Consider the following 57671-nt stretch of genomic DNA (forward strand, 5'->3'; position numbering starts at 1 on the left):
CTGGTCCTGCACAAACAGGTCGCCACCGGGCTGGCGACGCCAGAAGGCCGAGGGCTTGATGCGTGGGGTGATCATGCGCTCCATCATGCCGTCTCAGGCGCCTTCCGGATGAGAGAGGTTTCTAGAAGTGCCCCAAAGGTTTGAGTCTAGATCATCGGGATATGTGATCTGGCCGGAACGGTGATGCGGGTCATCAGCTCGCCGCGCCTAGTCTAGATCATCGGGATATGTGATCTGGCCGGAACGCCCCGCGCCGGGCGTGTCGGAGGTGAGGGATTCTAGATCATCGGAATACGTGATCTGTCCGGAACCATGGCTGCGCGCTGGCATCGTGGTACTTCAGTCTAGATCACCGCTTTCAAGAATACCGATGATTGCTTGCATCTCGTCGAAGCGGAGCAGAGCTTCGCGCGACGCGCTTTCAGAGCTCGGAATAGCGAGGCAAAAAGTCCTGATCGACGAGCCGGGTCTCGATGGCGTTGGCAATCTTGACATGCTCTGGGTTTTCGTCGGAAAAAGGTTCGTCGGTGACGCTGACGATGATCGTGCCAAGCTGCCTGTCTTTGCCGTTCGCGTCCTTACCCATGACAGGCACGAGCGCGCGAGCCTCGGGAACTTGTTGGACGGTCAGCACTCGGGGCAAGTAGAGCATCCACCCAACGCCGGGACGATCCTTGAATGTTCTGTGCTCGTAGTACCCGTTGCTTTCCAGCGCGATGAAGTCTGGACTCCAGATTAGAGCCCCTGTTTCAATCACCTTGACAATCGCTTGCCAACTTGATGAGAAAGACTTCGGTCGCCCAACAAGGGTTACGAGACTTGCGTGTTCTTGTGGTCGAGCCAAGAACCTGAGAGACGCACCCTCATAGCGTTCCATTCCGTTCCAGATAGTAATGATTTTCGGGTCGGCTTGCCCTTTTAGATTTGTTTCCAGAACGGCTTGTGCAGCGGTCGTCGGCTGACCGTTTTTGAAGGCCTCATATAGCAGTGCTTCCTCCTTGGTATCGCCAGCGAGCAACCAGTCTCGGAGGTTGGGGGAGAGCCCTTCTAGCGACACAACGAATCGTTGCAGTTCACCGAGCATGCCGCCAACTGTTAGCTCACCTTCGTGGCGAAAAGAAAGTACGAGTTCGTAGGCGTGTTTCATGGTTGATATACCGTTTCAATGCGCAACTTCGCGGATGAAAAAATCTTCGAGAAATAGCGGCAACTCAACGGCTCCATGAAGTACCACCGCAACTGCACTGGGGGCTGGGGTAAGGCAACCGTAGACTGCGTGACTGCCTGGGCCAACAGTGCTTCATCTCCCTTCCAAAAGTCTCTCCGATAGCCGAATTCGTCAAAGAATTGGTCGTACTTTGCCTTCGCTTCCTTCAAGAGGCATTCGCTTGAATCGAAGCCATCGAACGTGACACCGTTGAAGAGCCATTCTGTGATGAAGCCAGCCCCAACCGGAAGCCCACCAATTCGCGCCTGATACGCGATCGAGGTTTCAGACCAACCGGCCGTAGACCTGTTGAAAGGCGCCCCCTTGTCTGGCGGGCATTCCTTGCATTTTTCCTTCGTCCTGGTCGTGGCTTCGGTTTTGGCAATAGGGGCGCTCTTGGCCTGGTCAGCGGCCTCGCTGCGCTTCTTTGCTGCATCACGCGCAGCCTCTCCGGCCGCGCCGGCAACAACGCCGACACCAAGCGCGGCCAATACTCTCACAGCAGCAGCTTCAACCGCTGGAACAACAATAGCCACCATCAGGAACCCCTCTCAAGCTTTTTGTTCATGACCGCTAGCAGATCATCCAGCCGCTGCTCTGGCGTTGCGCCAGGCTTGCTCAAGTGATGATGGACAACAGGGTCGTCGTGTATCCATGGCGCGTCAGCAGCCAGGTACATCAAGCGCACGACGTGCGGCGTGGATGTGAATCCGATGCGAGCACCGTAGTCATAGGCAGCCTGCATGCGCTCGATCACCCCATTTCGACCAGGTTGTTCGAGCATGTCCGGCCTGTTGGCCAAGAACTGTTCGGCCACGGTCACGACAAACTGGCGAGCATCATGGGCTTGAAGTTCGCGCCATTGCGCCTCTGTCAGCGTCAGCATGACTGCCTCCCAATCCATGCACGCTTACCGTTGTGCAACAAATGCCATTCTTCGATGTGCGCGAAGAACTCCCCGCGTTGGGCCTCGTCCAGCAACTGCGCCAGGCTGACCAAAACGCGGGGGTCCCAAAACCGCAGCAAAGCCGTTCTTCCATCTGGTAGCTTGGTGTCGAGACGCAACTGCAGCAACTGGGCAAGGCCCTCAAGGTCTTGGGGCGCAATCAGCCAGGTCACAGCCGGGGCTTCGCGCTCGAGCTGCGCCAGGTCGTCGGTTCGTTCCTCACCAACTTCTGCGGTATCTACCAGCCAAGGGCCAGCGTGGGCCAAGGGCTCGTCAGGCGTGCCGGCGAACAAGGCCCTGAACCCAGGCTGAAAGGTCAGACGTTCGCTTCGGTGTTCTTGGTACTGCACCCCATCTACCAGGGCGTACAAGCGAAGCCCAGCAAAATTTTGGCGCAGCTCGGCCAGTCTCAAAGTGACATCGATGGCCATGCTCACTCCCGCAGAACGGTAGAGCTGCCGGACTCCGCTGCTTTCATCAAGCATTCAAGGCAGACGCCTGAAGTCGTTGGCGCCGCGATGCTTGCTGCTTGCGTCAAGGCGGCTGCTTTGTCGTCGGCAGCAGGATCACCCGTCAAGCTTTTATCTGACCAGGTGGCCACCGCCTGGCCAGCAATCAGCACTGCACCACATGCGGTTTTATCCCCGTGTCTGACTGGTGACTGCCCCATAGAGGTCATGTCAGAAGCCCCCGAAATGATCTGGAAGGTGCCCCGGCATCGGGGGCACGTCACCATGTCACCTGCGCGCGCGACATACCTGCCATGGATGGCGAAGGTGTAATCGGCGCTGATGACCGTTCCCCCATGACTGGTTCGGTCGCCCAGCACAACAAATGGCAACGTGGCCATGGCTGTCCTCTTCTGATTTAGTCGTTGGTTCGAAATCTAGCAGACAGCCAAGGTCGTGGGGGCGAACTTGGCGCACCCATTTCATGTTGTCAAGCGCCAGTTTGGCCAGGTGAAGCGCGACATCACGGCCAGACCATCTGCCACAGGCAGGTGCGTTCAGCCGTCAATCTGGTTATGTCAGTGCACCCTGCCATGGCCGGCGGATTTGTGCAGTCTCTCCTTAAGCGTGTTCCCCCTCCCTCTGCCTCACCAACCCCTCCCGATCCACCTGCCCCGCCAGCATCTCGACATCCGCATCGCGCACGCCACATGCCTTGAAGTGCGCTCGCCACCCGTCCACCACCTCAGCCACTCGCCGCACAGCATCGCGCGCCTGCTGAGCACTGAGCCCGAACAAGGCCGCGTCCGACAAGGCGTTGTCGATGGATGAGACCGCGCCGTCGCGGCCCACGCGCATCTGCTGATACCCCAGCGCCTGCCCGGTCGGCAACACGTCGAACGCGGGCGAGAGTTCGTACTCGCAGCGCTCGTTCATCAGCAGCACGTGGTTCTTCTCGTGGTCGTCGGTGTTGTCGATCAGGATGTTGAACACCATGCGCCGAAACAGCTCGTGCATTTGCGCCTGGTTGATGCCATCGCGCAAAGGGCCTCGGCGCCGCAGCAGCTGCGCCAGCTCGGGGTAGCCCATCTCTTCACCCGCAGCGCGCAAAGCCACGTGGGCAGACAAGGCGTGCAGGCGCAACAGGCCATCCGGGCTGGGCAGGCGGTCAAAGCGGCGCACAGCCACCGCGTGGCCTTTGGTCAAGGCAATCGCCCGGGTGGGCGCCACGTTGATGCCCGCACGTGCGGCCAGGGTCATGGTCGCGTGCTCGATGAGCGGCTCGTCCAGCAGCTCACCCGCTTCGGCAAATTTGATCACCCACGGGTGCCCATCCATCTGGATCAGCGCTTTCGGCCGGGCGCCGCCCATGGTCACGCCAGGCGCGATCAAGCGCTTGAGTTCGTCGCGAATCGGGGTGCCCGCTTCGACCTGGCGAACCACGTCGTGCAGCGCCTGTGCGTCGGCGAAAGCTGGCAGCGGGCCCTGTGCACGCGGCAGGTACACCTGGCCCGACAGCGACACCCCGAGCGCACCCAGGCGCTCATCTCCGGCCAGGAACAGGTGCTCCATGATGGACAGGCGTGCCGGGCGATCCAGCAGCCGGATGACGCGCTCGCCCCAGCGATCAGGGCGGGCGTCATCGACCGCGCCTGCGGCCGTGTCCTTGCTTGAGGGCAAGAAGACCTGGTCGAGCAAGGGCAGGTCTTCGCTCAAAGCGAAGCCGCGTTTCAACCAGTCCTCGTGATAGCGCAGGGAGGCCCCGCGCATGGACGACACGAAGCTCAGAACCCCGATCGGAACGGGGGAGTGCGGACGCCCCAACCACCACAGGTGCAGCTCGTCCCAGGGGCCGGTCAGGGCCTCTGTGTGGGCGTCGGTGATGTCGCTCATGGCTTGCTGCCTGCGCTCAGTTGCGCCGACTGCTGCAAACCGCCATAGACAGCAGACCCTTTGCGCACGGAACGCATCGACGCCGTGCGGACATCGTTCTCCAGTGCGCCCAAGTCAAGATCAGGAGGCGCCAGCTCGGCCAGGGCCTGTGCACGCCCGATCAGCCACAAGGCCGTGGCATAGCTGCCAAATGCCACCGATGGGTCGCCCTTTTCCATGCGCGCCAGCGTGGGCTCGGTGACACCGATGCGCTCTGCCCAGGCCTTTCGCGAGGCCTTGCGCCGTTTGCGTGCGATGGTCAGGTGCTCACCCAACTGCCGCATCTGCGCCAGCACGGCGGGCGGCATGCAAGCGAGGGCGCGAGATGGTTTTGGCATTCATTCATGTTATCAAAAATGCCAAAAAACAAACATCTATTTATGAAAAGAACCTGAACACCCCCCGCCCCGCCGCCTTGGCCGCGTACAAGGCAGCGTCCGCATGTCGCAGCAGCGTTTCGCCATCGGTGCCGTCCTGCGGGAACATCGCGATGCCCACGCTGCACCCGATGTGGGCCTCCCGGTCACCGGACAAAGCAAAGGGGCGCTGCATGCGCTCGATGATGGCGCGCGCCACCACCTCGGCGCCCTCCGGGCTGCTCAGGTCTTCGAGCACCACCACGAACTCGTCGCCCCCGATGCGGGCCACGGTGTCGTTGTCGCGCAGGTGCAGGCGCAATCGCTTGGCCACCGCCTTCAGCAGTTCGTCCCCGGCTTCGTGACCCATCTGGTCGTTGACGGGCTTGAACTTGTCCAGGTCGAGGAACATGACCGCACACCGGCCGCCCCCACGCTGCGTGCGCTCCAGCGTGTGAGCCAGGCGCGAGTTCAGCAGCAGCCGGTTGGGCAGCTCGGTCAGCGCATCGTGGTGGGCCAGGCGCTCCATCTGTGTCTCGGCATGGGGGATGCGCGTGATGTCGGTGTACACGCCCACGTGGTTGATCACGCGCTGCTGGTCATCGCGCACGGTGCTGATGGCCAACCAGCTCGGGAAGATTTCGCCGCCCTTGCGGCGGTTCCAGATCTCGCCTTGCCAGGTGCCCGTCTCCAGCAGCTCGCGCCACAAGTTCTGAAAGAACGCCCGCTCGTGCCGACCTGATGAGAGCAACCTCAGGTTCATGCCCAGCACGTCCGACTCCCGGTACTCGGTGATGCGCTCGAAGGCCGGGTTCACCGCCATCACGCGGCCTTGCGGGTCGCTGATCACCACGCCTTCCTGGGTCGAGCGGAACACGGTGGCCGCCAGCTTGAGGCGCTCGGCCTGTTCGTGGGCCTCGGTGATGTCGCGCGTGATCTTGGCAAAGCCCTTGACCTGCCCCTGGGCATCGCACAAGGCCAGGATGAGCACGCTGGCCCGAAAGAGCGTGCCGTCCTTGCGTTGGCGCCATCCCTCTTCGCTGTACTGGCCGTTGACCAGGGCCGTGGCCAGCGCCTGCTGAGGCTTGCCTGCCGCCACATCGGCTTCGGAGAAAAAGCAGCTGTAGTGCCGGCCGATGGCCTCGTCGGCGTGCCAGCCTTTGATGCGTTCCGCGCCCTGGTTCCAGCTGATGATGACGCCGCGGGCGTCGAGCATGAAGATGGCGTGGTCCTTCAAGGCCTCGGCCATGAGCCGAAAGCGCTGCTCGCCATCGGCCAGCTCGCTGGCCAGCGAGGCCGCCATGACGCGGGCGCGCGCGCGCGTGTTCGCCAGGCTCCAGGTCAGGGCGCAAAGCAAGGCCCCCGCCAGCGCCACGCCAGCCAGCGTCAGGGCATGCGTGTTTCGTCCATTGAGCGGCCAAAAGCCAGGCAGCGCGCTGTAGCGCACCTCCCATTGGCGCCCGTGCAACCACATGGTCAGGCTGACCTCGGGCAGGCTCTCGTCCTGCATGACGCCATCGGGCTGAACCTGCGGGGCGCTTTCAAACAGCACCTGTGGCTTGCCTTGGCTGTTGATGCCCTGGTCGACCAGGCGCACCTTGACGCGTTGCAGTTCGTCCTGGAACACGGCACCCAGTAGGTCGCCAATGCGGATGGGGCTGTAGACCCAGCCTTTCAGGCGAACGCGGCGTTGCTCGGTCGACACGGGCACCATGCCACCTTCGTAGACCGGCAGGTAGGCCAGCACCCCGGTCTGGACGTTGGCATCGGTTTCCTGAACCAATCGCACGCCACCGCTGTATGCGATGCCGCCCTGGTCACGAGCGTGCGACATGGCCTCGCTGCGCACTGGCTCGGACATCATGTCGTAGCCAAAGGCGCGCAGGTTGCGCCCGGTGAAGGGCTCGAGGTAGACGATGGCGCTGTAGTGATCCCGCTGCCCGTTGGGCGTGACGTCGTAGGCCGGAAAACCGCTGGCACGGACCTCTCGCAGGTGCTCGGGCAGGTCAGCGGGCAGGATGTGCTGCGAGTAACCCAAGCCCTGGATGCCCAGTTGGACCTCTTCCAGCCTCAAGGCCACGACGTACTCACGCAACTCTTCGCGGGTGACGTTCTGGGACGACGCGAACAACCCCGCCGCACCGCGCAAGATGGCATCGCATATCTGAAGCCGCTGAGCCAGGCGTTCATGCAGCCTCACGGCCTGCTTGGCAAAGGCTGCGTCTCGCTCGCTTTCTTCGAGTTGCCTGAGCGCGAGGTGGGTCAACAGCAAGGCCAGGACGCTGAGCGCCAGGGGCACCAGCACCGGCAGGTGTTGGTATGCGGAAGCAGGTGTGCGGGCCATGGCCAAGGGGGCATTGGGTCAAGGGGCTTGCGGCGCACATCGACACCTCGCAGGCCCGCAAGACACCCGCGCGATTCCATTGTGCGCCAAGCCATTGCCCGCTGTGTCAGGCGTTGCCTGGTGTCAAACACTGCTCGGCAACGGCCTGGGCGCCACAAGGCACCTCAGGCGGTGGACGATTTCACGACATCCAGCGAAGCCTGCACGCCGGGGGCATAGCGGACCCGGTTGCGCCCCGCTTCCTTGGCCGCGTACAGGCCGGCGTCGGCCTGCTCGATCAGCTTGTCCAGGGATGCCACCTGGCTTTCAGGCAGGGTGCACACACCGAAGCTGGAGGTGATGCGCAAGCCCGCCACGCTGGTCACCCCCGGGCCGGCTTCGGCCTCCATGCGAGCGCGCATGCGCTGGGCCACACGCAGCGCCTCGGGCAACGGGGTGTTGGGCAGCACGATGCAGAACTCCTCGCCTCCGTAGCGGCACAGAAGGTCTTCGGGTCGCAGGGAGGTTTTGAGCAAGGCCGCGACCTGCTGGATGACCTGGTCGCCCACGGCGTGGCCATGGGTGTCGTTGAAGTTCTTGAACTTGTCGATGTCGCTCATGATGCAGGCCAGGGGCGTGCCCTGCTCGCGGGCGCGAGAAAAGAGCGGCTCGGCCCGGGCGTAGAAAGCCCGGCGGTTCAGGCAGCCTGTCATCGGGTCGTGGTTGGCGAGCTTTTCAAGCTCGACGTTCTGCGTCTGGATGCGGTCGTGCGATCGCTCGAGCTCGCCCAGCGCTTCACGCAGGCGGACGTTGGCGCGGTCGAGTTCGGTGACGTCGTCGAGCGTGACCACGCACCCCCGGGGAGCGCCCTTGGCATCGCAGATGGCGGCGCAGTTCATCAGGGCCTGGCGTGCCTGGCCGTCTTCGCCGGTGATGCGCACCTGCACGCCCAGCACGGGCTCGCGGGTCTTCATCGCCACCAGCCAGGGTGGGTTCTTGGCCGCGTCACCCAGCGCATCGTTGAGCCAGGCCAGCTCCGACACCGGTCTGCCCAGCTGCGCGCCCTCGCTGGGGTAGAGCCGCGAGAAGGCCTCGTTGGTGAGCATGATGCGCTGCTGATGATCGAGCACGAGCAGGCCTTCGGCCAGGGCATCGAAAGCCGCCCTCACGCGCTCGGGGATGGCCTGGGATGGGTCCAGGTGCTGCAGCATGCGCCGCAGGTAGAAGTAATAGACCAGCAAGCCTGCCGTGCTCAGGCTGAGCATCAGGGCCAGCATGTTGCCCTGCACGGTGGCGGTCACGCTGCCACCGATGTAGATGCCACCGCCATCGTTGCCCGACACCAGGTTGCCCGCGCCCGCCGCCGTGCCACCGACGGTGACGGTGCCGCCGTCGTCCACGTACAGGCCGTAGCCGGTGTTGCCCAGGTCAACCGTGCCCGTGACATCGGTGCCGATCTTGTTGCCCTGCACGGTCACCGTGCCCGTGGTGGTGACCCACACGCCCCGGTTGCTGAAGCCGGAAATGACGTTGCCCGCCCCGGCTGCCGTGCCACCGATGGTGACGTTGCTGGCGGAGGTCTCCAGCATGATCCCGTAGGCGCTGTTGGTGCTGGTGAAGGCGCTGGTGCCAGCGGCATCGGTGCCGATGTAGTTGCCGCTTACGGTGGTGCCATTGGCACCGCTGGCCAGGTAGATGTTGTAGGCCGACGCGTTGCCGGAGATCACGTTGCGATCTGCCGCCGTCATGCCCCCGATCAGCACGTTGGCACCATAGCTCTCGATGCCTTCGGATGCGTTGCGCTCTCCGGTTCCTGCGTTGCTGCCATCGGCGTTGAAGCTGCCGATGTAGTTGCCAACGATGGTGTGGTTGTCAGAACCCGAGTCGATGTGGATGCCATCGGCCGAGAAGTCGCGGATCACGAAGCCGCGGATGGTGCTGCCGTCGGCCGTCGAGTTGAGCGTGAAGCCGTGTCCGCTGCCGCCTTCGCCATCGAGCACGATGAGCGGGTGCGTGCTGTAGCCGGCCTGGGTCGCCGCGTTCAGGTAGATCGCTTCGGAGATGGTCGGCAGCGTCGAGCTCAGCGTGATCGTGTACTCGCCGTAGGCACCCGTCGAGCCCGTGATGTTGAAGGTGACGGTGTTTAGGCCCGCTGTGTTGTTGGCCGCGATGATGGCCTCGCGCAGCGAAACCTTGCCGTCCGTGCCCTTGCTGGCGTTGAGCTGCTCGACGTTGAAGCCCGTGCCCAGGCCGGTGTCGTTGGTGTCGGCCGTGGTGTCCACCACCAGCGTGGTCGGCATGTCGAGCACCGTGATGGCGATGTCCTGCTGGTCCAGCAGCAGGCTGTCGCTGGCGTACACGGTCACGTTGTAGACGTTGTTGCCGCCACTGTCCTGAGGGTTCTCGAAGTCGGGGGCGTTCTTGAAGGTCAGAACGCCGGTGCTGCTGTTGAGGTTGAACAGCGAGGCGTCGATGCCGCCCAGGCTGTAGGTGATGGCGCTGCCCTCGGCATCGGTGGCCACCACCGTGGTCACCGACGTGAGGGTCTCGTTGACGTTGACGTTGGCGGTGGCGCCACCACCGTTGCTGGTGATGACCGGTGCGTCGTTGACCCGCGTGACGGTGACCGAAGCGGTCGCGGTGGCGCTGTTGCCGCCATACGGGTCCATCGCCACGAAGTTGATCGTGCGGGTGGTGGTGCTCGGGTGGTCGGAAGCGTTGTCGTACTGGATGGTGCGCAGCACCTGCTGGTAGTTGGCCGCCGTGTCGCTGCCGCTGAGCGTGAGCACCCCGGTGGTGGCGTTGTACGACTTGCTGATGTTGGTGCCTGTCACATCGGCCAGCAGCGACTCCAGACCGGCGTTCTGGATGTTGCTGATGGTCACCGTCATGCCGCTGAGGTTGGGGCTGACGCCGTTGGTGCCAGCCGTCACCGTGGCCAGGGTGCTGCTGGTGATGTTGACGGGCGTGTTCTCGAAGTACGAGGCCGAGTAACCGGTGCCAGCCACGCCGCCATTGAGGTCCACCGCCGGCGGCGTGGGGGCGGTGTAGTTGATGGTCAGCAGCGGACGGTAGGCGGAGGTGCCGTTCTCGGAACTGGCGAACGCGACCTCGTTGCCATCGGTGTAGAGCATCCAGCCCAGGTTGCTCGCACCATTGGCCCAGGCCTGCACGGTGCTGGTGACGGTGAAGGTGGTGTAGACGTTCTTGCTGCTGAGGTCGTTGGCGCCAGCCGAGGTCGAAGAGGCCTCCACGTTGTCGATCGAGATGCCATTCGTCAGCGAATTCCAGGTCGACGATTCATCCCAGTTCGCCGCCAGGATGCGGTGCAGGTAGGCATCACCTGTGCCGTCTTCGGTGATGTACAGGCGCACCGTGGCCGAGGTGATGACGGAGCCATCCGGGATGCTGCCCCCTCCGCTGCTGAACAGGTTGTCAAAGCGCAGCAAGACCTGTTTGGCATCGTTGTTTGCATTCAGCATGTTCAACAAGGTGTTGCTGCCGTCTGCCGTGTTCGGGGCCGCAGAGTTGATGACCGTGTCCTGCGTGCCTGTGTAGCTGGACACCCCCTGCTGGAAGGTGGCTGTGGCCAGGACGCCCTGCCATTGGGTCTGCAGGCCCTCGCCCAGCGCCACCGCAGTCTCGACCTGCCCGACACGTTGCTCCAGCACCCAGTCACCGCCAAGCGCACTGGCGCCGGTTCGGTCCTCGCTGGCGGCCACGTCGGCACCGGTCAGCAAGGACAGGTCGGACAGCAGCTGCCTGCCTTCGGCGCTGGCGGCCAGGTCGCATCCGTAGAGCAGCAGGTCGCCGTCTTCCCCAAAGGCTTGCGACCACTGCACGAGCTCACCGGCCCGCTCGGCCAAGGTGGTGCTGTCGAGCACCGCCGAGCCCAGTTGCAGCGAGCCCGCCTGCCCGTGGCTGAACACGTGGACCGCGTCCAGGTCCTGATGCTGGGCCAACCAGTCGCCGATCTGCTGCAGGCCATCTGCGTTGGCGTCCAGCCGGACCACGTCGAGCACACGGCCATCGGCCTGGGCTTGCTGCTGCAGCAAGGCAATGAGCTGGTCGGTGTTGTCGATGCCCCCATCGACGAATGCGACCTCGTGGCGCGGCGCCTCGGCTTGCGAACCCGTGGTTGCCGCGTCTTGGGTGCTGCGCACCTGGTGAGCACTCACCAGGGTGGTCTCGACCTGCGGCCCTGCAGGCGGATCAGCTTGCCAGCTCAGGCCGGGCAGCACCGCCTCGGCGTCTGCCGAAAACAGCACGCGTGGATCCAGCTCCTCCACAAGGAGGCGCGGCTGGGGCGTGGCGCGGGCGGGGGCGGGACGGCGGCGGAACATTCGGAGACAGTCCGGGGGTCAGGCCTGGTCCCAGGGGTGCCGACCGCGCCAGCTGAGCTGGCTGGCCAGTTGTTCCTCTTGCTGCAGCAGGGCCCAGCGGGCCTGCGCGGCAGCACCTTCGTGACGCCCTTGCACCCAGCGCACCGCCAGGCGCGCAACCGGCGCCGCCAAGCCGGGCCAGCGCAGCAGCAGCGTCGCCAGGCCGCGCTTGAACCACGCAGGCGCCCACGGCGACCAACCCTCGTCGCCCAGGTGCACCATACGCTCGTGCGTGCCGGGCTGGCCGCGCCGGGCACATCGCCCAGCCAGCTGCCTGTCGATGCGCCGCGCCGGGTGCAGGCCCGCGACGATGACGTGCAAACCGCCCAAAGCCTGCGCCGCATCACCGATGTGCACATCGGTGCCTCGGCCCGCCATCTGCGTGGCCACGGTCACCGCACCCGGCTCGCCGGCCTGGGCCACCACCTCGGCCTCGGCCTGGTCCTGGCTGGCGTTGAGCACACGGTGTGCGCAGCCCAGCGCCTGCAGCACGCCTGACAAGGCCACCGAATCGGCCACCGAGCGGGTGCCCACCAGAACGGGCTGCCCGCGTTCCCGACAAGCCATCACCCGCTCGGCCACAGCCTGCCAATGTGCTTGGGCATGCGCGTGCACCTTCAGCCCCAGGTCCTGACGCTGGCTGACCCGGTGAGGCGCCACGGGCCGAACCGGCAGGCCGTAAGTGGCCAGCAACTCGCAGCGCGCCTCGCTCAGGGTGCCGCTCTGCCCGCACAAGCGCAGGTAGCGCGGAAAGAACTGCTGGCTGGTCATCTGCAGCAAGGTCTGCGTGGCTGGCGCAGGCTGCAAGCCTTCCTTCAGGCCGATGAGCTGGTGCAGGCCACGCGACCAGCTGCGCCCCTGCGCCCGCCGGCCGCTGTGCACATCCACGATCTGGATCTCGCCGTCGTGCACCACGTAATCCACATCACGCTGGAACGCATGCAAGGCGGTGAGCGCCTGCGTCAACCACTCTTCTCGCAAACGCCGCAGCTGCCACTCCGTGCCCAGGTTGCGGGCGCGTTGGCCCAGCCACTCGCGGCCTGCATCGGTCAACTGCCAGCGGCCCGGGGCGGTTTCGATCACCTGCTCACCCGGCTTCATCTGCCTGGCCAGGAACAGCGCCAGGCGCCACCTGGGCAACTCGTCGTCGCGCACCTGCTGCGACAGGATCAAAGGCGTGGAAGCTTCGTCGATCAGCAGGCTGTCGGCCTCGTCAAGCACGGCCATGCACAGGCCGCGCAACACAGGCTGCTCGTGCGCAGCGGGGTTGCCCCGCCCTTCTTCCGAGGCGCCGAGCCGGTCCCGCAAATGATCGAAGACGACCTCGCGAGCGCTGGCGTACGCCAGGTCGCAAGCGTAGGTGAGACGGCGTGCATCGGGCTTGTCGTCGTGCTGGATGCAGCCCACGCTCAGGCCCAGGCGGTCGCACACACCGCGCGCCTCGTCGGCGTCTCGCTGCGCCAGGTAGTCGTTGGAGGTGAGCACGTGCACCGGCACACCGGCCAAAGCGGCCGTGGCCCCCACCAGCTGGGCCACCAGGGTCTTGCCTTCGCCGGTGCCCAGCTCAACGAGGTGGTTGTGCAGCATCCAGGCCGCGGCCTCGATCTGTGTGTCACGCGGCCACCAACCGCGCTCGCGTCGCACCGCCTCCGACACCACGGCCCGCGCCAGCGACAAGGGGTGACCCGTCAAACCCGATTGCAACAAGCCGGCTCGGGCCTGCCAGGCCATGAGCTTCAAGGCCTCGTCCGACATGGCCTGCAAGGGGGGTTGGTGAACGCGCACGCTGTTGCACAACTCGCGCACCGATTTCGCCTGGCCTCGGCCCCATTGGGCAAGCCAGGCCTTGCCGGCCGACAGCAGCGCCTGCTTGGGCCAACGCGGCACCGGCCGCATCGGGTAGCTCCCCCAGACGGGTCCCGGCCTGGGCGTGAGCCCCGCCGACCGCTCGCCCGCAGCAGACGCGGGCAGGCGACGCGCCGACGCGTCACTCACCCCAGCGCCCCCATGTGGCTGAGCAGCAGCTGACGCATGCGGAAGAACACGCGATCGACCAAGGTCTGCGGCGCCAGCGTCAGGCGCACCTGCGCGCGCGCGCCCACCCGCTCGGCCACGGCCTGCGGCACCAGCAGCTCAAACGTGAAAACCGGGGGCAAGGGGCGCGTGCCATCCGCATCCGCCGGGTCCACCTCCACCGGCCCGCCTGCGGCGCTGCCCAGTGCAGGAGCGGGCAAACGATCGAGCGCAGCAGGCACCTGACGCACCAAGTTGGCGGGCCACACCGTGCCCCTGGCGTCGGCCAACAGCACGTGCAGGTCATCATCACCCGCGCGGCGACGGCGCAAAGCCTCTCGCCACAGCCCCACATCGGCTTCGCTGACCACCACGAGCACCCGAGCGCCGCCAGGTGGCAACACCTGCGCCAGCACCTCGCCTTCGGCCACATCGCGCCCCGTCATGTCGGCAGCATGCGGCCACACCAGGCGCCCCGCCACGCCCGCGCGCACGGTCAAACCGGCGATGCGTCGCTCGACTTCGGCCAGGGCCTGGCGGTCACGGTCCACGGCTTCTTCGGCCTGCGACACCCCCACAGGGTCCGTGGCCCAGGCCGCGCTGCGCTGTGCTTCGGACGCCGCGATGCGGGCCTGGAGCACCGCTTTTTCGGCGAGCAGCTCATCGGCCACCAGCTTCATCAAAGGCTGGCCGGCCTGAACCAGGTCACCATCGCGGGCCAGCGCCTGCGCCAGGCGCGCCGGGCTGCCCGATCGCACCTGGGCTTCCTGCGGCAGCCACACCAGGCCATCGGCGTGCAAGCTCGCGGGCCAGGGCAACACGAGGGTGCACAACAAGGACGCGCTGACCACGGCCAGCATGAGCGCACGGGCGCGCCCTCGCACCGGCGCCAGCTCGGGCGCGGAGGTCACATCGGTCACCCAGGCCGCGATCGGTGCGGCCAGCAGCCCCCAAGCCACCCAGACCGCACCCGCCACCGCCAACCAGGTCGAGAGGTCTGCCAGCCAGGCCACGATCACGGTGCCAACCGTCAAGCGCCACAACCAGGCGGCTGGCGCATGCGACCACAAGGCCAGGCGTTCGGTGAGGTCAAGCCGCAGGTTCGCGTCGTCTGCGTCGGCCACGGGCGAGCCCAGCAAGCGCGCGGTCCAGGCCGTCAGGCGCTGGCGCCAGTGCGCCTGGCTGCGCCCGGCCAGGTTGGGCAAACCCGCCGCGTCGCACAGGAAGTGATAGCCGTCATAACGCATCAAGGGGTTGCCATTGAAGACCAGGGTGGAGATGCCACCCAAGGTCAGCGTGACCAGGGCCGCATCGCGCAACCAGCCAGGCTGCACCGCCGCCCAGACCATCACGGCCACCGCCGCCGCGCCGAGCTCGACCATGATGCCGGCGGCCGCGATGGTGGCTCGGGCCCAGCGATCCGGCAGGCGCAAAGACGACGTCGCGTCCACGTGCGGCAGGGGCATCAGCAACAGGAAGGTCAGGCCCACCTCGTGCGTGGCACAGCCCCATCGGCGCAGCGCCAGCGCGTGGCCGAACTCGTGCAAGGCCTTGAGCAGCGGGTAGATCAACCACATCATCAACAGCACACGCGGTTGTGACAGGCTGCTGCGCGCATGCGCCATCAGCTCAGGCCCGTTCTGCCAGGCCACCCACGCCCCTGTGGCCAGCAAAGCCACCCACATCCACAGTGACACGCGGTTGAACACCAACCGCGCCATGCCGCCCAGTCTGAGCAACCACGGCGAAGGGTCGAACAGCTTGACCCGAAAGGACAGCGGGTGCACCCGGCTGCGCGCCTGCACCTGCTCTCGAGCCAGGCCACGCTCGACTTGCCGACGCAGGTCGGGCATGTGCTCGGCCTGCAGCAAGTCGGCTTCGGCCAGCTGGCCCAAGACCCGCAGCACATCGTCCTGAGACGGCGCGTCATCGCCTTGTTGCTGGATCAGCTCGCGCCAAAGCCCATCGACCGTGAGCTCACCATCAAGCCGGCCCACGACCTCGTAAGCACGCTCGTTGACCCGATGAAAGCGGCCACTGGCCTCGTTGTGCAGCACGTACCAGAGCTGACCACGGGCCTGCTGGCGCACCACGCTGACCTGGGGCCGCAGGTGCGGCTTGAGCGTGGCCACCCGGAACCACTGCGATGACAGCAAGGACGCTTCCATGGCCTGACCTGGGTGGACTCAGAACCAGGACCAGCTGGCCCAACGCCAGGCCTGCCAGGCCTCGCGACCCCAACGCCAACCCAAGGGCTCGGGGGGCAGCTCGATGCGCGCCACACCCTGCAAGCCAGGGCGCCATCCGGCAGGCGGCTGCCCAACCGGGTCGGCAACGACCTCGTAGCGCTGGCGACCATCGACCGTGCGCGCCACCGGCGTGATTCGCTGCACCTTCAACTCGACCGGCTGGCTCGGCAGCGCCGTGAGCAGCAGCCGCGCGACCTGGCCGGTTTGCACCCAGGTGATCTGGCGCTCATCGACCTCCAGCACCACGCGCCAGCCCGTCATGGGCGAGACGGTAAACAGCAAGTCGCTGCGCTTGAGCGGCGCACCCAGCCTCTGACTCAGGTCCCCCGCGATCACGACGCCATCAAAAGGTGCGGTGATGCGCGTGCGCGCCAGCTGCTGCTCGACCAGCGCCAACTGCGCCCGCGCTTCGGCGGCACGTGCCTGGGCCTGCGCCGCCTGGCTGCGCTCACCCTTGGTGAAGGCATCGACGAAAGCGTTGTCGTGCTGCGCGACCTCGGCCTCTCGGCTGCGCGCCTGCTGCCGCAAGTCCTCGTCGGACAACTGCGCCAGCACCTGACCCTTTTGATGAAGTCGCCCGGCCTGACGTGCAACTGCCGCAGGTAGGCATCCAGCGGCGCGGTCAGGCCACGCTGCTCGGCGCCCTCGACCCGGGCGTTGGCCTGCACGCGGTGCGGCAAAGGCACGGCCATCAAAGCCACCAGCATCAACCCCGCGATGCCCAGGCCAGCCTGACGCAAACGCCGCGTCCTGGGGTCGTCTGCGGCCACCCATGCACGCCAGCTGCGCTGCCAGCGTTGCCGCCAGGACAACTCACCCTCGTGCAACAGGCGCAGCAGCGGCGCCACCGTTCGGGCCACGTCTTCCATGGCGATGTTGTCGATGGGCGTGAAGCGCCCGTCATCGCGCTCGCACAGCAAGGCGCCCAGCACCTCGCCGTCCTGTGCCAAGGGCACGGTCAACACCGCAGCCACGCCCTCGCGCTTGATGAGCGCGCGCTGCGCCAACGTGATGCGCACCGAGCCATCGGCCACGCGTGGCACGCACAGGGTCAGGCCCTGGCCCATGGCTTCGTGCATGGCCTCGGCCACGCCCCCGAGCACCGGGTGCTCGGCCAGCTGCGCACCGTGCGACAAGCCCACCACGCGAACGCGCCCGTCAACACGCCAGCCCAGCGCCACGCGCCGGCAACCCAGCGCCACGCGCCGGCAACCCAGCGCCACGCGCCGGCAACCCAGCGCCAGCGTCAGCTCCGTGCACAAGGCCGCCGTGGCCGCTCGCCAGCCGCGCTCGCGCAACAGGCCCTGCAGGGCCCGCTCGCTCAAGCGCGACACACCGCCGTCACCCGCAGGTGACGTTGGCAGCGCAGAAGCCAGGGGTTCGCTCATGATCCGGATGCTAGGGAAGGTCTGCATAAACCGCTCAGACATGTGCTTGGCCCAGACCTGATTGCCTGAGACCATTGAGCCCATGAAGCAGAGCAGCCTTGGATTGGGAACCTCGACGAAGCGCACGCGCCGTCGCGAGTTCCTCGACGAGATGGACCGGGTGGTGCCGTGGTCCGACCTGGTGGCGGAGATCGCGCCGTTCATGCCCGAAGGCAAACGCGGCCGTCCGCCGTTCCCGGTGGAGTCGCTGCTGCGCATCCACTTCATGCAGCAGTGGTTCACGCTGAGCGACCCGGCGATGGAAGAAGCGCTGCACGACATGCCGCTGTTCCGTGACTTCGCTGGTCTGGGTGGCTGGGACGACCGACTGCCTGACGAGAGCACCATCTTGCGGTTCCGTCATGCGCTGGAGAAGAACAAGCTGGCCGAGCGGATCCTGGCAACAGTCAACCTGCTGCTGGGTGCCAAAGGCCTGATGCTGCGCAGTGGCACGGTGGTCGATGCCACGCTGATCTCGGCACCGAGCTCGACCAAGAACGCCAGCGGTGAGCGCGACCCGGAGATGGTGAGCGGCGCGAGCGCACAGCCGCGAACGAGCAAGAAGGGCCAGCAGTGGTTCTTCGGCATGAAGGCGCACATCGGCGTGGACGCCGACTCGGGTCTGGTTCACACCGTGCGCGGCACGGCCGGTCACGTCAACGATGTGGTCGAGGCCAACAGTTTGCTGCACGGTCAAGAGATGGATGTGTTTGCCGACGCCGGCTACCAAGGTGCGCACAAGCGACCCGACGCCAAAGAAGATGTGACGTGGCATGTGGCCATGCGTCCGGGCTTGCGCAAGCTGCTGGACAAGGCCGACCCGATGGATGCGCTGACCGAACAGGTCGAGCGGATCAAGGCCAGCATCCGCGCCAAGGTGGAGCACCCATTCCGAGTCATCAAGCGCCAGTTCGGCCACGTGAAGGTGCGCTACCGCGGTCTGGCCAAGAACACGGCGCAGTTGCAAACGCTGTTTGCGCTGGCCAATCTGTGGATGGTGCGCAGGCGCTTGATGGGGAGCCTGGCATGAGTGCGCCCTGCGCATGGGAAATGGGCGCGAAACGCGCTCAAAACGCCTGCCGCAAGAGCGTTCAGCCGCCGTTCCGGTCATGTCAGCACACCCAGCCATGGTCAGCGCTCATTTGTGCAGACCTTCCCTAGGCCGGACGCCCCACATTCAACGCGGCAAACAAGGGGGCACAAACGTGCCGTTTCTCACGGATGGCACCAGCGCTTGCACAACCAGACGGTCGCCGAGCAGACCAGCCACCTGGAGGCGCCCCTCAGCGCGCCGCCATCACCTCCTGCGCATAGGCTTCGCCGGCCACCACCGGGTCACCGCTGCGCTCGAAGGCCTTGAGCCAGGTGTCGTAGCGCCCCATCTCCTGGTGCTGCCATGGGTGAAAGCCTGGCTTGAAGTAGCTCAGGTAAAAACCGGCCGCCGGCAGGAACACCCCGCCCGGCTTGTACAACCACCAGGCGCCCTTGGCCAGCATCTTCATGCGCGACCAGAAACCAAAGCCATCGTCCTTGAGCATGCGGTTGACCATGTACCAGTTGCCAATCGGGTACTCGATGCTGAAGTAGATCAGGCCGGCGATGCGCGTGAAGTAGCTCGCCTTGGCCACCTTGGTGAGCACGTCGAAGCACACGGCCTTGTGCTCGACCTCTTCGATTGAATGCCAGGCGTACATCGCGCGGATGCGGTGGTCGAACCCTTCGATGATGTCGGGCCGCTCCATGAAGGTGGTGCACATCATGGCCGTGAGGTGCTCGGCCGCAGCGGTGTAGGCCAGGTTGAAGGACTTGGGCCACACCTTGAGCTGCCACTTGAACTTGTTGTCCAGGAAGCGCTGCGTCCAGCCCACGTTCAGGCCCTGCTTTTCGAGCATCTCGTTGAACTGCGCGTGCACGATGCCGTGCTGCGCTTCCTGCCGTGTGAAGTCCTTGACCTCCTGCAGCAACTTCGGGTCGGTGACCTGGTCGCGGTAGGCGCGCACGCTGCTGATGAAGTAGCGCTCACCGATCGGAAACGTCAGCGACATGGCGTCGAAGAAGCGGGTTTTGTAGGGATCGCCTCCGTTCCAGAAGCGCGGGATGTGCTCGTCGAGCTGGAAGTCGAGCTTTTCACGCGCCTGCATGGGGCGGGATTGCTGCTGTGCGTGGGTTGGCTGCGGGGTCATGGGTGTCTCCTCGGTTGCGCTGAGTCGGTGGGGCCGAACGGCGGCTCGGGTGCATTGCACATCGGGTCGGCATGACAGAGGTGGACAGAACGTGACCGGATCGGACAACTTCGCGCGCGAAGCAATTGGGGGTGAATCGGGGGCGACAGGGTGGCATTGGGGGCGACAGGCCACGCCCCGTCATTGAGGCGACCGAATCGGTTCGTTACATTTAACCGCGCAAAGCTCCCCCGTAGGAGGGTCGCACTTTTGGCCGATTCGGTTACGCTTTCTGCACAAAGCAACAACACATCAGGGATGGCATGCAGTACACCGCTGCAGCACACCCGCTGCCCAGCTCTTCAGAGCAGGCGGCGGCGCAGGCGTGCGACGAATCAAATCCTTCCGCAGCCTTGCAGGCGTTGAGCCTGCTTGCTCGGCTGCACCACATCGCAGCCGACCCAGGCCTGCTCGCCCACGAGTTGGGTTTGACCGCCTCCAGCTCGGTTTCAGACACCGAGCTGCTGCTGGCCGCCAAGCACGTTGGCCTCAAGGCCAAGCTCAGCCAGACAACAGGATCACGTTTGTCGTTATCCGCCTTGCCTGCGTTGGCTCGCATCCGCGCTGACGATGGCGCTGAGCGTTGGGTGCTGCTGGCGCAATGCGACGGTCAGCGCGTGCTCTACCAAGACCCGTCGGCCGAAGGCGGTGGCCGCCCCACCATCGAGCCCATGGAGGCCTTTGTTGCCCGCTGGGCCCCGGCTGGCAATCCATCTGGCTCCGGCACCTTGCTGCTGGCCACCAGCCGCGCCAGCCTCGTCGGGGCTCTCGCCAAGTTCGACTTCAGCTGGTTCATCCCCAGCATCGTCAAGCACCGAAAGCTTTTGGGTGAGGTGCTGCTGGTCTCCTTCTTCCTGCAGCTCTTCGCCCTGGTCAGCCCGCTGTTCTTCCAGGTCGTCATGGACAAGGTGCTGGTGCACCGGGGCCTGACCACGCTGGACGTGCTCGTCATCGGCCTGGTGGTGGTGGTCGTTTTCGAGTCGCTGCTCACAGGCCTGCGCGCCTACGTCTTCAGCCACACAACCAGCCGCATGGACGTGGAACTGGGCTCGCGCTTGTTCCGCCACCTGTTGCAACTGCCCCTGGCCTACTTCCAGGCCCGCCGCGTGGGCGATTCGGTCGCCCGCGTGCGCGAATTGGAGAACATCCGCAGCTTCCTGACTGGCCAGGCCCTCACGCTGGTGCTCGACGTGCTGTTCTCGGTGCTCTTCATCGCCGTGATGCTGCTCTACAGCTGGCAGCTCACCCTCATCGTGCTGCTGAGCCTGCCCCTGTACACCTTGCTCACGCTGGTGGTCGTGCCCATCCTGCGCGGGCGCTTGAACGAGAAGTTCGCGCGGGGTGCCGAGAACCAGTCCCTGCTGGTCGAGACCATCACCGGCATCCAGACGGTCAAGGCCAACGCGCTGGAGCCCCAGATGGCGCGCCGCTGGGACAACCAGCTCGCCGCCTACGTCTCGGCCAGCTTCAAGACCCAGACCCTGGCGACCTGGGCCCACGAGGGCATCAACCTCATTGGCAAGCTCATCAACGCCGCCACGCTGTGGTTCGGCGCCAAGCTGGTGATGGACCAGGAGCTCACCGTCGGCCAGTTCGTGGCCTTCAACATGTTCGCCGGGCGCGTGTCCCAGCCCATCATGCGCATGGCCCAGATGTGGACCGACTTCCAGCAAACGGGCATCTCCATGGAGCGCCTGGGCGACATCCTCAACACGCGCACCGAGGTGCCGCCCAGCACGGCGGCCCAGCTGCCCCAGCTCAAAGGCCGAATCACGCTGGACAACGTCACCTTCCGCTACCGGCCCGAGGCCGCCCCCGTGCTCCATGACGTGAGCCTGGACATGCGCGCCGGCGAGGTCATCGGCATCGTCGGGCGCTCGGGCTCGGGCAAGAGCACGCTGACCAAGCTGGTGCAGCGCCTGTACGTGCCCGAGCAGGGCCGCGTGCTGGTCGACGGCATCGACATCAGCCTGGTGGACGCGGCGCAGCTTCGCCGCCAGGTGGGCGTGGTGCTGCAAGACAATTTTCTCTTCAACCGCAGCGTGCGCGAGAACATCGCCGTGGCCGACCCGGCCGCACCGCTCGAAGCCATCATGCACGCCGCCCGCCTGGCCGGCGCGCACGACTTCATCAGCGAGCTGGCCGAGGGCTACGACACGGTGGTGGGCGAGCAAGGCGCGTCGCTGTCGGGCGGGCAGCGCCAGCGCATCGCGATTGCGCGGGCGCTGTTCACCAACCCACGTGTGCTGATTTTTGATGAGGCCACCTCGGCGCTGGACTATGAGAGCGAGGCCATCATCCAGCGCAACATGGCGGCCATCAGCAAGGGGCGCACGGTGATCATCATCGCGCACCGGTTGAGTGCCGTGCGCCACGCCAACCGCATCGTGGCCATGGAGAAGGGCCGCATCGTGGAGTCCGGTCCTCATGAGGTGCTGATTCAGAGGCCCAAGGGGCTGTACGCCTACCTGTGGCGCATGCAACAGCAAGGCGGCAGCGACGACGCACCGGAGGGCCAAGCATGAGCAACGCAGCATCGACCCGCCACCCCTTCTTCGACCTGCTGCAGCGCTACCGCGCCGTGGTGCAAACTGCCTGGGCCCACCGCCATGAACTGGCCGGCCCCGCGCGCATGGCCGACGAAGCCGCCTTCCTGCCCGCTGCACTGAGCCTTCAGGCCACACCGCCCCATCCAGCACCCCGCCGCGCGCTGTGGACCATCATGGCCCTCTTCACCATCGCCTTGCTGTGGGCCTGCATCGGCCAGGTCGACATCGTGGCCGTGGCGCCAGGGCGCATCGTGGTGAGCGACGGTACCAAGCTCATCCAGCCGCTCGAAGCCAGCGTGGTCAAGGCCATCCACGTCAAGGATGGCGACAAGGTGCAGGCTGGTCAGGTGCTCATCGAGCTAGACCCCACCAGCGCCCAGGCGGACAACAGCCGGGTCAACCAGGAGCGCTCAGGCGCCCTCTCAGAAGCCTGGCGCACGCAAGCCCTGCTGACAGCCTTGCGCGAGCGTGGCACCAAAGCCCCTGTGCTGCCCGAAGAAGCCCGCCAGGCCAGCAACGGCCTGAGCCCAGATGAGCGCGAGCTCATGCGCAGCCAGCTCGACGCCGAGTGGCGCGACACGCAGGCCCAGCTCGCGCGCCTGCAAGCCGACATCGACACCCGCCAGGCCGAGCTGCAAACCGTCAAAGAGCAGATCGAGAAGCTGCAGGCCACGCTGCCCATCGTGCGCAAGCGCGAAGACGACTTCCAGACCCTGCAGGCACAAGGCTTCGTGAGCCAGCACGCCGGCCAGGACCGCACCCAGGCGCGCATCGAGATGGAGCGCGACCTGGCCACCCAGCGCGCCCGCCTGGTCGAGGTCAAGGCCGCCATCGCGCAGGCCGAGCACACCCTGGCGGCCTGGCGCACCGAGGCGCTCAAGACATTGAGCGAGCGCCATGCCAAGGCCGACCTGCAGGCCCGCTCGCTGCAAGCAGAAGGCGCCAAGACCAGCCAGCGCGAGCAGCTGACCACGCTGCGCGCGCCCGTGAGCGGCACCGTGCAGCAGCGCGCCGTGCACACCACCGGCGGCGTGGTCACACCCGCGCAGGTGCTCATGGTGGTGGTGCCCGACGCCGCGCAGGTCACCGCCGAGGTCACGCTGGAGAACAAGGACGTGGGGTTTGTGCACCTGGGGCAGGAAGCGGCCATCAAGTTGGAGACGTTCCCCTTCACGCGCTACGGCACGGTCGAGGCCAAGGTGACGACCATCACGGCCGATGCGGTGATGAAAGAGCCAAGCGTGCGGGCAGACAAGGATGGCAAGGCAGTCGCCTCGGGTGGGGCGGTGTTCCCGGCCACGCTGACGCTAGCGGCACATGCGATCGATGTGGATGGGAAAGCGATTCGGCTGGCGCCGGGGATGAACCTCACGGCGGAAATCAAGACGGGCAAGCGCAGGGTCATCGAATACCTGCTCAGCCCCGTGCAGTCGCATGTCAGTGAAAGCCTCAAGGAACGGTAATTTTCCAAATATTCATGAGCCATTTACACACCCAATCATCATGACAAAAAACAAGCCATTTACAGTTCTGACGCTATTAACGATCGGCGGAATATATGTCTTTTCGACGATTTTCATCGAGCACAAAGACAAGGCCGCAATTGAGTCCTATAAAAACACAACAGAAATCGATTTCGCACTCATGAATTGCTCCCCGCTGGGAGCTGCCACAAGCAAAACAACCAACATATATAAAGCCCCACTCAACGGCAGCAGTTTTCAACTCATCTCGATACACCGCGACATTTATTTTAAATACACCGCCATTTTTCGGGCAGGGCCGCTGCCAGGTTCATATTTTTCATGCAACTAAAATTCAGGAGAAAACATGTCCACAATTATCACCCCAAAAGGCAGAATCGTCATATCACACCCCAACGGGAATGTGACTGTTATCGCAAAAGACGGAACGATAATTCACGCAACACCGAAAAAAAATGGGATTGAAATAGGCAAATGGGACGGCAGTCGCATAACAAAAGGAGACATATATGAAGGACAAGAATCTATCATCATCAAAATAGAGCAGGGCTCCAAATCCGGCCAGATAAAAATCAATCCAGACGGAAGCTACGAGGCCGAGTACAAAACAAAATCAGGAAGAACTCAATATCAACGAGGAAACCTCCCCCCAGTAAAGTTGAATTTCCCACCGTTGCCTCTGCCGGATGACGTACGAAAAAAACTAGAAGATGCAGTAACGTTTGCGCCCCGCGACCCCCTCGCCCTTGACCTCGACAACGACGGCATAGAAACCGTCGCCATCAGTGCCACCGCCCCCATCCTCTTCGACCACAACGGTGACGGTGCCCCGTCCGCCACCGGCTGGCTCAAAGGAGACGATGGCTGGCTGGTCAACGACCTCGACGGCGATGGCAAGATCACATCAGGCAAGGAGCTGTTGGGTGTCGACACGGACATCACCGTGGGTGGCGTGTCTCGCAAAGCCACCACCGGCTTCGAAGCCCTACGCGCGCTCGACACCCACCAGGAAGGCGACGGCAAGAACCTCTTCGACAGCCGCGACGCCGCCTTCAGCCAACTGCGCGTATGGCAGGACAAGAACCAGAATGGCGTGACCGATGCAGGCGAACTCAGTACGCTGAGCGCTCTGGGCATCGTCAGCATCCAGTTGCAAGAAACTGCAATAAATCAAGACCTGGGTGGCGGCAACAGCATCACCGGCAAAGCCAAGGTGACCCGCCGAGTCGACTCCAGCACCAGCGAGTCCGAAATCGACAGCGTGCTCGTGAGCAGCGACTCCGCCGCCAACCTCAACTTGGCAGAGAACCCTTTCTACACAGACCTGCCAGACTTGCCCGTCAATGACACCGCACAGGTACTGCCCGACATGCAAGGCAGCGGCCTCGTCTATGGCCTGCGCCAAGCCATGAGCCTGGGCAACACCGCGTCCAACGCACTGACCTCGACCGTGCAGGCCTTCGCTGCGGCCGCCACCCGTGATGCACAGATCGCGTTGATCGACAAGCTAATAACAGAGTGGGGGGCAACATCGAAGCTCACAACCAGCGGCAACCCTGCGACAGGCACTTGGCTCGCGAAGTCCACCACCCCGAACCCCGCTCTCAGCGCAACAACACAGCAGCGCATCAAAACATTCGCAGAGCAAAATCCCGAGATGTACCGCAAGGTCATCGTGCTCGAGCAATTCAATGGGCAGATGGGACTGGCAGCGCTTATGAGCAGGTGGAACATCACCCTTCCCACCGCCGTCACCAACTCGCTGAACGCCGCTTACACAGCGTTGCGAGAAGCCGTCTATGGTGCCCTTGTCATCGAGACTAGGCTGAAGCCGTACTTGGATGCCATCGAGCTGGTCGTGGATGACCAAGGTTTGCGATTTGACTTGACCAAACTGTCAGCCTTGATCGCCAGCACGCAATCCTCGGACATCTCGAAAGCCATCACCGATGTGCTCGAACTGAGTCAGCTCACCGGCAGCACCATGTTCACGATCGGATTCGATGGCGCGAGCACCATGCGCAGCTTGCTTGCGTCCGCACCAAGCAACTTGCCCCTATTGAGTCAGTTGCCCACCTTGGGGCTGTTTCAAGCTGGCGCCACGACAGGCACCAGCAAGAACGACATGTACCTGGGCGACCAAGGCAACAATTCATTCAAAGGAGGCGACGGCTCTGATTTGTTGAGCGGAGGATCTGGCAATGACACCCTCTATGGTGAGGTCGGCGACGACACCCTGGAAGGAGGCCTCGGCAACGACAACCTCAGAGGCGGTTCGGGCGCCGACGTGTACCTTTTCGGCAAAGGTGATGGACAGGACACGATATTCAGTTCTGACACAAACGGGACAGGCCCCAGTGCCGATGCCATCGTCTTCAAGACGGGCATCTCTCCAGCAGATATCTTGCTGACACGCAGCAATTCCAGCCTGCTCATTCGAATCAATGGCTCCACCGACAGCCTCACCGTCAGCAGCTACTTCAACGCCGACGCCTCCACCGGCTACGCCATCGAAGCCCTCCGCTTCGCCGATGGCACCGAATGGGACATCCCCACCGTCAAGGCCCGGGTCTTGCAAAGCACCGCCGGCAATGACACCCTCACCGGGTACGCCAGCCATGACAGCATCTCGGGCGGAGCAGGTAACGACACACTCTATGGTGATGACGGCAACGACACACTCGACGGAGGCGGTGGCAACGACTACCTGGCCGGTGAACGTGGCGACGACGTGTACCTGTTCGGCAGAGGATCTGGCCAAGACACCATCAGCAACGGAAGTGATGAGGCGGCAGGATCCAGTCCTGACGCCATTTTCCTGGGTGCTGGCATCGTCCCCGCCGATTTGACTCTCTCCCACTCTGGTGACGACTTGATCATTCGCATCAACGGCACCAGCGACAGCTTGCTCGTGACTCGCTATTTCGACAGCGACGGCACGACCAGCAGCATGGTTGACAGCATCAAGTTCACCGACGGCACCGTGTGGAACTATGCCAACGTCAAGGCTAAGGCGATGGTGCCCACAACAGGCGATGACCGCTTGCACGGCTACGCCGCTAACGACACCATCAACAGTGGAGCAGGCAACGATACTGTCTATGGCTACGCTGGCAATGACGTGCTTGAGGGCGGAACTGGAACCGACTATTTACACGGAGGCGACGGCAACGACAGCCTCCAAGGCAATGAACATCTCGACAGCCTGTATGGCGAAGCCGGGGCCGACACACTCAAGGGCGGCACTGGAACGGACATCCTATATGGCGGCGACGGCGACGACAGCCTCCAAGGCAACGAGGACAACGACTACCTGCGCGGAGACAATGGCAACGACACCCTAGAAGGCGGCAGTGGCAACGATGACCTCCGGGGGGGGCTGGGTGCAGACGTTTACCTCTTCGGCAAGGGGGCGGGCCAAGACACCCTCCACAACGAAGACACCGATGCCGTGGGCACCAACCCCGACACCATTTTGCTGGGTACAGGCATCAGCACCGCAGACATCAGCCTCTCAAAGTCAAATAACGACCTGATCATTGGCATCAACGGCACCAGTGACCGCTTGGTCGTGAAGGAGTACTTCTACAACGACGGCGTATCCAAGCACGTGGTTGAGAACCTCAAATTTGCGAGCGGCACCACATGGGATGTCAAAACTGTCCTGAACAAGTTCACCATCAGCACCGATGGTCCCGATGCCTTGTATGGGACGCCCGATGCAGATGTCGTCGATGGCAAAGCTGGCAACGACACCATTTATGCCGGCCTTGGCAGTGACACATACAAATTTGGCAAGGGAGATGGTCGAGATGTGGTCGCGTCCAGTGACGACCCCGCCGTTGGCAAGATCGACACCTTGTTGTTCAAACCCGGCGTGGCACCCAGCGAGGTCTCGTTCGGCACGGCACCAGACCCTTCTTGGTGGAGACAGCAAGGCGGTGGCAATGCGCTGGTCATCAAAATCGCTGGCACAACAGACCAAGTCCTCATTCAAGATTTTCTTAACAACGGCGATCCAGCCAACACGCGCAACCCTTTGCAGCAAATCAAGTTTGACGATGGCACGACCTGGGGCATTTCAACCATCTTGAGCAAGCTCTACGCCGGCACGAACGCAGCGGACATCATTGACGGCACAAGTAAAGGCGAGTTGATAACAGGTGGTGCCGGCAATGATTCACTTTATGGCAACGACGGTAGGGATACGTTGGATGGTGGCGCAGGCAACGACTACATCCATGAGGGCAGTGACGATGGCAACGACACCTTCCTGTTTGGTAAAGGCGATGGGCAAGACACCATTGACGGCAGTCAGGACAGCGAACCCGACGAGGTCAATACCCTGCTGTTCAAGCCAGGCGTGGCCCCCAGCGAAGTCACGCTCGGAACCTCTTACTCAAGCCTCATCATCAAACTTGCAAATTCCACGGATCAAATCGTCGCCAGAAACTTTCTCTACGATGGCTACACCAACACCAGCTACGCATTCCAGCAAGTCAAGTTCGCCGATGGCACCACATGGAACACAGCTGCCATCCTGAGCAAGCTTTACGCTGGAACCGAATCAGCCGACAGGCTGGATGGCACCAACCGTGCCGAAACCATCAACGGCCAGGGTGGGGATGACTCTCTGTTCGGAGGCTACGGAGGCGACACCCTGGATGGCGGCGTTGGCAATGACTACATCAATGGGGGCAGGGGAGGTAACACTTACCTCTTCGGCAGAGGTGACGGGCAGGACACGATTGACGAGACAACTGACGCCCGAGATTCATTGGGAGGTGACGACACCCTGTTGTTCAGATCTGGGATTGCACCTGGCGAGGTCTCGCTCGCTTCATCTGGAACATCCTTGATCATCAAGATCACTGGGACAAATGACCAAATCACCGTGAAGGGTTTTTTCGCTCAGAACACCCCCGACAACGTCAGCAATCCGCTCCAGCAAATCAAGTTTGCCGACGGCAGCATTTGGGACATCTCGGCCATCCTGAGTCGTCTGCCATCTGGCACAGCTTCTGATGACGCGCTCTATGGATCGGCCAGCGGGGACGCCATGAACGGCCTTGCGGGCAAAGACTCTCTGTACGGCAATGGTGGCAGCGACACCTTGGATGGGGGTGTTGACAACGATCTGATTTACGGCGGTCTTGGCAATGACGTGATGCAGGGAGGAACTGGGAACGATACCCTTTACGGTGAGGCTGGTGCCGATACGCTTGATGGCGGAGTTGGCAATGACTACATCAGCGGTGGCCTCGGCAGCGATACCTACCTCTTCGGCAAAGGCGATGGACAAGACACCATCGCCGCAGTCAACGACTCCACAGCGGGCAAATTCGACACCCTGTCATTCAAGTCTGGCGTCGTGCCCGCAGACATCACATTCGAAAGATCAGGAACGTATGGCTCTTCGCTAGCCATCAAAGTAGCCGGATCGGCAGATCAACTCACCGTTGAGAACTTTTTATCCGCCGACGATCCTGCCAATAGCTACAACCCACTCCAGCAGATCAAGTTCGCGGATGGCACGATCTGGGACGTGGCAGCGATCCTGAAAAAAATGTACACCGGCACTGACTCTGCGGAGTCACTCAAAGGAACCATCAACGCCGATGTGATAAACGGCTTTGGCGGGAGCGACCGTCTATACGGCCAGGGCGGCGAAGACACGCTCGATGGCGGTGGCGGCACCGACTCCATCTATGGAGGTGCGGGCAACGATGTGATGCGTGGAGGCGCGGACAACGACAGGATGGAAGGCGATGCCGGCAATGACACCTATGTTTTCTCTTTGGGCGACGGAGCCGACACCATCTTCGACTTCGATTCATCTCCAGGCAACGTAGATGTCATCTCCTTCACCAATGTGAGATCCACCGACATCACCTCCGTTACACGCAGCACGTACGATGTGACACTAAGTTATGGAGCGACAGACTCCATCACCATCTCAACCTTCTTCTACTACACCGGTGGCCCTGCCAAAATTGAACACATCACGTTCGCAGATGGCATTACTTGGTCGTTACCCGCGATCGAAGCGATCACGGCCGCCGGGCTGACAAAACTGTCTGCCGGAGGTGCTGCATGGACAGGCCAAAACACCGCTGAATTTGTGTTCGGTTCAACTGCATCCGATTCAGTAAGTGGGCTTGGTGGAGATGACTGGTTGTATGGTGCTGCTGGCAATGACGTTCTGCAGGGCGGAGAGGGCATGGACTCGCTGATCGGCGGCATCGGCCAAGACGTTCTCTACGGCGGAGCAGGCACCGACACCTACGTCTACAACAAAGGCGACGGCTACGACGTCATCTACGGCCAACGGGCCGAAGATACCCTGATCATGAAGGGCTTCAAATCCACCGATGTCACCTTCAACCGCACGTTCTCCGACATCAACATCGCTCAAACCTCGTCAGGCACCAGCTACAACATCCTGACCCTGGTTCGCCAAGCTTTCGACTCAACCCACGAGTTCACTGGCGTCAGCCAAATCGTCTTCGATGACAAAACCATCACCGCTGACGAGGTTCGCAAACTGGCACTGCAAGGCTCGTCCGGCAACGACACCAACCTGCGAGGCTACGTTACTGACGACACCATCTACGGCAAAGACGGAAACGACTCCCTTTTTGGCGAAAGTGGCAGCGACAAGCTGTACGGTGGTGCTGGCCTCGACTTGCTCGACGGCGGCACGGGCAACGACTACCTAGGTGGCGGGATCGGCAATGACACCTACCGATTCTCCCGGGGTGGTGGGCAGGACAGCATCGTCGACATCGACGCAACCGTTGGCAACGTCGACGTCCTGCAATTCCAAGCGGGCATCACGCATGATCAACTCTGGTTCAGCCAATCCGGCAACAACCTGAAGATCAGCGTGATCGGTACAAGCGACCAAGTCACGATTGCCGGAGGTGCGGGTGGCAGCAACTTCCGCATCGAGCAACTCACCGCCGGCGGCAAGACCCTGTCCGACACCCAGGTCTCCAACCTCGTCCAGGCCATGGCATCCATGACGCCACCCGCCATGGGCCAGACCACCCTCACCGACGCCCAGCGCGCCCAGCTGGCACCAGTGCTCGCGGCCAACTGGAGCTGACCCCCCAGAGCCTGACACCAGGCCAACAAGGCCCGGCCCTCACAAGGCCGGGCCTTTCTGACTCATGCGCATCCTCTTCATCCACCAGAACTTCCCCGGCCAGTTCCGCCGCATCGCCCACCTCTGGTCCCAACAACCCGGCTGGGAAGTCATCGGCATGGGCCGCCAAACCGCCCCGGGGATGGAAAGCATCCGCTGGATCCCGTACACCCTGCACCGCCAGGGCCTCAAAGACCAGCACCCCTACCTGCGCCAGATGGAAACCGCCGTGCTGCACGGCCAGGCCGTCGCGCGCAAACTGATGCAACTCAAACAGCAGGGCTGGACACCCGATGTGATCTTCGCCCACCCCGGCTGGGGCGAGACGCTCTACGCCAAAGACATCTTCCCGGGCACCCGCCTCATTCACTTCTGCGAGTGGTTCTACGGCACGCCCCAAAGCGACACCAACTTCGACCCCGAATTCCCCACCTCGTTCGACGGCCTGGCCAAGCTGCGCACCTGGAACGCGCTGCACACCCTCAACCTCGAGCATTGCGACGTGGGCGTGAGCCCCACCGAGTGGCAACGCAGCCGCCACCCCGGCGCCTACCTGAACAAGATCCAGCTCGCGCACGAAGGCATCGACACCGACCTGCTGGCACCCGTTGAGCATGCGCAGTTCACCTTGCCCTCAGGCCAAACCATCCGCAAGGGCGAGCCGGTCATCACCTACGTCGCGCGCAACCTTGAGCCCTATCGCGGCTTTCACAACTTCATGCGCGCGCTTGAAAAGGTGCAAAAGGCCCACCCAACGTGTCAGGCCCTCATCGTGGGCGGCGACGATGTGAGTTATGGCGGGCAACCCAAAGACGCCAAGAACTGGCGCGAGAAGATGCTCGCCGAAGTGCAGCTTGACCCGCAGCGCACCCACTTCCTGGGCAAGCTGCGCTACGACGCCTATTGCAAGGTGCTGCAGGTGTCTGCGGCCCACGTCTACCTCACCTACCCCTTCGTGCTGTCGTGGTCGATGCTGGAGGCCATGGCCTCGGGCTGCCTGCTCATCGGCTCGCGCACCGGGCCTGTGCAGGAGGTCATCGAAGACGGCGTCAACGGCTTACTGGTGGACTTCTTCGACACCGGCGCGATGGCCGACCGCATTGTCGAAAGCCTGGAGCGCCAGGCCGCCCTGCAACCCTTGCGCGATGCCGCAAGGCAGACGGTGATCAACCGCTATAGCCTCAAAGACGGTGAACAGCGCTTTCGCAGCTTGCTGAGCGATCACGGCTGATGCCACCGCGCTCGCCGTAACATCCAGCCCGCAACCCACCCCAATGGGTGGGGCAGGCCCGCATGTCGAGGCCACCGCGACCGCCTATGATCCAAACAGGAGACCCACCCCCGATGTCATCGCACACCCACGCACACCCGACCCAAGCCACGCCGCGTCGCCTCCTCTGCGTCGCCATCACCGCCCTGCTGCTCGCTGGCTGCGAAAGCGCCCCCAAGGCCCCCGAACTGCCTTCCGTGCCCGCGATGGTGGAGGTCGACCGGGTCGATGCCGACAGCGACGTCACCGACCGCGTGGGCCAGGCGGCCATCACCCCGCTGAGCGACCTCAACGTGGTGCAAGAAAAGATCCCCGAGGTGCTGCGCAACGCCAAGAAAGTGGGCCCCTACGCCGCCCCCGAGAAGTTGGAATGCGCGGTCGTTCAGGATGAAATCAACCGCCTGACCGCCGTGCTCGGCCCGGACATCGACGATCCCAACACCAAGGGCAAACTCAGCCTGCTGGACCGGGGCACCGACGCCGCCGAAGACTACGGCGTGGGCTTCGTGCGCCGCACGGTCGAGGGCATGGTCCCCTTCCGCAGCTGGGTGCGCAAGCTCACCGGCGCAGAAAAGCACAGCAAGGAAGTCGCCGCATCGATCATCGCCGGTGGCGTTCGACGGGCCTACCTCAAGGGCATTCGCCTGGGCATGGCTTGCCCGGTGGCCGTTCAAGCGGCGGCGGCCAAGAAGGCCGCTGAATTGCCCGCATCGGCGCCTTCCGCGGCTTCTGCGGCCGCTGCGGCCTCTGCTGCTGCGCAGTAGCCGCCAAACGCTTCCAGTTGCACCCAAGCGCGTCAAATCGCACCAAATTGCACCAATACGGCAATCTGCCGTACACTCCCTTCGAGGAGATTCGCCATGCCATCCAGCCCCCTGACGGCCCGACTCGAAGCACGCATCAGCACCGACCTGCACGGCCTGCTCAAGCGCGCCGCAGAACTTCAGGGCCGCACCATGACCGATTTTGTGGTGTCGGCGGTTCAAGACGCCGCACAGCGCGCCATCGAACAAGCCGAGGTCATCCGCCTGTCGATGGCCGATCAACAGTGCTTTGCCGATGCGCTGCTGTCGCCCCCCAAGCCTCAACCCGCGTTGAAACGGGCCCTCACCCGCCGCAGCAAGCTCTTGCTCACTGAAGAAGAATGAACCGCGCGCCATTTCGATTGGCGCTGCTGGATGCCTCGCACGACCGATCGAGCTTCGACAGCGGCGCGCGCGCCCTGGATCGCTACTTCAAAGAGCAAGTCACCCAAGACGTGCGCCGCCGCGTGGCGAGCTGCTTCGTGGCACTGACCGAAGATCAGCGCATCGCCGGCTTCTACACCCTGGCGTCTGCCAGCGTGCCTTTGACCGAGCTGACGCCTGAGGCCATCAAGAAGCTGCCCCGTTACCGAGCTGTGCCCACGGTGCGCATGGGTCGGCTGGCAGTTGACCAAGCGTTCAAAGGGCAGGGCTTGGGCGGTGCCTTGCTGGGCGATGCCCTCACGCGGGCGGCGCGCTCGGAGATCGCGGCCTACGCCTTGGTGGTCGATGCCAAAGACGAACCTGCGGCGGCGTTTTACCGCCATCACGGCTTCATCGCGCTGCCTGAAACACCCTTGACGCTGTTTCTGCCGCTGGCCACCGTGCCCAAACAGTCACAGGGTCCTGCTTGAGCAAAGCCCCTTTCGGGTGAGCACTTCATCAGCGGGGCACCATGAAAAAAGCCGGGGCATGCCCCGGCTTTCTGCTTTGGCGAGGCGGCTGCCATCAGACAACCACCAGGTGAATCACTCCACCGCCTTGACCATGTCCTCGACCACCTTCTTGGCGTCGCCGAACACCATCATCGTCTTGTCCATGTAGAACAGCTCGTTGTCCAGGCCGGCATAACCGGAAGCCATCGAACGCTTGTTCACGATCACGGTCTTGGCCTTGTAGGCCTCCAGGATCGGCATGCCGTAGATCGGCGAGCCCTTGACGTGCGCAGCCGGGTTCACCACGTCGTTGGCACCCAGGATGATGACCACGTCGGCCTGGCCGAACTCGCCGTTGATGTCTTCCATCTCGAAGACCTGGTCGTAGGGCACTTCGGCCTCGGCCAGCAGCACGTTCATGTGACCGGGCATGCGGCCCGCCACCGGGTGGATGGCGTACTTGACGTTGATGCCCTTCTCGGTGAGCTTGTGAGCCAGTTCCTTGACCGCGTGCTGAGCACGGGCCACGGCCAGGCCGTAACCCGGCACGATCACCACGGTCTCGGCGTTGCCCAGCACGAAGGCGGCGTCGTCGGCCGAGCCGCTCTTGACGCTGCGCTGCTGCTGTGCGCCACCCGTGGCGGCAGCACCTGCGTCACCACCGAAGCCACCCAGGATCACGTTGAAGAACGAGCGGTTCATCGCCTTGCACATGATGTACGAGAGGATGGCACCGGACGAGCCCACGAGCGAGCCAGCGACGATCAGCATCGAGTTGTTCAGCGAGAAGCCGATGCCGGCTGCCGCCCAACCCGAGTAGCTGTTGAGCATCGACACCACCACGGGCATGTCGGCGCCGCCGATGGGGATGATGATCAGCACGCCTAGAACGAAGCTCAGCGCGATCAGCGCCACGAACACGTCCATGCGCTGCGTGGCCATGAAGACACCGATCAGGCCGATGAGGGCCAGGCCCAGCACCAGGTTCAGCATGTGCTGACCAGCGAAGTTCACCGGTGCGCCCTGGAACAGGCGGAACTTGTACTTGCCGCTGAGCTTGCCGAAGGCGATGACCGAACCCGAGAAGGTGATGGCACCGATGGCCGCGCCCAGGGCGAGTTCGAGCAGGTTGCCCACCGGGATCTGGGCGAGCGAGCCGTCAGCCGGCTTGGCCACGATCTGGAAGGCATAAGGCTCGGCGACCACGGCCACGGCGATGAACACCGCAGCCAGACCGATCATGCTGTGCATGAAGGCCACCAGCTCGGGCATCTTGGTCATCTCGACGCGCTTGGCCATGATGGCGCCAGCGCCGCCGCCGATCACCAGCGCGCCCAGCACGTAGGCGATGCCTTCACCGAAGTTCAGCGCCAGGGCTTGCGCCTGGCCATGGATCAGGCCGATGGTGGTGAGCACGGCAATGGTCATGCCGGTCATGCCGAAGACGTTGCCACGGATGGACGTCGTCGGGTGGCTGAGGCCCTTGAGCGCCTGGATGAAAAACACCGAGGCGACGAGGTACAGCAGTGCGATGAGGTTCATGCTCATTTACTTGGCTCCTGCCTTCTTGTCCTTCTTCTTGAACATCTCGAGCATGCGCCGGGTGACCAGGAAGCCGCCAAAGACGTTCACTGCGGCCAGCGCCACGGCCAGCACGCCCATGGTCTTGCCCAGCGGGGTCACCGTCAGCGCGGCGGCCAGCATGGCGCCCACGATGACGATGGCGGACACGGCATTGGTGACAGCCATCAGCGGCGTGTGCAGAGCGGGGGTCACCGTCCAGACCACGTGGTAGCCAACGTAGATGGCCAGCACGAAGATGGTCAGGTTGATGACGACGTGCGAGATCGCTTCCATCGTTGTCTCCTGGGATCTTGAAAAAGGGGGGTCAGTCGAACTTGCGGACTTCCTTGATGGCGTTGCCCTCGTCGAGCAGCACCACCTTGGGCTTGTAGCCAGCGACTTCGCCTTCGGTCATGGGCGCATAGGTGCAGATGATCAGCAGGTCACCGACGTGGGCCTTGCGGGCCGCTGCGCCGTTGAGCGAGATGACACCCGAGCCACGCGGCGCCTTGATGACGTAGGTGGAGAAGCGTTCGCCGTTGTTGATGTTGTAGAGCTCGATGTACTCGAACTCCTTCATGTCGGCGGCGTCCAGCAGGTCTTCATCGATCCCGCAGGAGCCCTCGTAGTTCAGATCGGCCTCGGTCACCGTGGCACGGTGAAGCTTGGCTCGCAGCATGACGCGTTGCATGGGGTACTCCTACAGTGATCAGGCCCGCAGCAACTGACCGTCGCGGCACATCAGGCAGGCCTTGACGATGTCGTCTTCGAGGTCAACGTGGAACTGGCCTTCCTTGTTGAAGACCAGTTTCAAAAAGTCCAGCACGTTGCGGGCATACAGTGCGGACGCGTCGGCAGCCACCAGGGCCGGCAGGTTGGTTTCACCGACCAGGGTCACGCCGTGCTTGACGACGGTCTTGCCGGCTTCGGTCAGAGGGCAGTTGCCACCGGCTGGCGCAGCCAGGTCAACGATGACCGAGCCAGGCTTCATGGCCTTGACCATGTCCTCGGTGACCAGCACCGGGGCGGCGCGACCGGGGATCAGGGCGGTGGTGATGACGATGTCGGCGGCGGCCACGCGCTTGGCCACTTCCACCTTCTGGCGGTCGAGCCAGGACTGCGGCATCGGGCGGGCGTAACCGCCCACGCCTTCGGCGGCTTCCTTTTCTTCGGCCGTCTCGAAAGAGACGTCGATGAACTTGGCGCCCAGCGACTCGACCTGCTCCTTCACCGAAGGACGCACGTCGGAGGCCTCAATGACCGCGCCCAGGCGCTTGGCCGTGGCAATCGCCTGCAGCCCTGCCACGCCCACGCCCAGGATCACCACGCGGGCGGCCTTGACGGTGCCGGCGGCGGTCATGAGCATCGGGAAGATGCGCTGGTACTTGTCGGCGGCGATCATGACGGCCTTGTAGCCCGCCAGGTTGGCCTGCGAGGACAGCACGTCCATGCTCTGGGCACGGGTGGTGCGCGGCGCGGCTTCCAAGGCGAAGGCGGTCAGCTTGGCGTCGGTCAGGCCTTGCAGGCCGTCCTTGTCGAACGGGTTGAGCATGCCGACCAGCGCAGCGCCGGGCTTCATGAGGGCGCGTTCGTCGGCGTTCGGCGAGCGCACCTTGAGCACCATGTCGGCACCGAAAGCGCCGGCCAGGTCGGTGATCTCGGCACCGGCGGCCACGTAGGCCTCATCGGTGACGCTGGCGGCGACGCCTGCGCCCGATTGCACGCGCAGGGTGTGACCCTGGGCCTTGAGCTTCTTGACGGTTTCCGGGGTCACGGCAACGCGGGTTTCGCCCGCGAAGGTTTCCTGGGGTATGCCGATGAGCATACGTGTCTCCTGCTGGTGAGGCGCCGGGCCCTGTCCCCCTCACATGATTGTGAAGAAAGGTGAACCCGACGGGAATGAATGGTGCCAAACCCACCAGCATACACAAAGACGGCGACTTTCCCGGGGCGCGGCGTGATGCGAAGGGCCCGTTTTGCGTCGCGAGGGCACCCCACCCCCCGCGAATTGATGACAAACGTTGTCAATTTTGGCCAGCACAGGGCCTGCGCCCACCGTTCCCCCAAGCGGGTCACCCACACGTCACGCCATTGGGGGATAATGCCGGGCTCATGAACTCCGCCGATCTGCTCGCCGTCACGGTACCGCCTGGCCAACCCGCCGCCCCCAAGGTGCGCTGGAAGCCCAACGTCACCGTCGCCGCGCTCATCGAGCGTGACGGCCGCTTCCTGCTGGTCGAGGAAGACACCTCGGACGGCCTGCTGCTGAACAACCCCGCCGGTCACCTCGACCCGGGCGAGTCGCCACTGCAGGGCGTCATCCGGGAGACGCTGGAAGAAACCGCCTGCCAGTTCACGCCCGAAGGCTTCCTGGGTCTGTACATGTCCCGCTTTCGCCGCACCCGCACCGGCGAAGACATCACCTACCTGCGCCTGGCCTTCTTCGGCTCGGTCAGCGAGCCCGATCTCTCGCTGCAGCTCGACGAAGGCATCGTGCGCGCCGTCTGGATGACGGCCGACGAGATCCGCGCCTGCCCCGAGCGCCACCGCAGCCCGCTGGTGCTCGAATGCCTGGAAAGCTACCTGGCTGGTCAGCGCTACCCGCTGGAGTTGCTGACCGTGCATGACAGCGTGTTCTCCGCGCCCAGCCACCACCGCGCCGCCTGACAGCGGCCGGCCCCGGTTCGCCGCGGCCCCCTGAACGTTCTTGCACCCCATGTCCATCCGCCCCCAACGTGTCGTCGTCGGCCTCAGTGGCGGGGTGGACTCGGCCGTCACGGCCTGGCTGCTCAAGCAGCAAGGCCACGAGGTCATCGGCATCTTCATGAAGAACTGGGAAGACGACGACGACAGCGAGTTCTGCTCGTCGCGCCAGGACTTCCTGGACGCTGCCTCGGTGGCCGACGTCATCGGCATCGAGATCGAGCACGTGAACTTCGCGGCCGACTACAAAGACCGCGTCTTCGCCGAGTTCCTGCGCGAGTACCAGGCCGGGCGCACGCCCAACCCCGACGTGCTGTGCAACGCGGAGATCAAGTTCAAGGCCTTCCTGGACCACGCCATGCGCCTGGGCGCCGAAAAGATCGCCACCGGGCACTACGCGCGGGTGCGCAGCGTGGCCGATGAAGCCTTCGAAGCCGGCCAGCGCTTCGAACTGCTCAAGGGCCTGGACCCGCTGAAAGACCAGAGCTACTTCCTGCACCGCCTGAACCAGGCGCAGCTGTCCAAGACGATGTTCCCGGTGGGCGAGCTGCCCAAGACCGAGGTGCGCCGCATCGCAGGCGAGATCAAGCTGCCCAACGCCCGCAAGAAGGACTCGACGGGCATTTGCTTCATCGGCGAGCGGCCCTTTCGCGAGTTCCTCAACCGCTACCTGAGCAACACGCCCGGCCCCATCAAGGACGACAAGGGCCGCAAGCTGGGTGAACACGTGGGCCTGAGCTTCTACACGCTGGGCCAACGCAAGGGCATCGGCATCGGGGGCGTGAAAGACAAGGGCGCACCGCGTGGGGGTGGTGAGCACGAACCGTGGTTCGTCGCCCGCAAGGACCTCGAGGCGAACACGCTGTACGTGGTGCAAGGCCACGACCACCCCTGGCTGCAGCAGCACACGCTGGTGGCCGATGACCTGAGCTGGGTCGATGGTCGGGGCCCGGCGGTGGGCCTGCAGCCGATGGCCGCCAAAACGCGTTATCGCCAGGCCGATGCGGCTTGCGAGGTCACGGGCGCAAGTGCGCAGACGCTGGCCTTGCGCTTCCCCGAGGCGCAATGGGCCGTCACGCCAGGCCAGTCGGCCGTGCTTTACCAGGGCGATGTCTGCCTGGGTGGCGGCGTGATCGCCAGCGCAGGCTGACGCACACGGCCTTGACGCCGCCCGGCCCTCGGCGCGCAGCCCGGTCAACGGGGTCGATGCAACGGCCACCATGACATGCTGCAACAATTTCCCGCTGGACGTCACTCGGCAATTCTGACAACTTGGGCGACGCGGAGCGCGCGTGCAGCTCGCTTCCTGCACCTCCGATCTGGCGCTGGCCATGTCGGTTGAACAAGGTCCAACGCAGCGGAGAAAACCAAGATGCCAGGGACGCGCAAGCTCGGCCGATCGGCCGTGTCAAAGGGTGCATGGGTGTTGCTGTGCTGGGTGGGAGGCGTGATGGCCGCCACCTTGCTGATCCGGGGCAGCGGCTCCACCACGCCCACCCTGCCCCCAGCCACCACCCTGATCGGCTCGACCCCTGTTGCGCCCGACGTCCCGGGCGTGCCGACCTCACCCACACCTGGCGACCCCAACGAATCCCCCCCCGGCCTGGACACCCGGCCGCCCAACGCCACCTGCCACGCACCGGAGCGCCCCGTCGAGCAGGCCAGCGTTTCCTTGAGCAGGGCCATCTCGAACGTGGGCTTTGGCGCGGTGGGCATGGCCCGCGCGCCCAACGACCCCAGCAAGTGGTACCTGGTCGACCGCGCAGGCGTGATCAAACGCTTCAACCGACAAGGTGGCTCGTTCAGCGCTGCCGGCGACTTCGTGGACCTGCGCGACCGGGTCCAGACCGCGGTTCAAGGCAACCAGGGCGAGATGGGCCTGCTCAGCCTGGTCATGCACCCGAACTTCGCAGCCAACGCTCAGGTCTACGTTTACTACAGCGGGGCCAGTGCCAGCGGCACGGCCACCGAGGGGCGCATCTCCAGGTTCATCAGCCGCGACAACGGGCTCACGCTGGACAAGGATTCCGAAGAGGTGCTCATCCGGGTGCCCCGGACGTCGGCGCTGCACTGGGGCGGCTCGCTGCAGTTCGGCCCGGACGGCTTTCTTTACGCGGCCTTCGGTGACGGACGGCAACACACCGCCGTGCAAGACCTGAGCAGCCTGCTGGGCAAGATGATCCGCATCGATGTCAGCCCGGCGACGGGCTACGCCGTGCCACCGAGCAACCCTTTCGTGTCCCGAGCAGGAGCCAGGCCGGAGATCTTCGCCCTGGGCTTTCGCAACCCCTGGGGCTGGACCATCGACCGCGTGAGCGGCGACATCTGGGTGGGCGATGTCGGTGAGGGCGCGTTCGAGGAGGTCAACCGGGTGGTCAAGGGCAGCAACCACGGATGGCCCATCCTGGAGGGCAACCAGTGCACCAATTGGGTCGCTTGTGTGCGCACTGGCCTGTCCGAAGCCGCCCTCGTGTACGAGCACGACGACAGCGGCGCCGGCAACGCGGTCATCGGCGGCTTTGTGTACCACGGCGACGCCATCCCCGATCTCAAAGGCCGGTTCGTGTTCGCCGACGTCTCGGGCAAGGTCTACGCGCTCAAGCAAACCGAGAGCGGGCAGCACCTGCGGCAGCAACTGGCTCAGGTCTCCGGCTACCCGACCATTTTTGGCCGCGACGAAAAGGACGAGCTGTTCCTGTCCGTGGGCTGGTCTTTGATGGCCATCGGCCCCTCCGGAGTTCGTGAGCCTTCTGCCTTGCCCGCGCGCTTGTCGCAAACCGGCTGCTTCGATGCGCAACGCGACTGGCAACCTGCGTCGGGCGTGCTGCCCTTCGAGGTCAATTCGCCGCTGTGGTCCGATGGCGCCAGCAAGGAGCGCTTCCTGGCATTGCCCGATGGCAAGCAGATCCACATCGAGGCCAACGGCGACTGGACGCTGCCCATCGGCTCGGTCTTGATCAAGCATTTCCGCCTGGGGGGGCGACTGATCGAGACCCGCTTCCTGGTGCGGCACACCGATGGCGACTGGAGCGGCTACACCTACGAGTGGGCCGATGACCAGAGCGATGCGCACCTGCTGGAGTCGGCCAAGGTCAAGCAGGTCGGCACCCAGACCTGGCACTACCCGAGTCGGGCGCAGTGCATGGCTTGTCACACCGAGGTGGCGGGGCGCTCGCTGGGGCTGGAGACGGGCCAACTCAACCGCACGGCGAGCTATCAGGCAACGGGCCGCATGGCCAACCAGCTGAGCACGCTCAACCACATCGGCCTGTTCGACGCGCCCCTGACCGAGGCGCCGGCCTTCCTGGCAGCGCTGCCGACCCCTGGCGACAGATCGAAGGCACTGGACGCTCGGGCGCGCTCCTACCTGCACGCCAACTGCGCCATTTGTCACCAGCCTGGCGGGCCAGGTCGTGGGCCGGAGGACTTCCGTTTCACCACGCCCGCAGCAGCCATGGGCGCCATCGGTGTCGAACCCACGCAGACCAACTTCGGCGTCGAGGGCGCCAAGCTCATCACGCCAGGCCGCCCTGATCTGTCCATCGTCAGCCTGCGCACCCACCTGCTGGAGACCGGTCGCATGCCACCGCTGGGCCGCAACCTGGTGGACGAGGCGGGCGTGGCCCTGCTGGACCAGTGGATCCGATCGGGCCTGGGCATGGGCGTGGCCGACACGGATCGCGACGGCATCGCCGACCACGTCGACAACTGCCCCAAATCCACCAACCCAACTCAACTGGACGCGGATGGCGACGGTTTTGGCAACGCCTGTGACGCCGACTTCAACGGCGACCGCCGGGTCGATGCGCTCGACGAGGCCATCATCCGTCAAGCCTACGGTTCATCGGTCGGACAGCCGGCCTACCTGCCTGTGGCGGACATGGACGGGGACAGCCGCATCAGCGCACTGGACATGACGCGGTTTCGCCGGCGGCTGGGCCTGCCAGTGGGCGATTGAACGAGGTCCAGCCAGAAGGCCCTGCGCGCGCTTGCCGGCTCAGGGCTGGCGGGGTGGCGACAATGGCGAGACATGAACGCCCTGATCGCCCCCACCGGCAGCGCCGCCGCGCCCATCGTCATCCTCGACACCAACGCCCTGCTGGACTGGCGGGTGTTCAAGGACCCGGTCGCTCACCCCATCGCAGGCGCCATCCTGAGCGGGCGCCTGCGCTGGCTCGCCTGCCCGTCGATGGAGCAGGAGTGGCACCAGGTCTGGCCACGCAGTTACTTCAAGCCCTGGCAACCCGACCCGATGCTCACGCTGACGGTGTTCCAGCACGCCACCTTCGTGGACGAGCCGCCGCGCGGCCCCCTGCGCTGCAAAGACCCGGACGACCAGGTCTTCATCGACCTGGCGCTGCACGTGGGCGCGACATGGCTGCTGAGCAAGGACGCTGCGCTGCTCAAACTGGCCGGACGTGCGAGGAAGCTCACGGGCCTGGAGGTCATGCCGCTGACGCAATGGTCAGGCATGTGCGACAATGCGGGTTCTCCCTGAACCGCGTTGAACAGTGACCATGAGCATTTTCACGGGCAACGACCGCCTGGCCTGGGCCCAGGCCGTCATCTCCGGCATCCCCTACGCCATGGCGTCGGGCATGACGCTGACCGACATCGGCCCTGGCCGCGCCAGCCTGCTGCTGCCCGCGCGCAGCACCTGGACGGGTGACGCCGAGCGCAAACTCATCCACCCAGGTTGCCTGAGCGTGCTGGCCGACACCGCCTGCGGCGTGGCCGTGAGCTGCGCCATGGAGCAGATCGAGCCCTACGCCACGCTGGATTTGCGCATGGACTACCTGCGCCCGCCGGTGGCAGAAACCGACCTGATCTGCCACGCCGAATGCCACCGCCTGTCGCGCAGCGTGGCCTTCGTGCGCGGTGAGTTGATGCAACCCGGCCAGAGCGAGCCGGTGGCCACCGTGTACGCCACCTTCATGCGCGCCACGGCCGCCACGCGACGCAAGGACTTGCCTGCAGCAGGTGCTGCGGCCAGCGTCGAGGCGCAAAGACCGGCGCCCAGCAAGCCCTCGCGCCCCACACCCGCCGAAGCCGCCTCGTCCCTGATCGCACCCGCCTCGGTCGAGCCCAGCCAGGTCTTCGTCAGCCGCGCCGCAGACATGCCCGAGACGCTGGCCGTGCCGGTGGGCCGCTCGCCTTACGTCGACTTTCTGAACGTGCACCAGCAGCCGCAGATCGACGCCGGCCCGGTGTTCCGCATGCCCTACAAGGCCGACCTGATCGGCAACCCGGTGCTGCCGGCGCTGCACGGCGGCGTGCTGGCAGGCTTTGGTGAAACCGCCATGGTGCTGCACCTGCTGGCCACCAACCCGACGCTGGCGGCCATCCCGCGCAGCGTGGACTTCGCCATCGCCTACATGCGCTCGGCCAAGCCCATCGACACGTTCGCGCAGAGCACGACGGTGCGCCAGGGCAACCGCGTGGCGCTGGTCATGGTGTCGCTGTGGCAGGACGACCCGTCGCGCCCGGTGGTGCAGGCGCGCGGGCACTTCCTGATGCCACGCGAGGACGACTGAGCGGCCTGATTGCGGCATGGGGCAGCGCCGCGCGGTGCCCCACCATCAGGCCGTCAGGCCGCAAGGAGAGAGATCTGGCGGCGACGCGCCCAGGCTAACGCGCCGATACCAGCCAGCGCCATGAGCCCAGACGTGGGCTCGGGCACGGCGGGTGGGGGCGCTGAGACCGACTTGAATTGCAGGCTGACCGCGTACAGAGGCATGGAAGGGTCATGCTGCAAGTTGCTCATTGTCGAGTGGATCTGCCAAGCAGCCTGGTACTGGCCTTCACCGATCTGAGTGATCGGCACAGCCTCATCCAGTCCCACTGCATAGAAGAACGGAAGCGGAACCGAATACCAGGCACCCCGATCACCCTCGTAATACTCCAACATCGTGAGCGTCGCGCTATCAAAGCGCGCCGTCATGGTGGACAAATCGACCGAGGGGGGCGTCGTGGCCCCCCAACCCGAGGAGAAGGAGAGCCGCCAGCTGGACCAACCACCCGGCGTCGCAGGGCCAGCCAAACCAGAAGCCACGTCATCTCGGTATGTTCGATCGTCAAACGTCAGCCCCGTGCCAGACAGCTTCGCGTGCTGCAAAGGCCCAGCCGAGGAGGCTTCGTCCAAGCTGAGAAGATCAACATCGAAGCTCACGACGCGCCACTCGGCGGCATGGCTTGTGACAGGGGCCGTGGCGCTGGCCAGGCAAAACAAAGCAGTGCAAAGAGCGTGTCGGCTCGATAGCATGGTGATTCCTCCGTGAATGTGTGTTGACTGGGGTCCGTGATGGACCGCGCCCGAATTCTTAACGAAGCACCTCACCGAGGTTGTGACAAATGATAAGCAATCGGCTCACACGCCGGACCGATCGCCCCTCGCCAGCCAGGCCCCGATGCGTGCCATCTGCGTGGCGTGATCGACCTTCGGCTGCCAACCCAGCGCCCGCGCGCGGTCGAGCGGAAAGCGGCTGTCCCACGCGATGAGGTTGAGCGCTTCGGTGGTGACGGGCGGGCGTTTGCGCGGCCACAAGCGTTTGAACACCGGCTCCGTCAAACGCGCCCCCAGGTAGGCGAGCACACGGGGCACCGACTTGGGCGGGCGCGTGCCCAGCAGCCGCGCCAGGTCGTTGAAGTAGTCGCGCCAGCTCAGGGGCAGGTCGTCGTGCACGTGAAAGGCCTGGCCCCAGGCGCGCGGGTGCATGGCCGCGTGCACCAGGAAGTCAGCGACATTGTCGACACCCGCCAGGGCCGCGTTGCCCCGCCCACCACCAATCAGCGCAGGCAGGCCTTGCCGCAAGGCCTCGGCCGCGTCGACGACCCAGGGCCCCGAGCCCGGCCCGATGATGTTGGCCGGTCGCACGACACACACTTGCACGCCCTGCGCCATGTAGCGACGCGCCAGCGCCTCCTGGCCTTGTTTGGCCCGACCGTAAGGGCCTTGCCCGACGCCAGGCGCGACGTCTTCGCGACAGGGCCCGCGCTGGATGGCGTCGCCGTAGGCGCAGATGCTGGTGACCAGCACCACCGCCGCCCGGTTCACGAGAGCGGCTTCGAAAACATGGGCCGTGCCACCCACGGTCACGCGCTGGTGGTCCTCATCCCGACCGGCATCGCCCACCAGGGCCGCCAGGTGAAAGCACCAGTGGCAGCCCTGCATGGCGCGCGCAACGTCATGGCCCGAGGTGATGTCACCGCGCAGCACGACAACGCGATCGCCCCAGCGTGGGCCCCAGGCCTGCGGCACGGGCTCGTTCGGCAAGGCGAAAACGACCACGGTGGACGCCGTGCGCTCGAGCAGTTGCTCGACCAGCACCCGGCCCAGGAAGCCGGCGCCGCCGGTGACCAGGATGCGGTCCTGGCTTGCCGGCTGGAGCACCCGCGGTGAAGCAGAAGGGGCCTCGAAATCGGCCATCACGCGGCCTTGCGCGACAAGGCGCCTTCGCCGCGCCGCTGGATGCGGCCAAAGTGCGCTTCGCCGAACAGGTGGCTCACCGGCTCGCCCGGGAACAACCAGTAAGGCGTGCGCTCGCTGGACGAGGCGCAGTTGGGGTACTCGGGGTTGATGGACGGGCCGGCCAGCGTCTTCTCCAGCACCATGGAGATGTACTGGTCGTTGCTGCCTTCGAGCGTGTTGCCGTTGAGGATGACCTCCTTGCCCGTGGACAGGGCGTGGCGGCGCACGGCGTTGATGCGCGAGTTCTTCGGCTCGTAGGCGTCAACGCCGACGCCGTTCTCGCTGGTCACGCGGATGCCGTCGGGCACGCGGGCGGCCAGCGAGTGGTTGCCTTCGGTGTGGCCCGGCGTGTGGACCAACGCCACCCCGGGGCCCAGGCTCAGGCTGCCATCGAAAGGCACGATGCGCTCGCTCGGGATGCCGGCGATGCCGTTCGGGCAGTACCACTCCGCTTGCAAGGGCAGCAAGGCCAGCGTGGAGGCCCACTCCTGGCGGTGCACCAGCAGCTTGGCGTTCGGGAAGTACGGCTTGGGGCCGGCGAGCCAGCGGCGCACGTCCTGCGTGTGCAGGTGGTCGTAGCTGATGTAGTCGATGTCTTCGGGGCGCAGGCCGCAGGTGGCCAGCACGCTCTCGACGGTGTTGAACTGCGGCGCCACGATGGGCTGCACCCACTTGGGCGCGCGCTCGGCCAGGCGCTTGAAGAACGGTGTCTCGCGGTTGGCGTCGTGATCGGTGGGCGACATCAGCAAGGTGCGCAGCACGCCGTCGTGGTCGAGGTACTGGACCACGAAGAGTCGGTTGAGCAGGTGCACCAGCGGGAACTTGAAGCCGCGGTCGGCGAACACACCCGAGTAGGCGTAATACGTCGGGTAAGGCGCGCGAATGAGGTCGAAGCTGCGCCAGCACAGCACCTCGGGCTCGGCGAGCATGCGCTCGCGCAGGGCTTGGGCGCGGCGGCGCACTTCGCGCAGGCGGTCTTGCGGGGCGGCGGCGTCACGGGCGCCATCGAAATCGGTGAGCGAGCGCATCCCTGCCGGGTGAGGCATCTGGGTCATCGGGGTCTCCAGGAAAAGGCGAGAGGGGACGCAGTGCCCCACGGTTCAGTAACCGGCCATGCGGGCGGTCACCAGGCGGTTCATGAAAGCGGGCGACAGCTTCGAGAGCAGCGCGAACAACTTGGTCTGCCAACCCACCAGCGAGTGCACGGGCAGGCTGCCTTGAGAAGCGTTGGCCAGCTGCCAGACGGTGGCGGCCACGTCCTCGGGGCCCAGGCGCACGCCGAGCGTTGACACCGTCTTCATGCGGCTGACCTCGTTGGTCACCATGGCGGTGTTGACGAACAGGGGCAGCACGTCGACCACGCGGATGCCGTGGCGGCGCCACTCGATGTCCAGCGCTTCGGTGAGGCTGCGCACCGCGGCCTTGGTGGCCGAGTAGGTGCCCAGCTCGGGCTGGCCGTACAGGGCCGAGGCCGAGCACATGTTGATGACGCGGCTGCCCTGGGTGCGCTTGAGCAGCGCAAAGGCCAGGTGACAGCCGTTGACCAGGCCTTTGAGGTTGATGTCGATGAGGCGGTGGTGGCGCACCAGCGCAGCCTCTTCGAAGGGCTGCGTCACGGCGATGCCGGCGTTGTTGAAGAGCACGTCCAGGCGGCCGCCTGTGGCTTGCTCGAAGCTCGCCAGGGCCACGCGCCAATCGTCTGCGCTGGTGACGTCCAGCCTCGCCGCGACGCATTGCTCGGCGCCCCACTTCTGCTGCAATGACCGCAGCCCCGCCTCGTCGACGTCATAGGCGCCGACGAACCAGCCTGCCGCCAGGAAGCGCTCGGCCACGGCTCGGCCGATGCCTGCGGCGGCGCCGGTGACAAAAAGGGTGGGACGCTGGGTGGGTGGCATTGAAACAGGCTCCTGGGGTGAGGCCCGAGCATAAGGACCAGGGGCTTGCCCGGTCTTGACCCGGTCGGCTTGATTTTTAACAATTTCATCCATGCACGACACCCAGCCCTCGCACGAACTGCGCCGCCTGCACGCCAGAGACGCCGTCCAGGGCATGGTGCCGCAAACCTTCCTGAAGGTGCTGGCCGAGCACCTGCAGCGGCATGGCGTCGACCCCGCCAGCCTGATGCCACCCGAAGCGCTGCGCTTCGGGATGCAGCACCTGGGTCGTTACCCGGCCGAGGCTTACTGCCAGCTGCTGCTGCGCGCAGCCGAGCGGCTCAACGACCCGCTGCTGGGCCTGCACCTGGGCCAGTCCATCCAGCCGGCCCACCTGGGCGCGCTGGGCTATGTGCTGCTGGCCTGCGAAAACCTGGGCGCCGCGCTGATGCGCATCCAGCGCTACCACCGGCTGCTGCACGACATCAACCCCATCCAGCACCACATCGAAGGCGACAGCATGGTGCTGCAGTGGGGCGTGGCCCGGGGCAAGCCAGGCGCCCTGTTCGACGAGACCGGCATCACCGCCATCGTGCAGTTCGCCCGGGCGCTGTGCGGGCGCATGCTGCCGGTGCGCGCGGTCGACTTCGTCAACCCGGCACCGAGTCAGCCCCAGCCGTTCACCGACCACTTCGGCTGCCCGGTGCGCTGGGGGCAACCCGTCACGCGCCTGGTGATCCCACTGCAAAGCCTGCAGACCCCGTTGCATCAACCGGACCCGGTGCTGCTGGGGCTCATGGAAGAACAGGTCGAAGCCGCGCTGGCCCACCTGCCCGACAGCGGCGACCTCATTGAGCTGACCCGCCGCGTGGTGCGCCAGCTGGCCCGCCACGGTGTGCCCGAGCTGGAGCAGGTGGCCGCCGAGTTGCGGCTCTCGCCCCGCGTGTTCTACCGGCGGCTGGCCGAGCGCGGTCAGCAGTTCCGTCAGTTGCGTGACGGCGCGCTGCGCGAGTTGGCCGAGCTGCACCTGGCCGACGAACGGCTGACGCTGGCCGATGTCAGCGAGCTGCTGGGCTACACCGAACAAAGCGCGTTTTCGCGCGCTTTCAAGCGCTGGAGTGGGCAAGCGCCGCTGACCTGGCGGCAGCGGCTGCGCCACCGCGAGGCCGAGGCACCTGGCAGCCACGACACCACACCCGCCCAAGCCAACGGCGCCACGCCCGATCCGGCCTGAGCGGGGTCGCCACGCCCCCAGCGCGCGCTCAGGCGCTCAAGCGCTCAACTGCCGGCTCAGGTCGCTGCAGTGGAAGCCGCTGGCCGCGCCGCGCGCCTGAGCGGCCAGCCACACGGCCACCGCCTCGCGCTGCTCGGGCGTGCAGTGCAAACCCAGCTTGCTGCGTCGCCACAGCACATCATCGCAAGTGAGTGCCCACTCATTTCGTTTGAGAAAGAACAGCTCTGCCTCGTGCAGGTCAGGTGCGACCTCGGCGCCCAGGTCGCCACGCGAGGAAACGCCATCGAGCAAACGCAGCACGCGCCCGCCGTACGCGCGGGTCCAGCGGCGCAGCAAAGGCAGGTCGATCCAGGGGTGGCGCTGGCGCAGGCGGTGCTGAAAAGCCGCCATGTCGGCCTCTGGGTGGCTCAGCTCATCGACCAGCTCCGACAGGTCGCCACCCGGCAGGAAGGCGGACTCCGTCCAGGGCCGGCGCACCTCGCCCAGCATCGCCCCGACCTGATCGGCCGCCTGCTCGGACAGCTTGCGGAAGGTGGTCAGCTTGCCACCCCAGACGGTGAGCCAGGGCGCGGGCCGCACCTGGCTTTGCAGCAGGTAGTCTCGCGTGACGGCCGAGGCCGATCCCCGCGCATCGTCGAGCAGCGGCCGCACGCCCGCGTAGGACCACACCACGTCCTGGTGCGTGATCGGGCGGCGCAGGTAGCGGCCCAGTTCACCGCAGAGGTAGTCGATCTCCGAGCCTTCGATGTCCACGTGGGCCGGGTCGCCCTTGAACTCGACGTCGGTGGTGCCCACCAGGGTGAACTGGCGCTCGTACGGGATGGCGAAGATGATGCGCCCGTCCCGGCCCTGGAAGATGTAGGCGTGGTCGTGCTGGAAAAGCCGGGGCACGACGATGTGGCTGCCCTTGACCAGGCGCAGCGCACCGTGCGGGCCGGCGTGGCGGCCGCGCCCACTGGAGGGCGGGGGCACCTGCATGAGGTCGCGCAGCACCTGCTCGGCCCAGGGGCCTGCGGCGTTGACCACGGCGCGGGCCTGCACCACCAGGCGGCGCGTTTCCTGGCCTGTCAGCGCGTCACGGCGGCTGAGTTCTGCGCGCCAGCCGGCGCCATCGGGGCGCAAGCTGGTGCAGCGCGTGCGGGTGAGCACCTGCGCGCCACGTTCGGCGGCGTCGAGCGCGCACAGGGCCACCAGCCTGGCGTCGTCCACCCAGCCGTCGGAGTAGACGAAGGCCTGCTGCCAGCTCGGCTGCAGGCCCTCGCCCAGCGGGCTCTCGCGCAGGTTCAATGACTCGGTGCCGGGCAGGAAATCGCGGCCCGCCAGGTGGTCGTAGAGGTACAACCCCAGGCGCACCAGCCAGGCCGGTCGCATGCTCGCATCGTGCGGCAACACAAAGCGCATCGGCCACATGATGTGCGGCGCGCTGCGCAGCAGCACCTCGCGCTCTTGCAGGGCCTTGCGCACCAGGCCGAATTCGCGGTGCTCCAGGTAGCGCAGGCCGCCATGGATGAGCTTGGTCGAGGCCGACGAGGTGTGGCTGGCCAGGTCGTCCTGCTCGCACAGCACCACGCGCCAGCCTCGGCCCGACAGGTCGCGCGCGATGCCGACGCCGTTGATGCCGCCACCCACCACGAGCACATCGCACAGGTGATCTGCGGGGCGCAAAGCGGGGTCGCCCGGGCTCGCCTCGGTGTTCGGGTCGGCGCGTTCGGCGGTCGTGCTCAAGCGGTCTCCTCTGTGGATGGCCCGGGCTGGGCAGGCCATTTCCGATGCTGTGGCGCATCTGTGCCCCGATTGTGCCGAAGGCCTCGCCACGGCATGCCCGGATTTACTTGGGGAGGCGCGCATGCCACGCGCGCTTTCCTTGCTTTTCTGTTGCTATCTTTTCGGATAGGCTGCGCGCAAAACGCTTTTCGCGTCGCACCTTCACCCGTCCATCCTCCTCATCGCCGCCATGCCATCCTCCCCGACCTGGAGCCCCAACCCCCGCCAGCAAGCCCTGCTCGACGAAGTCAAGGCGCGCGGGTCGGTGTCGGTCGAGCGCCTGGCCCAGCGCCTGGACGTGACCATGCAAACCGTGCGCCGCGACGTGCAGCGCCTGTCCGAGGCCGGCTTGCTCACGCGCTTTCATGGTGGTGTCAGCCTGCCACGCGAAGCGCCGGCTGTGGCCGCCTGGAAGGAGCGCCAGGCCCTGTTCGCCGATGCCAAGGCGCGCATCGCCCGCTCGGTGGCCGCCGCCGTGCCCGATGGCGCCACGCTGATGATGGGCATCGGCACCACCATCGAGGCGGTGGCGCGCGAGCTATTGAAAAAGCCCGGCCTGACGGTGGTGACGCACAACCTGCACGTCGCCAGCCTGCTCAGCGAGCACCCGCAGTGCAAGGTTCACGTGGCCGGCGGCATGCTGCGCACCCGCGACAGCGCCATGGAAGGCGACGCCACGGTGGAGTACCTGCAGCAGTTCAAGGTCGACATCGCCATCGTGGGCACACTGGGGATCGACCCCGACGGCAGCCTGCGCGACCGCGACCTGCGCGAGCAGGCGGTCTACCAGACCATGGTCAGTCAGTCACGCGAGAGCTGGATCGTCGCCGACGCCAGCAAGTTCGGCCAGGCCGGCCTGGCCCAGGTCGGCCAGCTGCGCGATGCGCGCCGCGTGTTCACGCAGGCGCTGCCTCCCGCGCCTTTCCCCAAGCTGATGCAGGAATGGGACATCGCGCTGACCATCGCGCCCTGAACCACCGACCGATTGGTCGGGGCATCTTGCGTCGCGAGCTTGCCCTGTGGTTGCCGAACTCGTGACTTCCCTCATCGACGCGGCAAGGGGAATGCGGACACTGCAGGCATCAAGCTAGCAAAAAGGGACCCCATGCATGCACGCACCACCGGTGTCGCACTGGCGCTCGCCATCCTGGCGATGACGTCGGCACAGGCCAAGAACATCTACGTCAACAACAAAGGCAGCTGCCTCTTGCCTGCCACCGACTGTGGCGGTTTGTTCAAGCCCTACAAGCACCTGGGGGACGCACTGAGCAAGACAGTCGCGGGCGACACGGTGATCATCACCGGCAACAGCGACAAGCCTTACCACGCCACGATCGACGGTGCGTTGACCGACGTGGTGGGCCAGGACGTGATGAACTTCGACCGCCTCAGCGCCAATCCGGGCGCGGGCCAGGCCGTCACCACCATCAAAGCCGCAGGCAGCACCAAGCCCATCATCCGAGGCAGCTTGAAAGTCGGCAACTGGCAGCTGGTCAGCAGCACCGGCGGCTACCTCTACAAACGCAGCTGGCTGGTGCGCCAGTGGGGCGCCACCAAGACGCTGGAGCCTCAGCAGGTCTTTCGCGACACCTTGCCCGATGGTCAGCGCTCGCTGCAGCAAGTGGGCGGACAGGTGTTCGGCGGTTACCACCCGAGTGTGGACACCAGCACCATCGACCCCGACCTTCAAGCCGGCCTGGTTGGCAACCCCGAAGGCCTGTGGCCGGGACACCGAGCGTTCCAGGGCACCGACAAGCTGAGCAACAACCAGTTTTGGTTCGACCGCGCCAACAACGAGCTCTACGTGAAACTGGCCACCGCACTGGGCGCCAGTGAAACGCTGGAAGTCAGCGTGATGCAGTTCATCGCACAAGGCACCAAGGTGCACAACGTGGTGCTGCAGAACCTCGTCTTCGAGCGCAGCAACACCTCGACCTTCTGGCGCGGCGGCGCCGTGCAGTTCACTGGCAGCGGCAACACCCTGGACCGCGTCGACATCCGCGACGCCGACTCAGGCTGCGCCGTGATCTCCGGCGACAACAGCGTGGTCACGGCCTCGAGCTTCAAACGCTGTGGCCAGGTCGGCCTGTTTGCCAACGGCAACAAGCTCAAGATCACGGGCAACACCTTCACCGGCAACAACACGCGCGGCTTCAACCCCAACTGGGAGGCCGGGCCGACCAAGTTCATCGGAGGCAAGGCCCTGACCGGCTCCGAGATCTCGGGCAACGTCGTCGCTGCCAACGCAGGACACGGCATCTGGCTGGACACGCTCAACCACGACAACCTGATCCAAAACAACGTGGTGGCCTTCAACCTCATCGGCATCTACCTGGAGAACTCGGACCGCGGCTTGATCAACAACAACGTCGTCTTTGGCAACCGCAACCAGGGCGTTCAGCTGCGCGGCAGCCCCGGCACCAGGATCACCAACAACCAGTTCGCGGGCAACGGCGGCGATGGGGTGTTCATGACCGCGCAGTCTGCCGTGGACCCCGCCCACCTGAACACGGGCATCCAGGTGACCGGCAACGTTTTCGCCTGGCACGACGAGGCCAGCGGCAACCGCAAACCCGTGTGGGTGACGCCCTCGACCACGCTGTCGAACAACCGCTATTGCGGTCGGGCAGCCAGCGCGGGCTCATTGCACTTCTGGCTGCAGGACTGGACCCCCGACCCTCTGCTGGGCTGGCCCAACAACGTCTTCAACTGGTCTTCATGGCGCGCGCTCAAGTCTTCGCCCAATCAGAGTGTGGCCGGACACGACACGGTGGGCTCGGTCATGCAGATCGCTGCGACGCTGCCCCCCACGGTGTCCGACTGGACCGACCCCAGCAAGACCCCCACGTTGAGTCAGGCGGGCACGACCAGCAACATCGCGACCACCCGCAGCAACCTGCTGAACCTGATCAATCAGCATTGCAAGTAAGGCGTGCAACGCCTGCCGACAGCCGGGGCATCCCTGCCCCCGGTTGTCGCCTGCGTTGCCCACGCTGTCGCGAAAACTGCCACGGATCGGCCGACAGGTCGTTAGCATGCGGGGTTGCCCAGCCGTTTCGGAAGCCCCACGCATGAGCCCCATCCCCACCGAGCATTTCTTCGTCCAGGGCCCTGATGGGCAGCTCGCCGTTCAGCGCTGGGGCGATCGCTCGCGTCCCCTTGTCGTGCTGGTGCACGGATATCCCGACAACCGCCACAAGTGGGACGAGGTCGCGTTGCACCTGTCCAAGCGCTACCAGGTCATCGCCTACGACGTGCGCGGTGCAGGCGCCTCGTTCCGCCCGACGCGCCAACAGGACTACAAGCTCGCTCGCCTGACGGCCGACTTCACCGCCGTCATCAACGCCTTCAGCCCCACGCAGCCCGTGCACCTGGTGGCGCACGACTGGGGCTCGGTCCAGAGCTGGGAGTTCGTCTCCGAGCCCCTGCTGAAAGGCCGCATCGCGTCCTACACCTCGTGCTCCGGCCCCTGCCTGGACCACATGGGGCACTGGATGCGCGAACAACTGGGCAAACCCACGCCCACGCACCTGTTTCGCCTGACGGTGCAGCTGCTCAAGTCCTGGTACGTGTACCTGTTTCACCTGCCTGCCGTGCCCGAACTCATGTGGCGCCACCTCACCGGCCCCAACTGGCCACGCCTGATGCGCTGGCTCGAAGGCGTTCAGATCCAGCCCCGGCCCACCCAGGCCGACGACGGCGCGAACGGCGTCAACCTCTACCGCGCCAACGTGTTCCCCTGCCTGATCCACCCGCGCGAGCGCATCGCGCACGCCCCGGTGCAGGTGATCGTGCCGCTGCGCGACCACTTCGTCAGCCCAGCTTTGAGCGAGAACCTGCACCGCTGGGCCCCAGGTTATGTGCGCCAGGAAATCGACGCCGGCCACTGGATCACGGTTCAAGAGCCGAAATTGTTCGCCGATGCGGTGCTGGCTTTCATCGACCAACTCCCTGACACATTGGCCAAACCCTTGCGCGCCGCCGGGGCTTGAGCAAGCGGCGCAGAATGCGTCGGTCATTTTCAGAACCCACCAGGACCCGCTCCATGAAGCTCTACCTGACCCCCGGCGTCTGTTCGCTCTCGCCGCACATCGTGCTCGAAGAAATCGGCGTCGCCCACGAGACCGAAGCCGTCAACCTCAAGACCAAGGTCACGGCCAGTGGCGCCAACTTCCTGACCATCAACCCCAAGGGCTACGTGCCGGCTTTGCAGCTGCCCGGCGGCGAGCTGCTCACCGAAGGCCCGGCCATCGTGCAGTACCTGGCCGACCTCAAGCCCGAACTCAAGCTGGCCCCGCCCAACGGCAGCCTGGCGCGCTACCAGTTGCAAAGCTGGTTGACCTTCATCGGCACCGAGCTGCACAAGAACTTCTCGCCCTTCTTCAACCCGGCCGCGACGGACGAGATGAAGGCCATCTCGCGCGCCAACATCGAGCGTCGCCTGGGCTACGTCAACGAGCAACTCGAAGGCCGTGCGCACCTGATGGGCGAAGACTTCACCGTGGCCGACGCTTACCTGTTCACGGTGCTGGGCTGGGCGCGCATGATCAAGCTGGACCTGGCACCCTGGCCCAACGTGACGGCTTACCAGGCCCGCGTGGGCGCTCGCCCTGCCGTTCAGCGTGCGCTCAAGGCCGAAGGCCTGATCTGAGGTGCTGAGCCGAGGTCACCCCCATCGACACATAGATGCTGGTGACCGCCTCCATGCCCACATCGGCCGGCACCACCGAGGCTTGCGGCACGTAGAGCAAGCCGCCGCCAACCGGCACCGGTGCGGTCGGCACGATCACGGCCACGTAGGCCTGCCCATCGAGCATCACCGGCTCGGGCGTTGACAGCAGCGCCAGCACCTTCACGCCACCCGGCCCACCGAACGTGACCCAGACCGCGCTCATCGACTTGAGGCCTTCTTCGTCGCGCTGCCCCAGCATGTCGACGAAGCGGTTGATGAGGTCGTAGACGTTGCGCACCAGCGGGATGCGGCTGAGCACCAGGTTCAGGATGCGCGCCAGACCGGCCTGCAGCTGCGCCTCGACCAACAAGCCCAGGGCGTAGATGAAAGCCACGATGATCAGGATGCCCAGGCCATAGCCGGCCCATTCGGACTCGGACAGGCCCAGGCCCAGTTGCACGAACACCCCGCCAATCAGGCTCTGCGGGCCCAACCAACCGTAAACCAGCTGCGCCAGCCAGGTGAACACCAGCACCGTGGCGATCAAAGGCAGCGCGGCCAGCAGGCCAGCCAGGAAGGTGCGGGTGAAGTGTCGTGAAGCAGCGGCTCGGGTCATGTGGGGCCTGCGCCGATCAGGGGACGCGGGCCGCGCGATTATGGGGGTGAGCCCAAACACCTCCGTGAGCTGCGGCACACTCCGGACTCGATCCAGACCTGGGCGCCAGAACGCCCGAGCCACATGAACAATAAAATCAACAGGGATGCCCGCCGACAGGCCGGGCGCGCGTCAGCCTGGGTGCTGGCGCTGATGTGCTGCCTCCAACCCGCAGCCCAGGCCACAGCACCCACCTCGACGACGGCCGCCGACTGCGGCTGCCATTCGTCCTTCGACCAAACCCGCGAAGCGGTCACGCCCACGCAGCAAGCCTTGTTCAAGGCAGCCCACCAAGCCGATGCCGACGCCTTCTTGCGCCTGCTGCCGGCATCAGGCGACATCAGCGACGTGACGATGGGGGGCGAGCCCCTGCTCTCGGCCATCGTCCGCCCCGACCCGGACCTCAAGACAACGGACAGGAACTGGGGCTGGACCCGCGCGCCAGAGCGAGAGCGCCTGTTCGAGGCTCACCGCGCCACCCTGGCAGCCCGACAGCGCATGCTGCAAGCTGCGCTGGCTCAGGGCGCACGCCCCAACCTCATCACCTACCAAAGTCGCGTCCCCGCCTTGCAACTGGCGGTCGTGTTCGGCTCGCCCGACATGGTCGAAGCCCTGCTGCAACATGGCGCCAACCCGCGGCAAGCCAACCAGGACCGCCACCTCACGCCGCTCGAATTCCTGCTCGACCACGAGTTCTTCCTGCGCCTGCGGGGCCTGCCCGAGCTGCTGACCCGAGAAGAACGCGCCCGCGTCGTGGCCAGCCTGCTCAAGGCCGGCAGCCCCCAGCCTGACAACGTGAACTGGACCGATCTGGTCAGCCTGGTGGCAGGCGATGCCTGGCTGACGCGGTTGCTGGCCGAACATGCCCCCACAGCAGACGATCTGGCGGACACCGGCCAAAGCGCCTTGCCCACCGCCGCCGCGGCCTACCTGGGTGACGACCAAGCCCTGAAAACGCTCTTCAAGCACCTGCCCAAACAACGGCCGGCTGCCTACCAACCCAACAAGAACCCGCCTTTCGATCTGCAACTGGACGCCGCCCTGGCGGCGCTGCAAGGTGGGCACACACTGCTCGCCAAGAGCTTGCTGAGAGCGGACATGCCCTGGGCCCAGGAGGGCCCTCAGGGCGCGCCCCGGTTGGGCCAATACGTCCAGATCGACCACGAGGGCCCGATGACCGCATTGGAGTCCGCCATCCGCCGGGGCGACATCGCTCTGACCACCCAGTTGCTGGACTGGGGCGCCCCCACGGGCGACGGGCTCAAAGCGGCGATTCAAATCCGCAGCGAGGCCCTGGTGCGACTGCTGATTCAGCGCGGCGCCAACCCCGTCGAATACCGCTCCTACCACTCCGATGGCTCGCCCCTGACCTGGGTGATCGAACAAGCACCCGAGCTGCTGCCGGCCCTGCTGAGCCAACCCAGCGAAGCCACGATCAAAGCCTTGCGCGAAGAAGCACCCCAGCTGCTGCGCCAGGCGCTCGAATCCCCCAAAGCCGGCCAAGCCAGCCAACGCCCCCTGATCGAGGCCCTGTTGAAAGCCGGCGTGAGCGGGGCGGAGCTGCCACCGGCCATGTTGCATTGGGCCATCCGCGCTGGCGACATGGGTGCCATCGAGGCCTTGCACGCCGCGAAAGCCCCCTGGCCGCCCCAGGCCCTGGCCGATGCCATGGCCACCGGACAACTCGGGTTGATCGAGCGGGTGTCGCAGCTCAGCGGGCAATCGCTGTCTCAGAGCTGTCCTCGCGACTACGACAGCCTGATCCGGCTGGTCCGCGAGGCGCCGCCTTTCGCCGACCGGCTGCTCGACCTGGGCCTGCAGACCGGCCCATGCGGCCAGGCCGGCCCCCTGAGCCACCGCCTGCTGCAGGCCTGGGTCGCACCGGAAAGCCGCCCACTCATGGGCACCCGCCACCAGCGCGCCACGGCCCTGCTGCAACGCCTGTGGCAGAGCGACCCAACGCAGCGCAATGTGCCTCGGTCCTTGCTCCAAGAGCCCATCACCCAGCACCGCCCGGACGTGCTGTCGCTGGCCTTGCATGCACAGCCGCCCAGCCCCGGCACGCTGGGTGCGCTGGCCCAGATCGCCCTGGACGCCCGCAACC

At 65.2% G+C, this 57671-nt stretch carries 43 protein-coding genes and 1 pseudogene (1 of these 44 running past the window's edge); 20 read left to right on the plus strand and 24 right to left on the minus strand.

Translation table 11 applies throughout. From position 1 onward, the window contains the following. Positions 1-421: 421 nt before the first annotated feature. From ABG80_RS02920 to ABG80_RS23360, 13 genes and pseudogenes are all read right to left on the minus strand, one after another. Entirely contained in the window at positions 422-1147 is a 726-nt protein-coding gene (locus ABG80_RS02920) for an immunity 52 family protein (protein ID WP_083505761.1), read from the minus strand. Continuing rightward, the gene (locus ABG80_RS02925) at positions 1144-1746 is read right to left on the minus strand and encodes a restriction endonuclease fold toxin 5 domain-containing protein (RefSeq protein ID WP_058086286.1); all 603 of its coding nucleotides are present in this window, start codon (positions 1744-1746) and stop codon (positions 1144-1146) included. The genes ABG80_RS02920 and ABG80_RS02925 overlap by 4 nt, the downstream gene beginning before the upstream one ends. Further along, a complete protein-coding gene (locus tag ABG80_RS02930) occupies positions 1746-2093 on the minus strand; it encodes a hypothetical protein (RefSeq protein WP_058086287.1) in 348 nt (115 codons plus the stop codon). The genes ABG80_RS02925 and ABG80_RS02930 overlap by 1 nt, the downstream gene beginning before the upstream one ends. Continuing rightward, a complete protein-coding gene (locus ABG80_RS02935; RefSeq protein WP_058086327.1) occupies positions 2087-2584 on the minus strand; it encodes a DUF4123 domain-containing protein in 498 nt (165 codons plus the stop codon). Before ABG80_RS02935 ends, ABG80_RS02930 begins: the two co-directional genes overlap by 7 nt. Before the next feature lie 2 nt (positions 2585-2586). Continuing rightward, positions 2587-3003 carry a PAAR domain-containing protein gene (locus ABG80_RS21140; RefSeq protein WP_083505762.1) on the minus strand — a complete coding sequence of 139 codons (417 nt, stop codon included), beginning with the start codon at positions 3001-3003 and terminating at the stop codon, positions 2587-2589. 220 nt (positions 3004-3223) lie between these two features. After that, on the minus strand, positions 3224-4495 hold the full coding sequence (locus ABG80_RS02940) for a type II toxin-antitoxin system HipA family toxin (RefSeq protein WP_058086288.1): 1272 nt from the start codon (positions 4493-4495) through the stop codon (positions 3224-3226). Further along, positions 4492-4872: a helix-turn-helix domain-containing protein gene (locus ABG80_RS02945; RefSeq protein ID WP_058086289.1), complete on the minus strand. Its 381-nt coding sequence runs from the start codon at positions 4870-4872 to the stop codon at positions 4492-4494. Before ABG80_RS02945 ends, ABG80_RS02940 begins: the two co-directional genes overlap by 4 nt. A gap of 40 nt (positions 4873-4912) precedes the next feature. Beyond that, positions 4913-7234 carry a sensor domain-containing diguanylate cyclase gene (locus ABG80_RS02950; RefSeq protein ID WP_058086290.1) on the minus strand — a complete coding sequence of 774 codons (2322 nt, stop codon included), beginning with the start codon at positions 7232-7234 and terminating at the stop codon, positions 4913-4915. Between the two features lie 164 nt (positions 7235-7398). Then, the gene (locus ABG80_RS02955; protein ID WP_058086291.1) at positions 7399-11556 is read right to left on the minus strand and encodes a DUF4347 domain-containing protein; all 4158 of its coding nucleotides are present in this window, start codon (positions 11554-11556) and stop codon (positions 7399-7401) included. A gap of 18 nt (positions 11557-11574) precedes the next feature. Continuing rightward, positions 11575-13590, minus strand: a complete 2016-nt coding sequence (locus ABG80_RS02960) for a preprotein translocase subunit SecA (RefSeq protein WP_152987426.1) — start codon at positions 13588-13590, stop codon at positions 11575-11577. After that, positions 13587-15776, minus strand: a complete 2190-nt coding sequence (locus tag ABG80_RS02965) for a PqqD family peptide modification chaperone (protein WP_058086293.1) — start codon at positions 15774-15776, stop codon at positions 13587-13589. Before ABG80_RS02965 ends, ABG80_RS02960 begins: the two co-directional genes overlap by 4 nt. An 18-nt stretch (positions 15777-15794) precedes the next feature. Beyond that, the gene (locus ABG80_RS23355; protein ID WP_083505763.1) at positions 15795-16631 is read right to left on the minus strand and encodes an efflux RND transporter periplasmic adaptor subunit; all 837 of its coding nucleotides are present in this window, start codon (positions 16629-16631) and stop codon (positions 15795-15797) included. Between the two features lie 80 nt (positions 16632-16711). Then, a pseudogene (locus ABG80_RS23360) lies at positions 16712-17329 on the minus strand (GAF domain-containing protein); the annotation flags it as partial. On the opposite strand from ABG80_RS23360, the gene ABG80_RS02980 reads away from it, so the two are divergent. Next, complete coding sequence (locus ABG80_RS02980) at positions 17328-18314, plus strand: IS5 family transposase (RefSeq protein WP_058086296.1); 987 nt, start codon at positions 17328-17330, stop codon at positions 18312-18314. The pseudogene ABG80_RS23360 and the gene ABG80_RS02980 overlap by 2 nt on opposite strands. 253 nt (positions 18315-18567) lie before the next feature. Here the strand turns inward: ABG80_RS02980 and ABG80_RS02985 are convergent, their stop codons facing one another. Continuing rightward, positions 18568-19467 (minus strand): metal-dependent hydrolase, encoded by a 900-nt coding sequence (locus tag ABG80_RS02985; protein ID WP_058086297.1) that lies wholly within the window; start codon positions 19465-19467, stop codon positions 18568-18570. A 302-nt stretch (positions 19468-19769) separates the two neighbouring features. Between ABG80_RS02985 and ABG80_RS02990 the strand changes: the two genes are divergently transcribed. The 8 genes from ABG80_RS02990 to ABG80_RS03020 all read left to right on the plus strand — a co-directional run bounded on the left by ABG80_RS02990 (position 19770) and on the right by ABG80_RS03020 (position 33613). Beyond that, positions 19770-22031 (plus strand): type I secretion system permease/ATPase, encoded by a 2262-nt coding sequence (locus ABG80_RS02990; RefSeq protein ID WP_083505764.1) that lies wholly within the window; start codon positions 19770-19772, stop codon positions 22029-22031. Continuing rightward, positions 22028-23518, plus strand: coding sequence for an HlyD family type I secretion periplasmic adaptor subunit (locus tag ABG80_RS02995; protein WP_058086298.1), 1491 nt, complete (start codon positions 22028-22030; stop codon positions 23516-23518). The genes ABG80_RS02990 and ABG80_RS02995 overlap by 4 nt, the downstream gene beginning before the upstream one ends. Before the next feature lie 40 nt (positions 23519-23558). Continuing rightward, a complete protein-coding gene (locus tag ABG80_RS21830) occupies positions 23559-23870 on the plus strand; it encodes a hypothetical protein (protein WP_152987427.1) in 312 nt (103 codons plus the stop codon). A gap of 15 nt (positions 23871-23885) precedes the next feature. Further along, entirely contained in the window at positions 23886-30647 is a 6762-nt protein-coding gene (locus ABG80_RS21835; RefSeq protein ID WP_152987428.1) for a calcium-binding protein, read from the plus strand. A gap of 64 nt (positions 30648-30711) precedes the next feature. Next, positions 30712-31917: a glycosyltransferase family 4 protein gene (locus tag ABG80_RS03005; protein WP_058086300.1), complete on the plus strand. Its 1206-nt coding sequence runs from the start codon at positions 30712-30714 to the stop codon at positions 31915-31917. A 113-nt stretch (positions 31918-32030) separates the two neighbouring features. Then, a complete protein-coding gene (locus ABG80_RS03010; protein WP_200964245.1) occupies positions 32031-32720 on the plus strand; it encodes a hypothetical protein in 690 nt (229 codons plus the stop codon). Between the two features lie 96 nt (positions 32721-32816). Next, positions 32817-33104 carry a type II toxin-antitoxin system TacA family antitoxin gene (locus ABG80_RS03015; RefSeq protein WP_058086301.1) on the plus strand — a complete coding sequence of 96 codons (288 nt, stop codon included), beginning with the start codon at positions 32817-32819 and terminating at the stop codon, positions 33102-33104. After that, positions 33101-33613, plus strand: coding sequence for a GNAT family N-acetyltransferase (locus ABG80_RS03020; protein WP_058086302.1), 513 nt, complete (start codon positions 33101-33103; stop codon positions 33611-33613). Before ABG80_RS03015 ends, ABG80_RS03020 begins: the two co-directional genes overlap by 4 nt. 114 nt (positions 33614-33727) lie before the next feature. On the opposite strand, the gene ABG80_RS03025 is transcribed toward ABG80_RS03020, so the two are convergent. Genes ABG80_RS03025 through ABG80_RS03040 form a run of 4 tightly spaced genes read right to left on the minus strand, consistent with a single transcriptional unit; the run spans position 33728 to position 37022 of the window. Then, positions 33728-35182, minus strand: coding sequence for an NAD(P)(+) transhydrogenase (Re/Si-specific) subunit beta (locus tag ABG80_RS03025; RefSeq protein ID WP_058086303.1), 1455 nt, complete (start codon positions 35180-35182; stop codon positions 33728-33730). Next, complete coding sequence (locus ABG80_RS03030; RefSeq protein ID WP_058086304.1) at positions 35183-35491, minus strand: NAD(P) transhydrogenase subunit alpha; 309 nt, start codon at positions 35489-35491, stop codon at positions 35183-35185. A gap of 31 nt (positions 35492-35522) precedes the next feature. Then, entirely contained in the window at positions 35523-35888 is a 366-nt protein-coding gene (panD, locus tag ABG80_RS03035; protein ID WP_058086305.1) for an aspartate 1-decarboxylase, read from the minus strand. An 18-nt stretch (positions 35889-35906) separates the two neighbouring features. Continuing rightward, positions 35907-37022 carry a Re/Si-specific NAD(P)(+) transhydrogenase subunit alpha gene (locus ABG80_RS03040; protein ID WP_058086306.1) on the minus strand — a complete coding sequence of 372 codons (1116 nt, stop codon included), beginning with the start codon at positions 37020-37022 and terminating at the stop codon, positions 35907-35909. A 287-nt stretch (positions 37023-37309) separates the two neighbouring features. Between ABG80_RS03040 and ABG80_RS03045 the strand changes: the two genes are divergently transcribed. The 5 genes from ABG80_RS03045 to ABG80_RS03065 all read left to right on the plus strand — a co-directional run bounded on the left by ABG80_RS03045 (position 37310) and on the right by ABG80_RS03065 (position 43434). After that, positions 37310-37864 (plus strand): NUDIX hydrolase, encoded by a 555-nt coding sequence (locus ABG80_RS03045; protein ID WP_083505765.1) that lies wholly within the window; start codon positions 37310-37312, stop codon positions 37862-37864. A gap of 49 nt (positions 37865-37913) precedes the next feature. Beyond that, positions 37914-39050 carry a tRNA 2-thiouridine(34) synthase MnmA gene (gene mnmA, locus ABG80_RS03050; protein WP_058086307.1) on the plus strand — a complete coding sequence of 379 codons (1137 nt, stop codon included), beginning with the start codon at positions 37914-37916 and terminating at the stop codon, positions 39048-39050. Positions 39051-39350: 300 nt separating this feature from the next. Beyond that, positions 39351-41858 (plus strand): PQQ-dependent sugar dehydrogenase, encoded by a 2508-nt coding sequence (locus ABG80_RS03055; protein WP_152987429.1) that lies wholly within the window; start codon positions 39351-39353, stop codon positions 41856-41858. A 72-nt stretch (positions 41859-41930) separates the two neighbouring features. Then, positions 41931-42398 carry a PIN domain-containing protein gene (locus ABG80_RS03060; RefSeq protein ID WP_058086309.1) on the plus strand — a complete coding sequence of 156 codons (468 nt, stop codon included), beginning with the start codon at positions 41931-41933 and terminating at the stop codon, positions 42396-42398. A 19-nt stretch (positions 42399-42417) separates the two neighbouring features. Continuing rightward, positions 42418-43434 carry a PaaI family thioesterase gene (locus ABG80_RS03065; protein WP_058086310.1) on the plus strand — a complete coding sequence of 339 codons (1017 nt, stop codon included), beginning with the start codon at positions 42418-42420 and terminating at the stop codon, positions 43432-43434. Between the two features lie 53 nt (positions 43435-43487). Here the strand turns inward: ABG80_RS03065 and ABG80_RS03070 are convergent, their stop codons facing one another. The 4 genes from ABG80_RS03070 to ABG80_RS03085 all read right to left on the minus strand — a co-directional run bounded on the left by ABG80_RS03070 (position 43488) and on the right by ABG80_RS03085 (position 47263). Next, entirely contained in the window at positions 43488-44162 is a 675-nt protein-coding gene (locus tag ABG80_RS03070) for a PEP-CTERM sorting domain-containing protein (RefSeq protein ID WP_083505766.1), read from the minus strand. Between the two features lie 105 nt (positions 44163-44267). After that, entirely contained in the window at positions 44268-45326 is a 1059-nt protein-coding gene (locus ABG80_RS03075; protein ID WP_058086312.1) for an NAD-dependent epimerase/dehydratase family protein, read from the minus strand. Further along, the gene (locus tag ABG80_RS03080; RefSeq protein WP_058086313.1) at positions 45326-46423 is read right to left on the minus strand and encodes an MBL fold metallo-hydrolase; all 1098 of its coding nucleotides are present in this window, start codon (positions 46421-46423) and stop codon (positions 45326-45328) included. Before ABG80_RS03080 ends, ABG80_RS03075 begins: the two co-directional genes overlap by 1 nt. Before the next feature lie 45 nt (positions 46424-46468). Next, positions 46469-47263: an SDR family oxidoreductase gene (locus ABG80_RS03085; RefSeq protein ID WP_058086314.1), complete on the minus strand. Its 795-nt coding sequence runs from the start codon at positions 47261-47263 to the stop codon at positions 46469-46471. 91 nt (positions 47264-47354) lie between these two features. Between ABG80_RS03085 and ABG80_RS03090 the strand changes: the two genes are divergently transcribed. Further along, the gene (locus tag ABG80_RS03090; protein ID WP_058086315.1) at positions 47355-48476 is read left to right on the plus strand and encodes an AraC family transcriptional regulator; all 1122 of its coding nucleotides are present in this window, start codon (positions 47355-47357) and stop codon (positions 48474-48476) included. A 36-nt stretch (positions 48477-48512) separates the two neighbouring features. On the opposite strand, the gene glpD is transcribed toward ABG80_RS03090, so the two are convergent. Next, the gene (gene glpD, locus ABG80_RS03095) at positions 48513-50201 is read right to left on the minus strand and encodes a glycerol-3-phosphate dehydrogenase (protein WP_407638727.1); all 1689 of its coding nucleotides are present in this window, start codon (positions 50199-50201) and stop codon (positions 48513-48515) included. 229 nt (positions 50202-50430) lie between these two features. Between glpD and ABG80_RS03100 the strand changes: the two genes are divergently transcribed. The 4 genes from ABG80_RS03100 to gstA all read left to right on the plus strand — a co-directional run bounded on the left by ABG80_RS03100 (position 50431) and on the right by gstA (position 54891). Continuing rightward, positions 50431-51213, plus strand: coding sequence for a DeoR/GlpR family DNA-binding transcription regulator (locus tag ABG80_RS03100; protein WP_058086316.1), 783 nt, complete (start codon positions 50431-50433; stop codon positions 51211-51213). 132 nt (positions 51214-51345) lie between these two features. Beyond that, on the plus strand, positions 51346-53169 hold the full coding sequence (locus tag ABG80_RS03105; protein ID WP_058086317.1) for a right-handed parallel beta-helix repeat-containing protein: 1824 nt from the start codon (positions 51346-51348) through the stop codon (positions 53167-53169). 142 nt (positions 53170-53311) lie between these two features. Next, complete coding sequence (locus ABG80_RS03110; protein WP_058086318.1) at positions 53312-54232, plus strand: alpha/beta fold hydrolase; 921 nt, start codon at positions 53312-53314, stop codon at positions 54230-54232. A 53-nt stretch (positions 54233-54285) separates the two neighbouring features. Further along, positions 54286-54891: a glutathione transferase GstA gene (gene gstA / locus ABG80_RS03115; protein ID WP_058086319.1), complete on the plus strand. Its 606-nt coding sequence runs from the start codon at positions 54286-54288 to the stop codon at positions 54889-54891. On the opposite strand, the gene ABG80_RS03120 is transcribed toward gstA, so the two are convergent. Continuing rightward, positions 54869-55528 (minus strand): DUF502 domain-containing protein, encoded by a 660-nt coding sequence (locus ABG80_RS03120; protein ID WP_058086320.1) that lies wholly within the window; start codon positions 55526-55528, stop codon positions 54869-54871. The two genes, gstA and ABG80_RS03120, sit on opposite strands and share 23 nt — an antisense overlap. Before the next feature lie 123 nt (positions 55529-55651). On the opposite strand from ABG80_RS03120, the gene ABG80_RS03125 reads away from it, so the two are divergent. Further along, positions 55652-57671, plus strand: the 5' portion of a protein-coding gene (locus ABG80_RS03125; RefSeq protein WP_058086321.1) for a hypothetical protein. 806 nt of this gene lie beyond the right edge of the window; only the first 2020 of its 2826 coding nucleotides appear in the window; the start codon lies at positions 55652-55654; the stop codon falls past the right edge of the window.

Origin of the sequence: Aquabacterium parvum (assembly GCF_001447195.1) — a bacterium.
Classification (GTDB): Bacteria; Pseudomonadota; Gammaproteobacteria; order Burkholderiales; family Burkholderiaceae_C; genus Aquabacterium; species Aquabacterium parvum.

What these genes read in the sequence shown, in the direction of transcription:
- ABG80_RS02920 (WP_083505761.1), bottom strand. Translation starts at nt 1,147, where the DNA reads ATGAAACACGCCTACGAACTCGTACTTTCTTTTCGCCACGAAGGTGAG.
- ABG80_RS02925 (WP_058086286.1), bottom strand. Translation starts at nt 1,746, where the DNA reads ATGGTGGCTATTGTTGTTCCAGCGGTTGAAGCTGCTGCTGTGAGAGTA.
- ABG80_RS02930 (WP_058086287.1), bottom strand. Translation starts at nt 2,093, where the DNA reads ATGCTGACGCTGACAGAGGCGCAATGGCGCGAACTTCAAGCCCATGAT.
- ABG80_RS02935 (WP_058086327.1), bottom strand. Translation starts at nt 2,584, where the DNA reads ATGGCCATCGATGTCACTTTGAGACTGGCCGAGCTGCGCCAAAATTTT.
- ABG80_RS21140 (WP_083505762.1), bottom strand. Translation starts at nt 3,003, where the DNA reads ATGGCCACGTTGCCATTTGTTGTGCTGGGCGACCGAACCAGTCATGGG.
- ABG80_RS02940 (WP_058086288.1), bottom strand. Translation starts at nt 4,495, where the DNA reads ATGAGCGACATCACCGACGCCCACACAGAGGCCCTGACCGGCCCCTGG.
- ABG80_RS02945 (WP_058086289.1), bottom strand. Translation starts at nt 4,872, where the DNA reads ATGCCAAAACCATCTCGCGCCCTCGCTTGCATGCCGCCCGCCGTGCTG.
- ABG80_RS02950 (WP_058086290.1), bottom strand. Translation starts at nt 7,234, where the DNA reads ATGGCCCGCACACCTGCTTCCGCATACCAACACCTGCCGGTGCTGGTG.
- ABG80_RS02955 (WP_058086291.1), bottom strand. Translation starts at nt 11,556, where the DNA reads ATGTTCCGCCGCCGTCCCGCCCCCGCCCGCGCCACGCCCCAGCCGCGC.
- ABG80_RS02965 (WP_058086293.1), bottom strand. Translation starts at nt 15,776, where the DNA reads ATGGAAGCGTCCTTGCTGTCATCGCAGTGGTTCCGGGTGGCCACGCTC.
- ABG80_RS23355 (WP_083505763.1), bottom strand. Translation starts at nt 16,631, where the DNA reads ATGGGTGGCCGCAGACGACCCCAGGACGCGGCGTTTGCGTCAGGCTGG.
- ABG80_RS02980 (WP_058086296.1), top strand. Translation starts at nt 17,328, where the DNA reads ATGAAGCAGAGCAGCCTTGGATTGGGAACCTCGACGAAGCGCACGCGC.
- ABG80_RS02985 (WP_058086297.1), bottom strand. Translation starts at nt 19,467, where the DNA reads ATGACCCCGCAGCCAACCCACGCACAGCAGCAATCCCGCCCCATGCAG.
- ABG80_RS02990 (WP_083505764.1), top strand. Translation starts at nt 19,770, where the DNA reads ATGCAGTACACCGCTGCAGCACACCCGCTGCCCAGCTCTTCAGAGCAG.
- ABG80_RS02995 (WP_058086298.1), top strand. Translation starts at nt 22,028, where the DNA reads ATGAGCAACGCAGCATCGACCCGCCACCCCTTCTTCGACCTGCTGCAG.
- ABG80_RS21830 (WP_152987427.1), top strand. Translation starts at nt 23,559, where the DNA reads ATGACAAAAAACAAGCCATTTACAGTTCTGACGCTATTAACGATCGGC.
- ABG80_RS21835 (WP_152987428.1), top strand. Translation starts at nt 23,886, where the DNA reads ATGTCCACAATTATCACCCCAAAAGGCAGAATCGTCATATCACACCCC.
- ABG80_RS03005 (WP_058086300.1), top strand. Translation starts at nt 30,712, where the DNA reads ATGCGCATCCTCTTCATCCACCAGAACTTCCCCGGCCAGTTCCGCCGC.
- ABG80_RS03010 (WP_200964245.1), top strand. Translation starts at nt 32,031, where the DNA reads ATGTCATCGCACACCCACGCACACCCGACCCAAGCCACGCCGCGTCGC.
- ABG80_RS03015 (WP_058086301.1), top strand. Translation starts at nt 32,817, where the DNA reads ATGCCATCCAGCCCCCTGACGGCCCGACTCGAAGCACGCATCAGCACC.
- ABG80_RS03020 (WP_058086302.1), top strand. Translation starts at nt 33,101, where the DNA reads ATGAACCGCGCGCCATTTCGATTGGCGCTGCTGGATGCCTCGCACGAC.
- ABG80_RS03025 (WP_058086303.1), bottom strand. Translation starts at nt 35,182, where the DNA reads ATGAGCATGAACCTCATCGCACTGCTGTACCTCGTCGCCTCGGTGTTT.
- ABG80_RS03030 (WP_058086304.1), bottom strand. Translation starts at nt 35,491, where the DNA reads ATGGAAGCGATCTCGCACGTCGTCATCAACCTGACCATCTTCGTGCTG.
- panD (WP_058086305.1), bottom strand. Translation starts at nt 35,888, where the DNA reads ATGCAACGCGTCATGCTGCGAGCCAAGCTTCACCGTGCCACGGTGACC.
- ABG80_RS03040 (WP_058086306.1), bottom strand. Translation starts at nt 37,022, where the DNA reads ATGCTCATCGGCATACCCCAGGAAACCTTCGCGGGCGAAACCCGCGTT.
- ABG80_RS03045 (WP_083505765.1), top strand. Translation starts at nt 37,310, where the DNA reads ATGAACTCCGCCGATCTGCTCGCCGTCACGGTACCGCCTGGCCAACCC.
- mnmA (WP_058086307.1), top strand. Translation starts at nt 37,914, where the DNA reads ATGTCCATCCGCCCCCAACGTGTCGTCGTCGGCCTCAGTGGCGGGGTG.
- ABG80_RS03055 (WP_152987429.1), top strand. Translation starts at nt 39,351, where the DNA reads ATGGCCGCCACCTTGCTGATCCGGGGCAGCGGCTCCACCACGCCCACC.
- ABG80_RS03060 (WP_058086309.1), top strand. Translation starts at nt 41,931, where the DNA reads ATGAACGCCCTGATCGCCCCCACCGGCAGCGCCGCCGCGCCCATCGTC.
- ABG80_RS03065 (WP_058086310.1), top strand. Translation starts at nt 42,418, where the DNA reads ATGAGCATTTTCACGGGCAACGACCGCCTGGCCTGGGCCCAGGCCGTC.
- ABG80_RS03070 (WP_083505766.1), bottom strand. Translation starts at nt 44,162, where the DNA reads ATGCTATCGAGCCGACACGCTCTTTGCACTGCTTTGTTTTGCCTGGCC.
- ABG80_RS03075 (WP_058086312.1), bottom strand. Translation starts at nt 45,326, where the DNA reads ATGGCCGATTTCGAGGCCCCTTCTGCTTCACCGCGGGTGCTCCAGCCG.
- ABG80_RS03080 (WP_058086313.1), bottom strand. Translation starts at nt 46,423, where the DNA reads ATGACCCAGATGCCTCACCCGGCAGGGATGCGCTCGCTCACCGATTTC.
- ABG80_RS03085 (WP_058086314.1), bottom strand. Translation starts at nt 47,263, where the DNA reads ATGCCACCCACCCAGCGTCCCACCCTTTTTGTCACCGGCGCCGCCGCA.
- ABG80_RS03090 (WP_058086315.1), top strand. Translation starts at nt 47,355, where the DNA reads ATGCACGACACCCAGCCCTCGCACGAACTGCGCCGCCTGCACGCCAGA.
- ABG80_RS03100 (WP_058086316.1), top strand. Translation starts at nt 50,431, where the DNA reads ATGCCATCCTCCCCGACCTGGAGCCCCAACCCCCGCCAGCAAGCCCTG.
- ABG80_RS03105 (WP_058086317.1), top strand. Translation starts at nt 51,346, where the DNA reads ATGCATGCACGCACCACCGGTGTCGCACTGGCGCTCGCCATCCTGGCG.
- ABG80_RS03110 (WP_058086318.1), top strand. Translation starts at nt 53,312, where the DNA reads ATGAGCCCCATCCCCACCGAGCATTTCTTCGTCCAGGGCCCTGATGGG.
- gstA (WP_058086319.1), top strand. Translation starts at nt 54,286, where the DNA reads ATGAAGCTCTACCTGACCCCCGGCGTCTGTTCGCTCTCGCCGCACATC.
- ABG80_RS03120 (WP_058086320.1), bottom strand. Translation starts at nt 55,528, where the DNA reads ATGACCCGAGCCGCTGCTTCACGACACTTCACCCGCACCTTCCTGGCT.